At 52.3% G+C, this 57,671-nt stretch carries 49 protein-coding genes (2 of these 49 cut by a window edge); 19 read left to right on the forward strand and 30 right to left on the reverse strand.

The window, feature by feature from the left end; translation table 11 throughout:
• From VV869_RS12220 to VV869_RS12250, 7 genes are all read right to left on the reverse strand, one after another.
• Positions 1 to 1,187: the 5' portion of a TldD/PmbA family protein gene (locus VV869_RS12220; protein WP_337735186.1), read on the reverse strand. It extends 157 nt beyond the left edge of the window; 1,187 of the gene's 1,344 nt are visible here — the first part of the coding sequence; it begins with the start codon at positions 1,185 to 1,187; the stop codon falls past the left edge of the window.
• The gene (locus VV869_RS12225) at positions 1,187 to 2,572 is read right to left on the reverse strand and encodes a TldD/PmbA family protein (RefSeq protein ID WP_337735187.1); all 1,386 of its coding nucleotides are present in this window, start codon (positions 2,570 to 2,572) and stop codon (positions 1,187 to 1,189) included. Before VV869_RS12225 ends, VV869_RS12220 begins: the two co-directional genes overlap by 1 nt.
• Before the next feature lie 138 nt (positions 2,573 to 2,710).
• Positions 2,711 to 3,694: a CobW family GTP-binding protein gene (locus VV869_RS12230; RefSeq protein WP_337735188.1), complete on the reverse strand. Its 984-nt coding sequence runs from the start codon at positions 3,692 to 3,694 to the stop codon at positions 2,711 to 2,713.
• A gap of 78 nt (positions 3,695 to 3,772) precedes the next feature.
• Positions 3,773 to 5,845, reverse strand: coding sequence for an acetoacetate--CoA ligase (locus tag VV869_RS12235; protein ID WP_337735189.1), 2,073 nt, complete (start codon positions 5,843 to 5,845; stop codon positions 3,773 to 3,775).
• Between the two features lie 124 nt (positions 5,846 to 5,969).
• Complete coding sequence (gene maiA / locus VV869_RS12240) at positions 5,970 to 6,596, reverse strand: maleylacetoacetate isomerase (RefSeq protein WP_337735190.1); 627 nt, start codon at positions 6,594 to 6,596, stop codon at positions 5,970 to 5,972.
• An 11-nt stretch (positions 6,597 to 6,607) separates the two neighbouring features.
• Positions 6,608 to 7,630, reverse strand: a complete 1,023-nt coding sequence (locus tag VV869_RS12245; protein WP_337735191.1) for a fumarylacetoacetate hydrolase family protein — start codon at positions 7,628 to 7,630, stop codon at positions 6,608 to 6,610.
• A 57-nt stretch (positions 7,631 to 7,687) separates the two neighbouring features.
• Complete coding sequence (locus tag VV869_RS12250; protein WP_337735192.1) at positions 7,688 to 8,818, reverse strand: homogentisate 1,2-dioxygenase; 1,131 nt, start codon at positions 8,816 to 8,818, stop codon at positions 7,688 to 7,690.
• A 214-nt stretch (positions 8,819 to 9,032) separates the two neighbouring features.
• Between VV869_RS12250 and phhA the strand changes: the two genes are divergently transcribed.
• From phhA to VV869_RS12275, 5 genes are all read left to right on the forward strand, one after another.
• A complete protein-coding gene (gene phhA, locus VV869_RS12255) occupies positions 9,033 to 9,989 on the forward strand; it encodes a phenylalanine 4-monooxygenase (protein WP_337735193.1) in 957 nt (318 codons plus the stop codon).
• Complete coding sequence (locus VV869_RS12260; RefSeq protein ID WP_337735194.1) at positions 9,982 to 10,332, forward strand: 4a-hydroxytetrahydrobiopterin dehydratase; 351 nt, start codon at positions 9,982 to 9,984, stop codon at positions 10,330 to 10,332. Before phhA ends, VV869_RS12260 begins: the two co-directional genes overlap by 8 nt.
• 371 nt (positions 10,333 to 10,703) lie before the next feature.
• Positions 10,704 to 12,041: a paraquat-inducible protein A gene (locus VV869_RS12265; protein ID WP_337735195.1), complete on the forward strand. Its 1,338-nt coding sequence runs from the start codon at positions 10,704 to 10,706 to the stop codon at positions 12,039 to 12,041.
• Positions 12,034 to 13,698, forward strand: a complete 1,665-nt coding sequence (pqiB, locus tag VV869_RS12270; protein WP_337735196.1) for an intermembrane transport protein PqiB — start codon at positions 12,034 to 12,036, stop codon at positions 13,696 to 13,698. Before VV869_RS12265 ends, pqiB begins: the two co-directional genes overlap by 8 nt.
• A complete protein-coding gene (locus tag VV869_RS12275) occupies positions 13,695 to 14,306 on the forward strand; it encodes a PqiC family protein (RefSeq protein WP_337735197.1) in 612 nt (203 codons plus the stop codon). Before pqiB ends, VV869_RS12275 begins: the two co-directional genes overlap by 4 nt.
• Before the next feature lie 85 nt (positions 14,307 to 14,391).
• Here the strand turns inward: VV869_RS12275 and VV869_RS12280 are convergent, their stop codons facing one another.
• The gene (locus VV869_RS12280) at positions 14,392 to 15,387 is read right to left on the reverse strand and encodes an NADP-dependent oxidoreductase (protein WP_337735198.1); all 996 of its coding nucleotides are present in this window, start codon (positions 15,385 to 15,387) and stop codon (positions 14,392 to 14,394) included.
• 188 nt (positions 15,388 to 15,575) lie between these two features.
• Between VV869_RS12280 and VV869_RS12285 the strand changes: the two genes are divergently transcribed.
• Positions 15,576 to 16,004 carry a MarR family winged helix-turn-helix transcriptional regulator gene (locus VV869_RS12285; RefSeq protein WP_337735199.1) on the forward strand — a complete coding sequence of 143 codons (429 nt, stop codon included), beginning with the start codon at positions 15,576 to 15,578 and terminating at the stop codon, positions 16,002 to 16,004.
• 260 nt (positions 16,005 to 16,264) lie between these two features.
• Here the strand turns inward: VV869_RS12285 and VV869_RS12290 are convergent, their stop codons facing one another.
• On the reverse strand, positions 16,265 to 16,480 hold the full coding sequence (locus tag VV869_RS12290) for an acetyltransferase (RefSeq protein WP_261603772.1): 216 nt from the start codon (positions 16,478 to 16,480) through the stop codon (positions 16,265 to 16,267).
• A 218-nt stretch (positions 16,481 to 16,698) separates the two neighbouring features.
• Here VV869_RS12290 and VV869_RS12295 point away from each other — a divergent pair, with 218 nt between their 5' ends.
• Positions 16,699 to 19,341 (forward strand): hybrid sensor histidine kinase/response regulator, encoded by a 2,643-nt coding sequence (locus VV869_RS12295; RefSeq protein WP_337735200.1) that lies wholly within the window; start codon positions 16,699 to 16,701, stop codon positions 19,339 to 19,341.
• A gap of 657 nt (positions 19,342 to 19,998) precedes the next feature.
• Here VV869_RS12295 and VV869_RS12300 read toward each other — a convergent pair.
• Positions 19,999 to 21,174, reverse strand: a complete 1,176-nt coding sequence (locus VV869_RS12300) for an MFS transporter (RefSeq protein ID WP_337735201.1) — start codon at positions 21,172 to 21,174, stop codon at positions 19,999 to 20,001.
• Between the two features lie 816 nt (positions 21,175 to 21,990).
• A complete protein-coding gene (gene ylqF, locus VV869_RS12305) occupies positions 21,991 to 22,944 on the reverse strand; it encodes a ribosome biogenesis GTPase YlqF (RefSeq protein WP_337735202.1) in 954 nt (317 codons plus the stop codon).
• Positions 22,945 to 23,398: 454 nt separating this feature from the next.
• On the opposite strand from ylqF, the gene VV869_RS12310 reads away from it, so the two are divergent.
• The 3 genes from VV869_RS12310 to VV869_RS12320 all read left to right on the forward strand — a co-directional run bounded on the left by VV869_RS12310 (position 23,399) and on the right by VV869_RS12320 (position 26,720).
• Positions 23,399 to 24,553, forward strand: coding sequence for a M20 metallopeptidase family protein (locus VV869_RS12310; RefSeq protein WP_337735203.1), 1,155 nt, complete (start codon positions 23,399 to 23,401; stop codon positions 24,551 to 24,553).
• A complete protein-coding gene (locus VV869_RS12315) occupies positions 24,553 to 26,097 on the forward strand; it encodes an AbgT family transporter (protein WP_337735204.1) in 1,545 nt (514 codons plus the stop codon). Before VV869_RS12310 ends, VV869_RS12315 begins: the two co-directional genes overlap by 1 nt.
• 341 nt (positions 26,098 to 26,438) lie before the next feature.
• Complete coding sequence (locus VV869_RS12320; protein WP_337735205.1) at positions 26,439 to 26,720, forward strand: hypothetical protein; 282 nt, start codon at positions 26,439 to 26,441, stop codon at positions 26,718 to 26,720.
• 40 nt (positions 26,721 to 26,760) lie between these two features.
• Here the strand turns inward: VV869_RS12320 and VV869_RS12325 are convergent, their stop codons facing one another.
• On the reverse strand, positions 26,761 to 27,852 hold the full coding sequence (locus VV869_RS12325; protein WP_337735206.1) for a YdcF family protein: 1,092 nt from the start codon (positions 27,850 to 27,852) through the stop codon (positions 26,761 to 26,763).
• A 121-nt stretch (positions 27,853 to 27,973) separates the two neighbouring features.
• On the opposite strand from VV869_RS12325, the gene VV869_RS12330 reads away from it, so the two are divergent.
• On the forward strand, positions 27,974 to 28,363 hold the full coding sequence (locus tag VV869_RS12330; RefSeq protein ID WP_337735207.1) for a VOC family protein: 390 nt from the start codon (positions 27,974 to 27,976) through the stop codon (positions 28,361 to 28,363).
• A gap of 135 nt (positions 28,364 to 28,498) precedes the next feature.
• On the opposite strand, the gene VV869_RS12335 is transcribed toward VV869_RS12330, so the two are convergent.
• The gene (locus VV869_RS12335) at positions 28,499 to 30,127 is read right to left on the reverse strand and encodes an AMP-binding protein (RefSeq protein ID WP_337735303.1); all 1,629 of its coding nucleotides are present in this window, start codon (positions 30,125 to 30,127) and stop codon (positions 28,499 to 28,501) included.
• Positions 30,128 to 30,693: 566 nt separating this feature from the next.
• Here VV869_RS12335 and VV869_RS12340 point away from each other — a divergent pair.
• Entirely contained in the window at positions 30,694 to 30,885 is a 192-nt protein-coding gene (locus tag VV869_RS12340) for a YtxH domain-containing protein (RefSeq protein WP_337735208.1), read from the forward strand.
• A gap of 60 nt (positions 30,886 to 30,945) precedes the next feature.
• On the opposite strand, the gene sstT is transcribed toward VV869_RS12340, so the two are convergent.
• The 7 genes from sstT to VV869_RS12375 form a co-directional block, all read right to left on the reverse strand.
• A complete protein-coding gene (gene sstT / locus VV869_RS12345) occupies positions 30,946 to 32,187 on the reverse strand; it encodes a serine/threonine transporter SstT (RefSeq protein WP_337735209.1) in 1,242 nt (413 codons plus the stop codon).
• A 292-nt stretch (positions 32,188 to 32,479) separates the two neighbouring features.
• The gene (locus VV869_RS12350; RefSeq protein ID WP_337735210.1) at positions 32,480 to 34,177 is read right to left on the reverse strand and encodes a BatD family protein; all 1,698 of its coding nucleotides are present in this window, start codon (positions 34,175 to 34,177) and stop codon (positions 32,480 to 32,482) included.
• 24 nt (positions 34,178 to 34,201) lie between these two features.
• On the reverse strand, positions 34,202 to 36,229 hold the full coding sequence (locus VV869_RS12355; RefSeq protein ID WP_337735211.1) for a vWA domain-containing protein: 2,028 nt from the start codon (positions 36,227 to 36,229) through the stop codon (positions 34,202 to 34,204).
• Complete coding sequence (locus tag VV869_RS12360; protein WP_337735212.1) at positions 36,222 to 37,187, reverse strand: vWA domain-containing protein; 966 nt, start codon at positions 37,185 to 37,187, stop codon at positions 36,222 to 36,224. The genes VV869_RS12355 and VV869_RS12360 overlap by 8 nt, the downstream gene beginning before the upstream one ends.
• Positions 37,180 to 37,731: a DUF4381 domain-containing protein gene (locus tag VV869_RS12365; RefSeq protein ID WP_337735213.1), complete on the reverse strand. Its 552-nt coding sequence runs from the start codon at positions 37,729 to 37,731 to the stop codon at positions 37,180 to 37,182. The genes VV869_RS12360 and VV869_RS12365 overlap by 8 nt, the downstream gene beginning before the upstream one ends.
• Positions 37,728 to 38,678 (reverse strand): DUF58 domain-containing protein, encoded by a 951-nt coding sequence (locus VV869_RS12370; RefSeq protein ID WP_337735214.1) that lies wholly within the window; start codon positions 38,676 to 38,678, stop codon positions 37,728 to 37,730. Before VV869_RS12370 ends, VV869_RS12365 begins: the two co-directional genes overlap by 4 nt.
• On the reverse strand, positions 38,675 to 39,631 hold the full coding sequence (locus tag VV869_RS12375) for an AAA family ATPase (RefSeq protein ID WP_337735215.1): 957 nt from the start codon (positions 39,629 to 39,631) through the stop codon (positions 38,675 to 38,677). Before VV869_RS12375 ends, VV869_RS12370 begins: the two co-directional genes overlap by 4 nt.
• 898 nt (positions 39,632 to 40,529) lie before the next feature.
• On the opposite strand from VV869_RS12375, the gene VV869_RS12380 reads away from it, so the two are divergent.
• The 5 genes from VV869_RS12380 (at position 40,530) to VV869_RS12400 (ending at position 45,866) form a co-directional block, all read left to right on the forward strand.
• Complete coding sequence (locus VV869_RS12380; RefSeq protein ID WP_337735216.1) at positions 40,530 to 41,270, forward strand: SDR family oxidoreductase; 741 nt, start codon at positions 40,530 to 40,532, stop codon at positions 41,268 to 41,270.
• A gap of 33 nt (positions 41,271 to 41,303) precedes the next feature.
• Positions 41,304 to 42,518: an acetyl-CoA C-acetyltransferase gene (locus tag VV869_RS12385; protein ID WP_337735217.1), complete on the forward strand. Its 1,215-nt coding sequence runs from the start codon at positions 41,304 to 41,306 to the stop codon at positions 42,516 to 42,518.
• Between the two features lie 73 nt (positions 42,519 to 42,591).
• Positions 42,592 to 42,942, forward strand: coding sequence for a phasin family protein (locus VV869_RS12390; RefSeq protein WP_337735218.1), 351 nt, complete (start codon positions 42,592 to 42,594; stop codon positions 42,940 to 42,942).
• Positions 42,943 to 43,010: 68 nt separating this feature from the next.
• A complete protein-coding gene (phaC, locus tag VV869_RS12395) occupies positions 43,011 to 44,825 on the forward strand; it encodes a class I poly(R)-hydroxyalkanoic acid synthase (RefSeq protein ID WP_337735219.1) in 1,815 nt (604 codons plus the stop codon).
• 153 nt (positions 44,826 to 44,978) lie between these two features.
• Positions 44,979 to 45,866 carry a DMT family transporter gene (locus VV869_RS12400; protein WP_337735220.1) on the forward strand — a complete coding sequence of 296 codons (888 nt, stop codon included), beginning with the start codon at positions 44,979 to 44,981 and terminating at the stop codon, positions 45,864 to 45,866.
• Positions 45,867 to 46,518: 652 nt separating this feature from the next.
• Here VV869_RS12400 and VV869_RS12405 read toward each other — a convergent pair.
• Together VV869_RS12405 and VV869_RS12410 are read right to left on the reverse strand one after the other, a co-directional pair.
• Entirely contained in the window at positions 46,519 to 47,094 is a 576-nt protein-coding gene (locus VV869_RS12405) for a CDP-alcohol phosphatidyltransferase family protein (RefSeq protein ID WP_337735221.1), read from the reverse strand.
• Between the two features lie 70 nt (positions 47,095 to 47,164).
• The gene (locus VV869_RS12410) at positions 47,165 to 49,171 is read right to left on the reverse strand and encodes a cation:proton antiporter (protein ID WP_337735222.1); all 2,007 of its coding nucleotides are present in this window, start codon (positions 49,169 to 49,171) and stop codon (positions 47,165 to 47,167) included.
• Between the two features lie 381 nt (positions 49,172 to 49,552).
• On the opposite strand from VV869_RS12410, the gene trpS reads away from it, so the two are divergent.
• A complete protein-coding gene (gene trpS, locus VV869_RS12415) occupies positions 49,553 to 50,587 on the forward strand; it encodes a tryptophan--tRNA ligase (RefSeq protein WP_337735223.1) in 1,035 nt (344 codons plus the stop codon).
• Between the two features lie 43 nt (positions 50,588 to 50,630).
• On the opposite strand, the gene VV869_RS12420 is transcribed toward trpS, so the two are convergent.
• The 4 genes from VV869_RS12420 to VV869_RS12435 all read right to left on the reverse strand — a co-directional run bounded on the left by VV869_RS12420 (position 50,631) and on the right by VV869_RS12435 (position 53,358).
• Positions 50,631 to 50,939, reverse strand: coding sequence for an AzlD domain-containing protein (locus tag VV869_RS12420; protein ID WP_337735224.1), 309 nt, complete (start codon positions 50,937 to 50,939; stop codon positions 50,631 to 50,633).
• On the reverse strand, positions 50,936 to 51,616 hold the full coding sequence (locus tag VV869_RS12425) for an AzlC family ABC transporter permease (RefSeq protein ID WP_337735304.1): 681 nt from the start codon (positions 51,614 to 51,616) through the stop codon (positions 50,936 to 50,938). Before VV869_RS12425 ends, VV869_RS12420 begins: the two co-directional genes overlap by 4 nt.
• Before the next feature lie 298 nt (positions 51,617 to 51,914).
• Positions 51,915 to 52,250: a PBPRA1643 family SWIM/SEC-C metal-binding motif protein gene (locus VV869_RS12430; RefSeq protein ID WP_337735225.1), complete on the reverse strand. Its 336-nt coding sequence runs from the start codon at positions 52,248 to 52,250 to the stop codon at positions 51,915 to 51,917.
• Positions 52,251 to 52,491: 241 nt separating this feature from the next.
• Positions 52,492 to 53,358 (reverse strand): helix-turn-helix transcriptional regulator, encoded by an 867-nt coding sequence (locus tag VV869_RS12435; protein ID WP_337735226.1) that lies wholly within the window; start codon positions 53,356 to 53,358, stop codon positions 52,492 to 52,494.
• A 169-nt stretch (positions 53,359 to 53,527) separates the two neighbouring features.
• Between VV869_RS12435 and VV869_RS12440 the strand changes: the two genes are divergently transcribed.
• Positions 53,528 to 53,830 carry a DUF1496 domain-containing protein gene (locus VV869_RS12440; RefSeq protein WP_337735227.1) on the forward strand — a complete coding sequence of 101 codons (303 nt, stop codon included), beginning with the start codon at positions 53,528 to 53,530 and terminating at the stop codon, positions 53,828 to 53,830.
• 115 nt (positions 53,831 to 53,945) lie between these two features.
• Here the strand turns inward: VV869_RS12440 and VV869_RS12445 are convergent, their stop codons facing one another.
• The 4 genes from VV869_RS12445 to VV869_RS12460 all read right to left on the reverse strand — a co-directional run.
• On the reverse strand, positions 53,946 to 54,110 hold the full coding sequence (locus VV869_RS12445; RefSeq protein ID WP_261603801.1) for a hypothetical protein: 165 nt from the start codon (positions 54,108 to 54,110) through the stop codon (positions 53,946 to 53,948).
• 284 nt (positions 54,111 to 54,394) lie between these two features.
• A complete protein-coding gene (locus VV869_RS12450; protein WP_337735228.1) occupies positions 54,395 to 54,694 on the reverse strand; it encodes a YfcZ/YiiS family protein in 300 nt (99 codons plus the stop codon).
• A 557-nt stretch (positions 54,695 to 55,251) separates the two neighbouring features.
• Positions 55,252 to 55,602, reverse strand: a complete 351-nt coding sequence (locus VV869_RS12455) for a DUF3316 domain-containing protein (protein WP_337735229.1) — start codon at positions 55,600 to 55,602, stop codon at positions 55,252 to 55,254.
• Between the two features lie 172 nt (positions 55,603 to 55,774).
• A protein-coding gene (locus VV869_RS12460; protein ID WP_337735230.1) for a RecQ family ATP-dependent DNA helicase crosses the window boundary here: on the reverse strand, positions 55,775 to 57,671 show its 3' portion. Its footprint extends 26 nt past the window's final position; 1,897 of the gene's 1,923 nt are visible here — the last part of the coding sequence; the start codon falls outside the window, past its right edge; the stop codon is at positions 55,775 to 55,777.

Genomic DNA, 57,671 nt, shown 5'->3' on the forward strand with positions numbered 1-57,671 from the left:
TGGCCGTCGCGGCACAGGAAGCCGCTGGCACCAAAGGAGAAGTCGCCACTGACGGCATCTGCACCGGAATGTACGCCCTGCAATTCCACCAGCTCCAGATACTCGCCAGAAGTGATTTCTGCCTCAGAGCTGGCACCGGTCGCCACTACGGTATGACGTGAGGAAACGCCGAGGCCACCCTTGGCAGAGCGCGACGCATTGGCGGTGTTCTCAATGCCGAAGAAGCTGGCGGTATGGCTGTTGTGCAGCAGACTTTTCAGCTGGCCTTTACCGATGAGGATGGTATCCGTCGTCGCATATCCTTCGCTGTCGAATGCTTTAATCGCCGAGCCGCCCTGAAGATAAGCAATGTCCGAAATCGTCAGCAGCGGGCTGGCGACCTGGGTTTGCAGGGCATCCCGCCACGGGTTGATCCCTTTCATCGCCGAGTGGCCGGAGAGGCACATGCCGAATGCGCCGAACAGGCTGCTCAGGCAACTGAGATCAAAAATCACCGGGTAGTTGCCGGTGGCAATCGGCGCACCATCCAGCAGGGCTTTGGCCGTTTCGTAACCATGATTGATGCAGTAGGCCGGGTCCAGCTCGTCAAACAGACGACCGGAAGACATGCCGCCGTGCATTGCCTGCTTGCCGTCCTGCTCATACAGGGTGTAGGCGTAACAGTAGGTTGAACGCTCCTGATGCTGACACAGCGTGCCCCGGGTGTTGGCCAGAATGATTCGGCTGTCGGACTCGCCAAAGCCGTTATACGGCGCAGACGATGCATTCGGTTTGGCCACGACACCGCTTTCCAGCGACAGGGCGAGGGCGATTTTGTCATCTACGCTGGCCGTGTCTTGCTGGTAGATTTCCTCAGCGGTGGTGGTCAGTTGGCTGTCGTGGCAGCGAATTGCCTGGTGCTCGTCCGGTTTGGTAAAGCGGGCATTTTGCAGCGCCTGCTCGACCATCATATCCAGGCTGGCGGGCTCAAGTGATTCCGAATAGCTGGTGGCGATGCGTTGATCTTTAATCACCCGGACTCCAATCACCTGGCCCGAGGTCACTTTGTACTCATCCAGCTCACCGGCATTGGCTTTGAGGGAAAAGTTGTTGCTGCTGCTGGCAATCACGTCGGCGTCGGCACCGGCTGCGATCACGCGATCCAGTACCTGATCGATGGCGTGTTGAAGCGTTTGTTGATCAGCCATTAGTTACCTCCACCAACAAGAATGTTATCGACTTTCAGCGCGGGCTGGCCCACGGTGGTCGGCACCGAGCCGCTGACTGAGCCGCACATGCCTGCAGCCAACGCGAAATCCTGACCGACCATGCTGATTTCTTTCAGCACTTTCGGGCCGGTGCTGATCAGGGTGGCGGATTTCAGTGGTTTGGTGATCTTACCGTTTTCGACCAGATAGGCTTCCTGCACGGCAAAGTTAAACTCGCCGGTGCCCGGCTGGACCGAGCCGCCGCCCATTTTCTTGGCAAAGATACCGCGCTCGACACTGGAAATCATGGCATCGAGGGAACTGTCACCCGGTTCAATAAAGGTGTTGCGCATCCGCGAGGTCGGCGCATATTTGTAGGATTCACGACGGCCCGAGCCGGTGGGCGCAAAACCGGTTTTGCGTGCCCCCATCTGATCGACCATGAAGCTGGTCAGCTTACCGTCTTTAATCAGTTGGGTGCGTTGGGTTTCCATGCCTTCGTCATCGATGTTGATTGAGCCCCACTCGTGGTTCATGGTGCCGTCATCGACAGCGCTGACCACCGGGTTGGCAATCATCTCGCCCATCTTGTCATGGAACACCGAGGCTTTCTTGGCCACCGAAGTGGTCTCCAGTAAGTGGCCACAGGCTTCGTGGAAGATCACGCCGCCGAAGCCGTTGCCGATAATCACCGGCATTTCACCCGACGGGCAGTGCTCTGCGTACAGCTTTACCATCGCCTGTTTGGCAACTTGCTGGCCCAGTTCACGGGCATCCAGCCGGGTATTGAATTCCCAGCCGGTCAGCGCGCCCGGCGATTCAAAGCCGGTGGATTGCTCGTTGCCGTTTTGGGCAATCGCAGTGGCAGCAACGCGGGTATAGTGACGGGTATCACCGATATGCAGCCCGGTTGAGTTAAAGATTTCGATTTGCTGCTCACGTTGCAGAATACGGCCGATAAACTGGGAGATTTTCTCATCTTCGCTGCGCGCTGCCAAATCGGTGTCGCGCAGGAAAGCAATTTTGGCGTCGAGGTTGGTGCCTTGCGTGAGCGGTAGCTGACACTGGTGGCGATCCGTGTAGCGGCTGAGGTTTAATGCGCCGGCCTGGGCAATCTGATCGCGTTTATCTTTGGCGGCCAGCAGGCTGGTCACGCGTTTCAGCTCTTCTTCGTCGGTACTGTTGGTATAGCCGTACAGGACTTTATGGCCGAAGAACAGGCGGACACCGATACCAAAGTCGATACCGGAATTGACCTTGTCGATATCGCCGGAAATCAGCTCGACCGAGCTGGACTGATGATGCTCGATGAAGAGTTCGGCAAAATCGGCTCCGAGGAATAACGCATGATCAATGACTGCTTTCGCAGTAGCAGGGTTTAGCATACTTGCTCCTTGCTTGTAATGACGTCCGGGCTCAGACAGCCCCGGACAAATTTTCGATGACGCTGTAATGGATTGGATATTTATATGTCTTCAATACTCATTTTTAGCATGAAGTCGGACACAATGGGGCGTCAAGACTCAGGATTGTGCACTGGCGATCGAACACAGAATGTGCTCCAGTTCATCCCAGGGCAGGGGCTCTCTGTCGATCACTTCAATTCGTGACTCGAAGCCGTTCAGGGTCAGCTCATTGACCGAAACCACCTGATTGACCACGTTGAAGGCAAAACAGCCACGCTCGGTGTTGACCACCGCTTTCACACGTTGGGCATTGAGGTTTGAAAACAGGCTGAACAGCTGGGAAAAGTCAAAGATCTGATCAGCGGCAAAACACCAGCCGCAGCTGCGGTATCCCTGACCGTTGTTTTCCCGGCGGATAAAGGGTTGTCCCGGTGCCAGCTCCAGTCCCGGCAGGGGTTCGGCCGAGCCACTGGCGTGGTGGTGATGGCTATGGGCCGCTTCGCGTTCCGTTCGTTCAATCTCGAGCCAGCGGACATCCAGCGCGCCTTGCTCGACTTTCCCGGTCGCGGCTTTGGCCGGTTCACATTCGGCGAGATAAGTCTCAAATGCGGCTAAATCGGCATCGCTGCAGGCGTCCAGCTTGTTGGCCACCACGACATCGGCCAGCGCCAGTTGATCCTGGAAGTTCTGGTTTTGGGTATATTGTGGATCGGCAAAGTGACGCGGGTCGACCAGCGTAATCGTCGCTTTGAGATCGATGTAATCGCGATAGCTGTCGGAAGTCAGTTTGGCGATCACTTCTTTCGGATGGCCAAGCCCGGTTGGCTCCAGCAGCAGGCGGTCCGGCTTTTGCGCCAGCAGGGCGTTGATGCCAACCGACATCGGCAGCCCGGCGACACAACACATGCAGCCGCCCGGCACCTCTTTGACGATGGCACCTTGCTGATCAAGGATGGCGCCATCCACGCCAACATTGCCGAACTCGTTGATCAGGATCGCCCATTTTTCTCCCTCAGGCTTGCGGGCCAGCAGGGAAAGAATGGCCGTGGTTTTTCCGGCACCTAAAAAACCGGTGATAATATTGGTCGGAATACGCTTCATCGCGGGCTCTGCTTCTCCTGTTTGCAAGATCCGGCCATCATATCACTCCTTGGCGGTGATGAAGTGCTCCGGCACGGATTATTTCGGGTGGTCTTGCAGTTCCGGACGATTCTTAAACGCCTCTAATGCTTGCGGATTTGCCAGCGCGCCGACATTTTTGACCGGCTGGTGATGGACCACATTGCGTACCGCAAGCTCGACCAGTTTGCCGGACTTGGTACGGGGAATGTCATCCACTGCCAGGATCACTGCCGGCACATGGCGGGGAGAGCAGTGCTCCCGGATTTGTCGGCAAATGGTTTGCTTCAGGGCATCATCCAGTACATGTCCTTCGGCAAGCTGGACAAACAGCACCACCCGGACATCGTTGTGCCAGTTCTGGCCGATGACAATGGAGTCGATCACTTCTGGCAGCGGATTGACCTGACGGTAGATTTCTGCAGTGCCGATCCGCACTCCGCCCGGATTAAGCACGGCGTCGGAGCGGCCGAAGAAAATCAGCCCGCCGGTTTCGCTCAGCGTGACAAAATCGCCGTGGTGCCAGACATTGGGGAAAGCGTCCCAATAAGCATGCTGATAGCGGCTGCCGTCGGGGTCGTTCCAGAATCCGACCGGCTGATTGGGGAAGCTGTTACAGCACACCAGTTCGCCTTGTTGCTGAAACAGGGAGCGACCTTCTTCGTCAAACACCCGCACATCCATACCCAGCGCCCGGCCCTGACATTCTCCGCGATAAACAGGGTTGAGTGGATTACCGATGGCAAAACAGCCGCAGATGTCGGTGCCGCCGGAAATTGACGCCAGCTGCAGATCGGATTTGATCGATCGGTAAACATAGTCGAACTGCTCCGGTGCCAGCACCGAGCCGGTGGAGCATAAAGTCTTGAGTGTCGGCAGCGCGTGGCTTTTTGCCGGTTGATAGCCTTGTTTTTCCAGCGCTTCGAGATACTTGGCGGAGGTGCCGAACAGCGTGACCGATTCCTCTGCCGCCATATCCCACAACACGTTGCCGTCCGGATAGAAGGGCGAGCCCTCATACAATACCAGCCCGGCGCCGGATGCCAGACCGCTGACCATCCAGTTCCACATCATCCAGCCGCAGGTGGTGAAGTAGAACAGCCGATCGCCCGGCTTGATATTGCAGTGCAGCTGATGCTCTTTGAGATGATTCAGCAGGGTGCCGCCGGTGCTGTGGACGATACATTTCGGCTGGCCCGTGGTGCCGGATGAATAGAGGATGTACAGCGGGTGATTGAACGGCACCGGAGTAAATGTCAGAGGCTGAGGCGCAAAGCGTTCCAGGATCTGCGGCCAGTAAGCGGTTTCGCCGCCTTCAGGCGTTGGCTCTGACTGCTTGGGCCCGGTTGATTGAGCGGTCAATTCATCCACGGTTTGGGTGTAGGGGATGAGCACCAGATCGCGCACACTCGGCAGTTGCGACAGCATCGCCGTAACTTTGTCCAGACTGTTGTGAGTCTTGCCGTTGTAAAAATAACCGTCGGCGCAAATCAACAATTTAGGCTCGGTCTGGCCGAATCGCTCGACGACGCTGTCGACGCCGAAGTCGGGGGACGTTGAAGTCCAGATGGCACCCAGCGAGGTGGCTGCGAGCATGGCGACGATCGTCTGGGGCAGGTTCGGGGTATAGGCGGCGATAACATCGCCCTGTTTGATCCCCCGGGAGGACAGATAAGCTGCAAACTGCGAGGTTTGCCAGTACAACTGTTGCCAGCTCAGGTGCTGGCGACGGCCCGGGTCACCTTCGCAATGAAAAATCAGGGCATCGGCCGCTGCATGACGCTCCCAATTGCTGAGCAGGTTTTCGGCAAAGTTGAGGGTTGCCTGAGGGAACCATTGGGTATCTTTGGCCGGGGTCGGCGTTTGCGGCGGGCAAAGTGTGATCGGGCCTTGTTTGTTGCCCCTCACGCCACAGAAATCCCAGACTTCATCCCAGAAAGCGTCGCTGTGCTCGACACTCCAGTGATGGAGCTGGTTGTAGTCGTGAAACAGGGTATTTTCCTGTTCGCTGAGCCGGACCATAAACTGATATAACAAGCTGTCATGAATGCGATCTTTTTCCGGCATCCACATCAGCTTGGGCTGGTAGTCGCGCTGGATATCCATGGTCTCTACCCCACTGCTTGCTGTCATCACACACTCCTTGTGCTATTTGATCCTGTGTTGATTGATCCTGCCGGGAGGGGCCATGTCCGGATCGGTTGCTGACAGGCCCGGACACAGTCCCGTTGTTAAGCTTTCTGTCGCCGCAGAGACGCTAGGACGGCTGCGTATCCGGATGGGCGCGGCGAAACGCTTCCAGTTGCTGACAGTGTTGCTCTATCCGGGTCAACGTCGGGAAAGGGCTCAAATCGAGTTCGAACCGCCGGGCGTTATAGAGCTGCGGGATCAGGCAGATATCGGCCATGGTTGGCTGGTCGCCACAGCAAAATGGATGATCCTGAGATTTAAGCAGGGACTCCAGCGTCTGAAACCCGAGGGTGAGCCAGTGGTGATACCACACCGTTTTTTCCGTTTGCTCGACGCCGAGCTGGCGACTGAGGTAATTGAGCACCCGCAGGTTATTGAGTGGGTGGATATCGCAGGCGACGGTCAGGGCGAGCTCGCGGCATTTGGCTTTTTCCCAGGCACTGCCGGGCAAAATGGAAGGTTCCGGATATCGCTCTTCCAGGTATTCCAAGATGGCGACCGACTGACCGAGCATCCCGTGTTCGGTGCGCAACCCCGGCACCAAGGCGCTGGGGTTGAGCGAGGTATAACGGGCGGCCTGCTGCTCGTTGGCCAGCAAAGAGACCGGGTTCAGGTCGTAGTCCACTCCTTTGAGGTTGAGCGCAATGCGTACCCGGTATGAGGCAGATGAGCGAAAGTAGTCAAAAAGCTCCATGGCACCTCCGCTTACACCGGCTTGTGGTGGTTGAGATCTTCGTCGTGGTAGCGGTGCTCATAACGTACGACCTTTTGCTCAATCGCCCCGAAAATGGATTGCCCGGCCTCATCGAACATTTCGATTTTGACGGTATCACCGAATCGCATGAACGGGGTGGTGGCTGAGCCTTGGTCAATCACTTCCAGCATCCGGCGCTCAGCCAGGCAGCATGAGCCGCTGCTGCGATCCTTGTTCGAGACCGTCCCGGAGCCGATGATGGTCCCGGCACAGAGGTGGCGGCTTTTGGCGACATGCTGCACTAATTCGGCAAAGTTGAAGGTCATATCGGTCCCGGCATGGGGCTGGCCGAACAGTTCGTCGTTGTAATGTACTGTCAGGCGGTGATGGACCTTGAAATCATGCCAGTGCTCACCCAGCTCATCCGGGGTGACGGCGACAGGTGAGAAGGCCGAGGCCGGTTTGGACTGGAAGAAGCCGAAGCCCTTGCCCAGCTCAGCCGGGATCAGGTTACGCAAGGAAACATCGTTGACCAGCATCAGCAGCTTGATATGGCCGTGCACTTCCTCGGTGCGGGTGCCCATGTCGATATCGTCGGTAATCACGGCGATCTCGCCTTCAAAGTCGATGCCCCAGTTTTCATCCGCCATTTCGATATCCTGGCAAGGGGCAAGGAAACCGTCGGACATGCCCTGATACATCAGCGGATCGGTCCAGAAACTTTCCGGCATTTCCGCGCCTCGGGCTTTGCGGACCAGCTCAACGTGATTGACATAGGCACTGCCGTCAGCCCACTGATAGGCACGGGGCAGGGGAGAGGCGCACAACGCCGGGTTAAACGGGAACACATCCTGCGCCACGCCGTCATTGAGATTGCGGTACAGATGCTGGAGATCCGCTTCAACCTGATCCCAGTTATCGAGGGCAAACTGTAGCGTCGGGGCGATGTCATGGGCATGGGCGGCTTGGGTCAAATCTCGGGACACAACAATCAGTTGTCCGTCGCGGCCATGGTTTAGGGAAGCTAGTTTCACACGCAACTCCTTTATTGCAGAGGTAAATATCCGTATTTCGAGACGCCTGAGCGTGAATTATTTTTTGTTCAACCATGAATAAACATAGTCTTGATTTTCAACACCTTCAGGTAATTCCGCGAGATCCAGCGGCCAGCGGGTGTCGATCATCACGGCAACCTCGTCGGTTTCCTTCTTCGGGTTTTCCATGCTGGCCGCCAGCGCTTTCGGGTGTGGGCCGTGGGAAAAACCGCACGGGTGATGGGTGATCATCCCGGCTTCGATGTTGTCCCGGCTGAAGAAATTGCCCCGGTGGTAGAACAGCACTTCATCGTAGTCATCATTGTTGTGATAGAACGGCACTTTGAGTGCACCGGGATCACTTTCGATCGGCCGGGGCACGAAGGTGCAGATCACAAAACCTTCGGCGACAAACGTGGTGTGTGCTGACGGCGGCAGGTGATAGCGGTGGCTCATCAGCGGGCGAATGTCCCGCCAGTTCAGCTTGAATACCGTGAGGTTGCCTTTCCAGCCCTGAGCATCAAGCGGGTTGAACGGGTAGGTGATGGTATTGAGCTGGTTACGTGCTTTCAGGATCACTTGCCATCGCTGGTCGCTGTTTTGCTGTGCCAGAAATGCTTCGTCAATGCGGGCATGCTCGAGCACCGCCGGATCATAAACGGCGTGTTGGCCGACTAAGCCTCGTTCGGCCATCTGATAACCGCTGTTGGTGGCCTCAATCAGCAGCAGGGTCACTGGCTCGTCCACGTCGATGCGCCAGCTGGTGGCCCGGGGCAGGACAATATAGTCGCCGTCACGGAACGTCAGGTGGCCGTAATCACAATAGAGATGGCCGCTGCCCTGGTGGACAAACAGCACTTCATCCCCGTCGCCGTTGCGGACCAGGTGATCCATCGACGTCCGGCAATTCCAGACCCGGAACTTCACATTGCGGTTATGTAGCAGCAGCGAGGCATCCCAAGGCGTATGGCCGGGTTGCTCCAGCTTGTTGGTGTCGATGGCGCGCGGGCGGAGCGGTCCGTCCCAGCTTACCCAGCCGGTCGGCGGGTTGGCATGATACATATGGCTGGCGGGGCCGAAAAAGCCTTCCTTGCCGCATTCACGTTCAAAGGTCCCGTCCGGGAGATCACAGTGCGCCTGTCGGGAAGCCTTTCCCTCAATGATTGGAAACTGAAACCAGTGCCGCATCGCTTGATCCTTAAGGTTAATGGTTTGTTACTTGATGTACTAAATCTGGCTGAGCCAGACGGAACAAGCAACTCGAAACCGGTATTTTTTCAGCCGTTTTCTGTGCCGAAAGTTTTACATAACTGGCTCATTCTCAAGGTGATATTGAGGCCGATTTCCCCCTGAAGCGCCACAGGGGTCGCGCGGGGGTAAACTTTTTGGTGATGTAAAAATATTGTTACATCGCCTGTTTTTACGATTCTTATCATCGGGTTCCATTCGGATAGGTAAAACACCTAACCTTAATGAAGACGGAAGAAATTCATATAAATCCACAGGGACGTCGGGTTATAAAACACGACAAGAAGCAGGTTCGTTTATGGGTGTAGCCACAAAGTATGTATCCAAAAAGCCTGATGAAAACGGCTTTATTCACTGGGATCCCCAGGAAGATCAAATCTGGCATGATCTGGTCAGCCGACAGCTGAGTTGTATTCAAGGCCGGGCGTGTGATGAATATATCGCCGGGCTCAAGTTGCTTGATCTGCCGCGGGACCGCGTGCCGCAATTGGAAGAGATCAGCCGGGTATTACGCCAGTCGACCGGGTGGGAGTGTGCCCGGGTTCCGGCGCTGATTGATTTCGACCGGTTCTTCAAACTGTTGGCAAATAAGCAATTTCCGGTTGCGACTTTCTTACGCCGCCGGGAAGAGTTCGATTATTTGCAGGAGCCGGACTTTTTCCACGAAATTTTCGGCCACTGTGCCATGTTGACCAATCCGGCATTTGCCGAATTTACGAATACGTATGGTCGCCTGGGTTATGCCGCGACCAAGCAAGAGCGGGTGTACCTGGCGCGCTTGTACTGGTTCACCGTTGAGTTTGGGTTGTTGCGCCGGGGGGATGATCTGCGTATCTATGGCGGCGGGATCTTATCGTCGCCGGGCGAGACGGAATATGCGGTGTCGGGCGAGAAGCCGATATACCGGCCGTTTGATCCGGTAGATATTATGCGGACCCCGTACCGGATCGACATCATGCAACCGATTTATTTTGTGTTGGATGAGATAGAACAACTGTACGAACTGGCTCATCAGGACATTATGAGTATGGTTCATCAAGCCATTGAATTAGGCTTACATAAGCCGATGTTTCCACCGAAAGATAAGGAGGTTGTGGGAGACTATGTCTGATTTACATGAATTGAAATGCGAAGCTTGCCAAATTGACGCGCCGTTGGTGACTGCGGATGAGCGAGTTGAACTGGCTAAGAGTATTCCGGCGTGGGAAGTGCTTTCGCGTGAGGGGATCGACCAGTTGGAGCGGGCGTATACCTTTAAGAACTTCAAACAGGCCTGGGCTTTTGCTGACAAGGTAGCCGAGCTGGCAGAAGCGGAATTTCACCACCCGACGATCACGCTGGAGTGGGGCAAGGTGACGGTCTGCTGGTGGAGTCATTCCATCAAAGGGCTGCACAAAAATGATTATATCTGCGCCGCGAAAACGGATCGAGCGCATGCAGCGCTGACGGCTTGATGCGGGCGCGGGTGGATGGCTGAATTCCATGCGTTCTGTGTGGGATTGATAATGTTCACTATACTCTTATTAAGGACGACCTATTGATTGAAGCTGCGCAGGTGAGGTTATCCGAGCCGCGCGGCTTCACTTGATGGCGCTGTGATCCATCCTTCAGTCAATTTGCTCATATGAGCTTCGTAGTAACTAGACGTTCACTTTATCTTGCTTGAATTTACCTCCCGCCGGGAGGTTTTTTATTGCCGTTCTTAGGCTCCCTTCGCTCCGGGAATGTCTCATCTTTACCCAGGTGTTTTCCTCGCTTTTTCCCGACCTTACCTATACTTAGATCGTTTGGCGCGGGATGGGACGCGATGAAATGAAGGCAAGATATGAGTGATCAATCCTCCCCGGATGTCCTGGTCGGTTGTGAGGAGTGTGGCCTGGTGACCGTGCTGCCGCCGCTGGCCGGCGGGCAGAAGGCGCTGTGTCCGCGATGCGGGCATTTGCTGGCCAAGCATATCAGCTTGCCGTTTCAGCGGCCGCTGGCCTATGGCATTGCCAGTTTGATCATGTTGATTCTCAGTGTCAGTTTTCCGTTTATGTCATTCAGTGTGCAGGGGATCAGCCAGGAAATTACCCTGTTGCATGCCGCAGAAATGCTGAGTCAGTTCCGCAACAGCCTGTTGGCCGCCCTGTTGTTGCTGACGGTGGTGATCCTGCCGGCCTGGTATCTTTCTACCGTGTTGTATCTTTACTGGCTGGCCGGGCGGCGCTATCAGGGCATTGATGTCCAGCCGGTGACGGCGTTTCAGAAGCGGCTGTGCCGGATGATGTCGGTCGCTGAGCCCTGGTTGATGGTGGATGTGTTCCTGATTGGCGTCCTGGTCAGTTTGATAAAGATTTCGTCACTGGCGGATGTCGGGCTCGGGATGTCGTTCTGGGCGTTCTGTATTTACACCCTGCTGGTGGTGAAATGCGTGTCGATGGTGGATCGCACCTGGCTGTGGTTACAACTGGAGCCCATGGTGCCGGTTGCTGGTATCTCCCCCGGTGATTGCCATCATTCAATTAATCATGTCAGTTGCCACTGTTGTGCACAGCTCAATCCGTTGCCGGAGCCGGGGAGCCATCCCCGCTGTGTGCGTTGCCATGGCCGTCTGCATCCGTTTAATCCGAAGCAAAGCCTGCAGCGCTCCTGGGCTTTGTTGATCGCTGCCGTGATATTTTTTGTTCCGGCGAACCTCTATTCCATGATGATCACCGTCAGCCTCGGCAAAGAAGAAGGCTCGACCATCATGGGCGGGGTGATTTTGCTGTGGCAGCTGGGTTCCTACCCAATCGCCGGGGTGATTTTTCTGGCCAGCATTGTGATCCCGCTAGCGAAAATGCTGGCGCTGGGTTGGCTGTATGTGAACGCGCAACAGGTCGGCAGTCAGCGCCAGGCAATTTTGCAGCTCAAACTTTACCGGATCACGGAGCTGATTGGCCGCTGGTCGATGATTGATATTTTCGTGGTCGCGATTTTGGTTGCGCTGGTGCAGTTGCAAAACCTGATGGCGATTTTTCCCGGGCCGGCTGCCCTGTCGTTTGCGTGTGTGGTGATTTTGACCATGTTGTCAGCGATCACCTTTGATCCGCGGTTGTTCTGGGTTGAGAATCGGCCTGCGGAGCGAGCGGCAAACGCGACAACGACATTAACCCAACAAGAAGAGAAGCTGCATGAGTGAGGAAACAGCGCCGGATCAGGCGCAGGTCAAGGCGCTCAGACAAGTGTCGACGATATGGCTGGTTCCCGTGATCGCGTTGGCGATCGGGATCTGGATGCTGGTGCAGTACATGGTCAGCAAAGGTCCGGAAGTGAGCCTGATGCTCAATACAGCCGAGGGGATCGAAGCCGGGAAAACCGAAATTCGGGCGCTGAATGTTCGGGTCGGGGTGGTCACGGACGTACGGCTCAACAAGGACTATTCGGCGATTGTGGCTACGGCCCAGTTGGAAAAAGATGCGGAGCGGATGCTCAAAGATGACACCTTGTTCTGGGTCGTGAAGCCGCGGATAGGCAAGGAAGGGATTTCCGGCTTGGATACTCTGCTCTCCGGCGCTTATATACAGCTTCAGCCTGGGAGAAGTGAAGAAAAGAAAACATCGTTCACCGTCCTGGAAGTACCACCGGTCGCACCGCCGGATACCAAAGGGTTACGCCTGATGCTCTATCACAATGAGGCCGGAAAACTGGGCGTCGGCGATCCTGTATTGTATGAGGGTTTTACCGTTGGGCGGGTGGAAAAAGTCACCTTTGATGCCCAGCAGAAGCGGGCCAATTATCAGCTGTTTATCTTTGAGCCCTACAACAGTCTGATCCGCAAACGGACCCGCTTTTGGCTGACTTCAGGCGTCGATCTGCAAATGTCCGCCGAAGGGTTTAACCTGAAAATCGGCTCGATTGAATCGCTGATCACCGGTGGGGTGAGCTTCAGGGTGCCGCGGGGCAACGATCCGGGCAAGCTGATCACTGAGGATATGACCCGCTTCAGGCTGTACGACAACCTCAAAGAAGCCCGGGAGCGCTTTTTTGATGAGTATCTGGAATATGTGATGCTGTTTGATGAGTCGGTCCGCGGGTTGTCTGCCGGGGCGCCGGTGGAATACCGCGGGATACAGATCGGCACCGTCAGGCAGGTGCCGCTGGAGATGCCCAAAGCCCTGGAAGGATTCAGCAATAAGCAAATTCCGGTGTTGGTCCGGATAGAGCTGGGACGGGTGTACCCGACGTTGGAGCCGGGCCAGTTGGCCCGGATCAAAGCGCAGCTGGAGCAGGAGTTTCAAGCCGGGCTCAGGGCATCGTTGAAAACAGGGAACCTGCTGACCGGGGCCTTGCTGGTGGATATGGAAATTCATCCGGACGAAGTGATGCCGAATATCCAGCGCTACGGCGAGTACGATATCTTCCCGACCAAAGCGGGCGGTTTCGCTGAAATTCAAAAACAAATCAGTGCGGTATTGAATAAGGTCAACGAGATGCCGGTTGAAGATACCTTGCTGACCCTGAACCGGAGCCTCCGGGCATCGCAGCGAACCTTACAGGCCACGGAAAAAATGGCAAATGAACTTGCTGTTTTACTGGCCAGAAAAGAAACCCAGGCCATTCCGGGGGAGATCCGCGAGAGCTTGCAGCAAATTCAAAGCACGCTGAACGGTTTCGGGCCGGACGGTGCGCCGTATCGTAATCTGGAGCAGGCAATTCATCGCTTTGAGCGGGTCATGGCGGAACTGCAGCCGGTGTTGCGCCAGATGAATGAAAAGCCGAACTCGCTGATTTTCTCCGGAGAGAAGGCCAAAGATCCGATCCCGGTGGGACGGAAACAGTTTGAGGGACAACAATGATGCAGCAACGGATTTGGGGATGGGGGATAGGCGTGTTGTTGCTCATGGCAGGGTGCAGCAGTGAGCCGACTGCTGTGAGCAGCACTTATGTGCTGCCGATGACCGGATCACCTGCGGCGTTTCAGCAGCCTATCGAACGGCCGATTCTGGTGGTTCGCCCGGTTGAAATGGCCGCGCATCTGTCGGGTAACGGGCTGGTCTATCAGTTAAGTGACACCGAAGTCGTGCAGGCCCAGCAAAACCTTTGGGCAGAGAGTATTCAGCAGCAACTGACGCGACGGATCAACCTCGACTTGCGTCGGAAGCAAAATCGGTACTGGCCCACGGAATTGACGCCGGCGCTGGAGACCATGAACGCGCCGAGGGTTCAGGTTCGGTTTACCCTGTTTAACGGTCACTACACCGGAGTGGCACAGGTGGCTGGGGAATGGCTGTTGTTGGATGCGCACGGCGGCTTGCAGGGCGGTTATCCGTTTCAGTACCAGATACCGCTTGAGCAGGCGGGGTATGTCGCGCAAGTGAATGCCCTGGCGGCAGGGGTCGATCGGCTCACCAGCGATATCGCCAGTCGGTTGGGATTGGGGGTAACGGCGACTGCACCGGAATGAATCATGACAGGCAGGTGGGCATGGCCACCGCCCGTCATGGGATCAGCTTACGAGAATATCGTCAGCGTGTGCAACGGCGAGTCAATTATAATTTCACCAGCATTTTGCCTTTGTTCTTGCCTTCGAACAGGCCGATAAAGGCTTCCGGAGCCTGCGCCAGCCCCTCATAAATGGTTTCATCCCATTTAATCTTATCTTCCGCGATCCACTGGCCCATCTGCGCAGCAAAGTCGCCGTAATGTTGCCAGTGATCCATGACAATGAAGCCCTGCATTTTCAGTTTCTTCACGATCAGCAGGCCGATGTTGCTCGGACCTGGCTGTGCCTCGGTTGCATTGTAGTCGGCAATCATGCCGCATACGGCGATACGGCCAAACTCGTTCATATTGTTCAGAGCTGCGACCAGGTGTTCACCACCGACGTTTTCAAAGTATACATCAATCCCTTGCGGTGCAGCTTCAGCCAGCGCTTTCGTCAGGTCGCCTGCGGTTTTATAGTTGATGACGGCATCAACGCCAAGGGCCTTCAGGCTTTCAGCTTTTTCATCTGAACCGGCAGAGCCGATCACTGTACAGCCCTGAAGTTTCGCCATCTGGCAGACGACGCTACCCACGGCGCCGGAAGCCGCAGAAACAAAGACGGTTTCGCCCGGCTTCAGTTCGGCGATGCGGAACAGACCCGTCCAGGCTGTCATGCCCGGCATGCCCATAATGCCGAGGAAGCTTTGCAGCGGCAGGGATGTGGACGGGATTGGCGTCAGGTCGCTGCCATCACTGATGACATGGCTGCGCCAGCCGTGGATATGGCTCACTTTGGTACCAACCGGCAGCGCCGGGTTCTTGGATTCAATCACTTCACCGATCGCACCACCTTCCATGACCTCGTCCAGTTTGAACGGCGTAATGTAACTGGCTTGATCAATCATGCGACCACGCATGTAAGGATCAACGGACATCCACAGGTTTTTGATCAGCACTTCACCATCTTGAATCGGCGCTAATTCACGCTCAACCAGGGAAAAGTTATCTGCTGTTGGGGTGCCTTGCGGGCGGGATACCAGATGAATCTCTTGTACTTTCATATGACGCCTTCTTAACGTGTCGTGATATTGTTGCTCCGCAAAAGTTTTGCGCGCAAAGTAATTGTGGGAGTACACTAACGCGAGAACTCATCGTTGGCAAGCCCTTTGCGTAAAAATATTTTGCGCGCAAATTATTTGGTCGGGCGCAGTTTTGTCGTATCATAAGCGGGATAGCGCAAGGAGTTTCCATGTCACAACAATTATCAGATAACGTCTGTTTCGCTCTGTATACCGCGACCAACGCTTTGGTGAGAGCATACCGTCCGGTCTTGGATGAGTTTAATTTGACTTATCCACAATACCTGGTGATGCAGTCACTCTGGTACAACAACGGGGTCAGCTTAACGCAGTTGTCACAGGATACCCGCTTGGATCCCGGCACATTGACGCCAATTGTCAAACGTCTGGAAGGGAAAGCCTTGCTGACCCGAAATGTGTCGCCCGACGATGAGCGCAAAAAAGTCATTAACCTGACCGAAACCGGTTATGCGCTACGGGATAAAGCGAAGAACCTGACCCGCCAGTTAGAGCAGCAGTCGAAGATGGATCCGGACAAGGTTGAAGAACTCCGTTTGCATTGTCTGGAGTTGGCGAAAAACCTCCAACTGGGCTCATAGCGGCTCTCTGTTTCAGGACGCAAAGGCACAATCAGAACGCGAAAGGCACATTGCGGTGCCTTTCGCGTTTTCAGATGCGCCCCAAGTACAGTCTGAGGACACATGTCAGTCCAGAAACAAAGGTTCAGTCCAAGAACCGAGGTACGGCCCAAGGACTAAGGTATAGCCCTAGGACCAAGGTATAGCCATGGCCGGGTATACAGTTGCATCAGAACGAGTGAGTCGTTTGAGAACAGGTCGCAAAATGGCGGGGTCCGCCGTTACTTCGTTTGTAAGCGATAATAGCCGTTAATCCAGCACTCAGGCAGTCCTTCACCGGAAGGAAATGCGAGCTCTTGCTTGTCGATGGTGACCGGATCGGCAAGATCTTCCCCTGACTGAAACTGCACGGTGACATGCCGTGAGAATGGGTTGATCAGTGATGCCATATCGACCACATCGACGAGATCCCCAGTCCGAGCCTCTTTCAAAAACATAGCAAGCCCCTCCACAGTGGCAGATTGATATTGCGTTAACGGTTTAAGTATGGCCGATTTTACCGTCTTTGGTTGCGGGCCGGTTGTATGACGCAAATCAGGTGCTTAGCTCTCATAATCAGCGGTAAATTAATATCATTTATTTTATTCCTCCTAAGATTAAAGGGACGCTATGCATCGATTGGAATAAAAGGCCAGGGTTCTTTCAAGGAGAAGAGATGAGCCTGATGAACAACTTATCGATTAAAACCAAATTACTGCTGCTGGTGGCCTGCCCATTGCTGTTTAGCTCCTGGCTGGGCCTGACCGCACTGTCAGAGCTGTATCACACCGAGACATCGCTGAATATGTACAGCGCGAAAGTGCAGTTTGCCGGCGATTTATCCCGCCTGACATCTGAGACTCATCAGATGAAGCTCAAGTGGCTTCACAAGCAGGATACCGAAAGGGATTTGGCGCGGCTCACGGTGCTACTGCAGGAACTGAATTCGCAGGTCGACCTGGCGTTTGATCCGATCCAACGCAAAGAGATGGCGCGTGTGCTTGATGAGATACAAGCCTTGCTGGATGATTTTGCCGGGGTGGGGGACAAAGATTTCAGCGGTTGGATGAGCTGGATGGCGCTGCTTCATGAGCAATCATTTCAATTGCTTGAAAGTGAGGGGAGCTACACAGCAATCACGGAGGTCGAGCGTCATCTGGCGGCGTTGTATCAGTTGATCTGGTTCCAGTTCTGGGCCGGATTGGACAACTGGTATGCCACCAGTCTGTCCCTGCATCCGGAGTCGGCGGACCAACGCTCTCAGAAATTGTGGGCAGCACGGGAGAAACAGGCTTTTTATATTGAGCGCTTTTTGACCTTATACGCAACTCAGGATCAGATTGAATTTCTTCAGAACAATTTTGATCATCCTGCGTTTATCCAGTACGAACAGGCGCGGCCTCAGGCTCATCCGGGGGATTACTTGTTGGGTAGTATTGAAAATACTGAAGAACGGTTCCAGCAGGTACAGGACGTGACCGGGCAGATCAAGCAACAACTGGTGGTCGACATTCAGGCGTTAGTGCGGGAAATTCGCTGGAAAATGGTGTTGATCGCCAGCCTGATTGTGACTGGATTTATTGGCATGTGCTATCTGGGATGGAATATCACGACGCGATTTCTGTCTGCCGTAAATCGAATTCTGACGACGCTGAGAAGCGTCGAAAGTGAGCCGATGACCCCCCGCAAGGACCTGCGCATATCGGTGGACGGTGATGATGAGTTTACGACCTTTTTCCGTCAGCTCAATGAGTTGATTGATGAGCGGAGGAACAATCAGAAAAAGTTACTTCTCGCCAAAGAGTTGGCAGAGAAAGCGAATATGGCGAAAAGCTCCTTCCTGGCAAATATGTCCCACGAAATACGCACCCCTTTAAACGGCATTATCGGGATGTCCGAATTACTGGAAGATACGACGCTGAATGCGGTGCAGCAGGAATATCTCCACACGATTTCCACCTCTTCACAGACCTTGCTGCTGCTGATCAACGATATCCTTGATTTGTCCAAAATTGAGTCCGGCAAGCTGGTGCTGGTACCGACGGCGACCGACGTGTGCGAAGTAGTGTACGAAACGGCTGGTATTATTCTCCCCAAGGTCAACCAAAGCGGGCTTCACTTCTCGATACAACTGGATCCTGCAATCCCGCGGGCGGTATTGATCGATGAGCATCGGTTACGGCAAGTGCTGATGAATTTGATATCCAACGCCGTCAAGTTTACAACTGAAGGTCATGTGGCGGTTCAGGTTCGCTGTGAGGTGGTTTCTGCGCATCAAGTGAGGTTAAAGTTCGTGGTTGAAGACACCGGGATCGGCATTGATCCGGATAAGCAGACGCAGATCTTTGCCCCCTTTATTCAGGAAGACGGCACGATCACCCGCCGTTATGGCGGAACCGGGTTAGGGCTGGCGATTTGTCGCCAGTTGGTCACGCTGATGGGCGGTGAAATGACACTGGATTCGGAAAAAGGGATTGGCAGCCGGTTTGGTTTTCATTTGACCCTTGAGACGGCGGCCGATCACTTGCCGGTGATCCCGCAAACTGACCCACTGCATTGCCTGGTGCTGGGAGATTGCCGCGACACCGCAGGGCTGTTGCGTGCCGAAATGGCACGATGGAACATGAGCGCAGCCTATGAACCGGCGCTGGAGGCGGGGGCTGAATTATCAGGCTATCAATGTTTTGTGCTTTTTTCGTCGGATGCCCGAACCGTGCGGGAGACGATTGTCCGGCTCAGGGAAATAGCCCCCTCCAAAGCGCTGGTGGTTTGTTGTCAGCACGATGAAGACTATCAGGACATCGGATTGATGTGCGATGGCTTAGTCGTATTGCCGTTGCTCGGGCAGCGGTTTGTGAGGACGGTGCGCTCAGCCGTGCATCACGCCGGGAATCAGCGCTCTTTCGCGACCGCCGCGGTATTGCCGACTCGCATCGAAACGGGGAACGATTTGGTGTTGGTTGCGGAAGATAGTCCGGTGAATCAGCGGGTGGCGGCGCTGTTTCTTGAAAAGGCCGGGTTTGATTTTGAACTGGTGGATAATGGCCGGGCTGCCGTGGAGGCTGTAAAACAAGGAAAGCCGTATCATGCTGTCCTGATGGATTGCATGATGCCGGTGATGGATGGGTTGGCGGCGACGAAAGCCATTCGGGCATGGGAGCTGGAAGTCGGCGCGGCGCGAAAATTGCCGATTATTGCGGTGACGGCCAGTGTCCTGGATGAAGATATTCAGGATTGTTTTCAGGCGGGGATGGATGATTATGTCGCCAAACCGTACCGCAAAGAGGTCTTGATCGAGAAACTGAAGGCGCTGGTCTAGGTCAGATTGTTGATGGACGATAGCATTTGTACATCAATTTTGACGTTGCTTTGTGCGAGATCTCTTACAAATGTGTGGGAAATGTAAAATAACTGAATAGATAATCGCGAGATAGTTGTTGTCAATTTCTATGTTTTTCAGTGATTTAAGCTTTTTACTGGTTATTTTATAAAATAATTCTAAAAAATTGTGATCTCCGCACATTGTATCAAATGAAAATTAACGTAATCTTAACGCCGTCGGAAGGAACTGACGGAACGGAACAGGAATAACGCCAAGGATTATGGCAACCTCAGGATGAGGACGGTAAATCAGGATGATTTATCGACAGGGACTGTGAAGGGAACCTCGGATGGAACCGAGAAGGCAAATAGGAAATTTGCTAGTCAGGAAGACAAAAGGACCGATTCAGGATGGAGTCAGGGACACCTCCAGGAAGGAGACGAGAGTCGAAACAGGACGTGTCGACGGGTCAGGGTAAGACCAACAGGACATCTCTGGGATAGAGAAAAAGGGAACCGCTGAAGGAATCAGCTAAATCAAGGAATGATGCAGGGAGCACTAACGTAGCTGGATTGCTGCATGTAAGACCTAAGGGCGCGACATGATGTCGCGCCCGCTCTTTTTTCGGCAGCGCTAACTTGTTTTCCGGCGTCGCTAACTTGCCAAGACCGTATCCCTGCGCTTCGCACTGGTCAGCAGCATATAGATGCTGGTTGCCAGCAGCACAATAAAGAAGTAGTCCATCAGCCCATTAGACGGGTTGGCGAGGGGCTGCTCCAGAAAACTTCCTGCACCAATCGGCCCCAGGGCAGAACCAATGCTGTAGCTGAACAGCATCACCTGGGTGGCTGCCACAATGTAGGCCGAGTCTATTTTCTCACAAGCCAGCGTGATCGCGATTGGATACAAGGCAAACGCAGACATGCCTAACAGCGCCAGCGCGACAATTAACCAGGTGTAATCGTTGGTTAGGTAGGTGAGACCGACCGCAAACACCCCGAGCAACGACATCAGCGCCAGCAAGAGGGTTTTACTCATTATTACTGAGAGCTTACCGACAATCGGTTGAATGGCCATGCCGCCCAAAACAATGGCCGCCATCAACACGCTGATTTGTCCGGCATCCAACTCGCTTTGTCGTAAAGACAGCGGCATGAGGCCATAGATAGTCCCCATCACAATGCCGGAAACCGTGCAGCCGATGATGGCCGGTTTATTTAACCGGGTGATATCTTTCAGCGACAAGCTCAAGTGTGCCTGCTGTTTCGGCGGTGACTGACGCAGGAATATTGCCGGCAGGGTAGCGGCCAGCAGCAGTCCCAGGACGGCAATGAACGGACCAAAGCCCTGAACGCCAATGACACCGACCCCCAGCTGGCCAAGAGTTGTCCCGCCATAGAGTGACGTCATGTAGATCCCCAGTCGTTTCGCGCGTTGTTTCGGACAGTCGCTGATCAGCAGCCAGGATTCGACCACCACAAAAATGCCGGCCACAGCCATCCCCGCAATCAGACGCGCCAGTAGCCAGGCCTCCCGGTTGGCAAACAACGGCAAGACAATCACGGTTGAGGCCAGTAACAACAGAAAGCCGATAAAGGCTACACGGTGACCTATTTTGCTGATGATTGGCTCGATCATCATTGAACCAATCAATAACCCAAGATAATACGAACTGGCAAGCCAGCCTGCGTATTGACTGTCAATGTTAAAGCTGGCCAATGACAGCGGAACTAAGCTCATTAAATAACCGGCGGCAATCGCAAATACGGTCAACCCGGCCACAGGGACAAAAATCCCGGAGTCGGTCGGGAAAGTAGTGTTCTGGCTCACTACTCTAGTCTCCAAAATAAATCGTTGATTAATAAATCTATCTTATGGTTTCGGAAAACCGGAGCTTAGGGCTGCTGCCGGGTGGACAAGCGCCTTGAAAGAAATATTGAGTAAGATAGACAGGGTAAAGCCGTTCTCCCGGTTGAAGGAATCAGCCGGTATCAGATTGGGTTCAGGTGGAATATGGAGCGGATTTTAAGATTCGTAAAGTGAGAAAAACTAATGCTAATGAGAAATTTGAGTCATCTGTCATAAAATCATTTGTGTTATATCTATCTAAAAATACTCCCCCCATAGTTTTTCTGTACTGAGGCTGATAAAAAACAATGATTTGTATATTAAATAACCGATTCTCAATAGGTTATTGCATAGAATTAATTAGAGTTATAACGAACAAAAAATGAAGCAGGACGCAAAATAATTTTGGTTTCCTGAAGACATCGTGTGCGAGCAAGTCATGCAGTGCGGTTACGTGCAGAGGCTGCATGTGAGGAAGCAGCGTGTCAGGAATGAGTGCAATCAATCCTTGTTTTGGTGCATCGTGGCGGCAAGCTCTCCGCTAAAATATTGAATTTTAGTGGCTTAAAGTTGGCATCGCAGTTGCAGTTAAGTCTTTGACAGTAACAGGCTGGTGAATCGTTGAAGAGGGTAACCAGCGGGGAATGGCTGTCGTTGCTATGGTACATAATCCTTTGTCAGTTGACATCCGGGTGCTGCGCTCTGTAGCGGGAGAACAGCACCCGTTTTTTTAGACTGTTAACGGACCAAGCGGGAGGAGAGCGTCGAATCATCCTCCTGGGTATCAGTCACGCAGTATTAGCGTTTATTCTTCAGGTAACGCTTACGGCGTTCTTCTTTTTTCTTCGCTTTTTCTTCGGCTTTGCGCTCTTCATCAATGGCGACGTTGATCAGCTCTTGGGTGATCATCTCCGGTCGCTCCAGGGTAATGTGACCCAGAGTACCGTTTCGAAGCTCATTAATCAGGATTTCTGATGCTTTGTGCAGATCAACCCGGCCGCCACCTTTCAGGCAACCACGTTTACGGCCAATTTCTTCCATTAACTCGATTTCTGTTTCCGGCAGCTCGTCGTCTAGATTGTAGCGAGCCTTAATTAGCTCAGGGTAGGCTTCTTTCAGATACTCAATGGTGAAGAAGGCGACATCTATATAGTCCATTGCTGTGTCTTTGACGGCACCGGTGGCCGCCAGCCGGAATCCGCTGTGCGGGTTTTCCACCTTCGGCCACAAGATTCCCGGCGTATCCGAGAGAATGATGCCGTTTTGCAGGTTGATTCGCTGTTGCTGACGGGTCACTGCGGGTTGGTTTCCGGTTACTGCGACGGCACGGCCGGCCAGGGTATTGATGATGGTTGATTTGCCGACGTTCGGGATCCCCATAATCATGGTGCGAATCTGCTTGCCCATTTCTTCTCGGTGCGGTGCCAGCTTGCGGCAGAGCTCCATGATTTTATGGACTTCACTGACGTTTTCTGTGGTGATCGCCAGTGCTTTTACACCCTGCTCTTGCTCAAGGTGATCGATCCACAGCTGTGTCATTTCCGGATCAGCCAGGTCACGCTTATTCAGTACTTTGACGACAGGCTTGTTGTTTCTCTCACGAAAGCTCTTGATCAGCGGGTTCTCGCTACTGAAAGGAATACGGGCGTCCAGAACCTCGATGATGACATCGATTTTCGGCAGGACTTCTTCGATTTCTTTACGGGCTTTGTGCATGTGGCCCGGGAACCACTGGATTGCATTGCTAGACATTTGAAAAATAACTCTTTTTTGTATGGCGTGTCGCTGATGGGGTACGTAATGAGGCTCTCACGCAATAACTGACAGGATGATGTCTGGTGTTTGTCAGCCAGGCTTGCTCGTTAACACAGTTGTCAGTTCCATCAGGTGACCGATTAACAGGCCATCGAGACCTTGGTTTGAGAGGGAGTGTAGCGCACTCGCCCCCAGACATAAATCGGTTTCACCATTCCCGTCTACAACTTGGCCGCTCTGTAAGAGAATGATGTGAGAATGGTCTTTAGGATAGAGCCATGGCAGGTGTTAAAAATGTTTTGTCAGGAGTAATTCGGCTGAGCAGCGATTGAGAACCATGGCTGCTGGCGCTGCTGGGTTGTGATGTTCAAGTTATAACTGTTGCATTTTGTATGACTTATTGTGCAAATATGGTTAATATCAACAAAATAATCAACACGTGGATATAATCATGGACATAGATATCAATAAGTACATCGAGATAAGGAAAGCACTCCACCGTAATCCAGAGCTTAAGTATGAAGAATTCGATACCGGGAAATTAGTCGCCGAACATTTAATTGACTTGGGCTATGAAGTCACCACAGGCATCGGTAAAACAGGGGTCAAAGCGGTTATTTATACCAATAGACCGGGGCCGACGATTGCTTTTCGCGCCGATCTGGACGCGCTTCCGATTTTGGAACTCAATGAATTTGAGCATAAATCTCAAAATCAGGGAAAGATGCATGCTTGCGGCCATGATGGGCATACTGCCAGTTTGCTATGCGCTGCGGAATCCTTAATGGCTAACAAAGATGCGTATTGCGGCAATATCGTCATTATCATGCAGCCTGCGGAAGAGGGCGGGGCTGGCGCGAAGGCCATGATTGATGACGGGGTTCTTGAGAATCCGAGAGTCGATAAGATATTTGGTTATCACAACAGACCTGGCTTTAAACAAGGGCTCGTCTTTGTTAAATCGGGTTCTGCAATGGGGGGGAATACAAGTATTTCCGTTGAAATCACAGGGAAAGGGGGGCACGCAGCAATGCCTCACTTAACACATGACCCTATCGTTGCAGGCGCAAGCTTTGTGACGCAAGTTCAAACCGTGGTATCAAGAAAATTATCACCCCTGAACGCGGCGGCAGTGACTGTTTCGGAATTTCATTCAGGACAGGGACATAATGTCATAGGCTCCAAAGCTCATCTCAGCTTAAGTGTACGTTCAGATACGAAGGAAACCGACGAGTTGTTGGTTCGTGAGATTGAAAAAACACTTAAATGTGTCTGTGAGCAATTCAACTGTACTTATGAATTCAACATCCTTTTATCGATTCCGGCTTTGGTCAACCATCGCCAAGAAACCACAGATCTGATGGATGCATGTCGGTTTAGTTTTGATACAAATAACTTGTTGGAAATTGATTATATGCCAACGATGGGGGCAGAAGATTTTAGTTTCTATTTGTTAGAAAGGCCGGGCTGTTACTTCTTTATTGGCAATGGTGAAGATTCTGCTTATTTACATAATCCTCATTATGACTTCAATGATAAAAATATTGCCGTAGCAAGACAAGTCTACATGGATGTGGCTCAATTTTACCTAGGGAGATATAAATAGTGGAAAACGTACAGCACAGGCCAGAGACAATTAAAGATAACCGATTTTTATCATGGGTTGAGACAACGGGTAATAAACTGCCTCATCCATTTTTATTGTTTGTCTACTTAGCCATATTTGTCATGGTGATTTCGGCCGTTTTAAATTATTTCAATGTCAATACGTATAATCCAAAAACAGCAGAAGCCTATCCAATTAAATCTTTGCTATCCGGTGATGGCATCGCTTATATGTTCACTAATTTTGTGAAAAATTTTGTGAACTTCCCGCCTCTAGGCACCATCATCACGGTGATGCTGGGCATTGGTTTAGCTGAGCGCGTTGGTTTGCTCTCGACTTTACTGACACAAACGGTGGCGAAAGCACCGCGTCATTTACTGACGTTTTTCGTGTTTATTGCCGGGATCTGTGGCTCTATTGCTTCTGACGCAAACTATCTTATTTTAATTCCATTAGTTGCAATGGTGTTCCATAGTGTCGGGCGCAATCCATTAGCGGGTGCTGCAGCAGCTTATGCGGCCGCCGGGGCGGGTTTTGATGCCAGCTTGTTTATCACGGTTGGTGACGCTCTATTTGCAGGCATTGCAACCGATGCAGCCAGAATTATCGATCCTGATGCGTATGTCAGTGCGGTGGATAACTATTACTTCGTCGCTTCCTCTGTGTTTGTTCTCGCTGTTGTCGGGACGTTTATCATTGATAAAGTGGTCGAGCCGCGCCTGAATAATCTGCACCCGTTGTCAACAATGATCAAAGAAAGACCCACGGCTGAAGTTAACATGACGGCTGAGGAAAAAACGGGTCTTAAGCGGGTGGCATTGTTTACGCTTGCTTATCTTGCTTTTGTGATGGCACTTGTTTTGCCTGAATCCTCGGCGCTGAGGAATGCTGATGGTGGTTTGATTCCGTCGCCTTTTCTGAAAAGTCTTGTCCCATTCATGTTTTTTTACTTTCTCGGTATCGGCATCATTTATGGAAAAGCAGTCCGTAAAATTGAAAAGGTAGAAGATATTCCGGACCTAATGGCCGACTCTGTGAAGGCTCTCGCAACAACGCTGGTTCTGTTTTTAGCCATTTCTCAGTTTATTGCTTATTTCAAATGGACGGGCATTGGTAACCTGGTTGCATTTGAAGGCGCACACTTCTTACAGTCTGTAGGTTTCGACGGGTATGCATTGATCATTAGTTTTATTTTTATTACCTGCATCTGTAATATTTTCATGACCAGCGGAAGTGCTCAATTTGCACTATTTGCCCCGATATTCATCCCGATGTTAATGCAATTAAATATTGAACCTGCATTCACATTGGCGATGTTCAGAATTGGCGACAGTTCGACGAATATTATTTCACCTATGTCACCGTATTTCAGTGTGGCACTGGTGTATATGCAAAGCTATAAACCCGAACTCCGTATTGGGACCTTAATGGCAACGATGCTCCCGCTCGCCATTGGCTTCCTCGTGTTCTGGACGGCGTTCTTGCTGTTGTGGACCGGTCTTGGTCTTGATGTGGGTCCTGGTGTATCTATGTACATCAACTAAGGTATCCGTTTCTCCAAGAATCAAACTGCGGGCACTGAGTTTGCCCGCGGTTTAAATTGCGCTGATATACCCCATACATCTCAAAGCTCATGGCTAAGCAATACATGACGGACTGTTATACCGCCATTCGGCATTAACCAGGAAATTTTCCCGGATAATTGCGAGTGATGCTGAACAGATCTCACCGTTACAACAGATTCATGAATTCTGGACATCAATCTCATCATTAAGTTGAGGGTGGAATGTCCGGCTTTTTGCATACTTAATGTACGTATTTGCTTACTCTATGATTCAGCTTGGCTTGTGAGCATTCATCACGATTCATTGAGCAGGAGATCACTGTGTCTATTAGAATGGATAAATCTGTACTGCAAACGAAAGTGGCTTCGGGAGCAGCGGCGAGCTCAGAGGTTTATGCAGCCTTAAACTGTAAGGTTTGTGGCGAAAAGTTACATCTCCTGTTTTTGAACCGTGCCACGCTGGTGTTTTGCCCGGGTGCTGATTTGACGGGCTTGGAAACCGTGGTCTTACGACTGAGAAATTCCGAAACGGAAGAACGGTGTGTGGTGTCGTGTCGTAGTATGTCCGGCGAAAATCCCTTAGAAATTACCCAGATTGATTGAATGGGGGACATTAAGGATTTCTGGTTGCCTTTGATAACCGCTACAAACTGACAAAAGGCGGACAATCAAAGGCTGGTAACCCGATTGCCCGGAGTGCATCTATGTAGCAATTCCGTTTGATTTGAGCTGCATGGCGGGCATCGATGGGTTGTTGCGCAGCCACGGCGCAATGGTTCACCGAAATCGTCGGTTGATCGCTGGTGAGCTGCAAAATCTGAAACAGCAGCTGGATGCGCTGCACATGGGATTCACTGCTGATGACTGTCACAGCCCGGATGTTGCGCTGCTGAAGCAGTGCCAAGCTGAACCGGGCATTATCGATCGTATTGGTTGCCAGAGGCTCTTCAATAATCCGCTGCGCATCAATGCCCTGCTCATCAATACCCTGCTCACACAACCACAGCTTCATTTGCCGGGCTTCCGTCTTGCCCTGTTGCGGCATGCCGCCGGTCACCAGAATCGGGCTGGCAGGGAAACGTTGTGCCAGAGTTTTCGTCAGAGCCAGCCTGGCGATTAAAGCTGGGGCCAGCGTACCATCCGGCTGGAGTTTGTAACCCGGCGTGACCAGCGCGTGACTGGCGCTATGATGTGTTGTTGCCCGGCACGGTGCTTGGTATGGCGGGCTCACTGCCAGATGATTCGGGCTTGTCACGAGTGGCCGTGACAGAACCATTTCGATTTGCGTTAGGAACCGGTCGAGAAATTCGGCGTATGGACGATCGCGTTGTTGCAGACGGGAGAAATAGTGTGCCGTCATTGCATGGTCTTGTTGGTAGTGAGACCAGGTAAGTAGGTAGGTGAGGACCCGGCGTTGCTCGGCTGGACTCTGGCAGTGCGTCAAACACTGGCGATAGCGCTCGAGTGCTGTGTCAATGTTCCCTTGAAAGGTGTGCAAGGTTGCCAGAGTCAGTAAGGTATTGACGTGCGCAGGCTGCTGCTGATACGCCTGATTGAGAAAATAAATAGCAGCCTCAAGGTTGGACACCCGACGATGGTGTAACGGAACATTGTTGCGATCCGGATGTTGGTATGCACTCAAAGCGCGCTGAAGCAGGTCTTGATGTGTCGGGTGAACAGCCATGGCTTCGTTCTTGTCGGGACGGTCGATGTGCTCATGGTAGCGTATTCTCACGATGTGGCAAAATCCGGCTCTGTCAGAAATTCAATGATGTTTGCTGATTTAATGCGGGGCAGCGTGGCGATTTTGTCTACTGTTAATGCTATGAGCTGACAAGAGGCAGAGGGAGATGCATATGCACAATCCATTTAAGCAGCACGGCGCATTTAGTTGGTCGGAGTTAATGACCGATGATCCGGTGAAGGCGGTTGCGTTTTACACCGATGTCATTGGTTGGGAGGTGGAAGCCATGGAAATGCCCGATGGGGTCTACCATGTGCTGAAGGCCAATGGGGAAGCCGTCGGCGGCATTATGGCCAAGCCGGAAGGGTATGAACATATCCCAAATCACTGGGGGACATATATTACCGTGGATGATGTGGATACGACGCTTGAGCAGGCGGAGGCCATGGGAGGAAAAGCGGTGTACCCGCCGATGAATGTGCCCGGTGTTGGCCGCATGTGCGCGATTGCTGATCCGGACGGCGCCATTGTCTCGGTGATTACCTATGAAGAGAAAATGTGACTTGCGCTAAGGCTTGAAGTGGTTTCGAAGAAGCTTTCGGACGTGGATCAAAGATCAAAGCCGCCGGTTGAAGGGCGGCTTTGATGATCCGGCGTTGAATGTTCAAACGCCGGAGACCGGGTTACTATTCCGGGATTACTCTTCCCATTGGACCAACTGACCTTTCGGCCAGTTGGCACCGATGTCGTGATATTTCTTCTCGAGCAGGTGGCGTTTAATTTTGAGCGTCGGCGTGAGGATACCGTTCTCAATACTCCAGGGCTCTTTAATCATCAGAACGCCTTTGATTTGCGCATGGGATTCCAGCTCTTGGTTGATGGTTTCAATCACATGGCGTGCTTTGCGCTCATAGCGCTCGCGATCGAAATTCGGGAAATCATGCGGGATAGCCAGCAGGATGGGAGCAGGCAGACCGGAGCCGATCACGCACATCATTTCAATATTGCTGAGTTCAAACAGACGTTTCTCAATCGGCACCGGGGCGACAAACTTCCCTTTTGCTGTTTTGAAAGTATCGTTTTTCCGCCCTTGAATTGTGAGATAGCCCTCGTCGTCCAGGAACCCGATATCGCCGGTATGGAGCCAGCCCTCGGCATTGAATGCTGCTCGGCTGGCTTCTTCATTTTTGTAGTAGCCGGAGAACATCCCGGCCCCCCGAACCAGAATTTCTTCATCGTCGGCAATTTTGATTTCGATTCCTGGTCCGGCGTTGCCGACCGTGCCGATTTTCTCACTCCGGAACGGATGGTTGAGGGTGCTGTAGGCAAATGACTCGGTCATCCCCCAGGCTTCGGTGATGTTCAGCCCGATATGTTCATACCAGCGGAGCAGGGCCGGTGACACCGGCGCAGAGCCGCATCCCAGAACCCGCGCTTTATCCAGCCCAAGACCGTCCGCCAGTTTGCGCTTGATGACACCGGAGATAAACGGAATTTTCAGCAGGAAATTGAGTTTCGCTTGCGGCAGCTTTTCAAGGATACGTTGCTGGAACAGGGTCCAGAGCCGAGGTACGGAAATGAACAGGGTTGGGCGATGCATTTTCACGTCGTCAATGAACGTCTCGAGGGATTCCGGAAATGCGACCTGGATCCCGGCCATGACGGATGAACCGTAGATATAGACACGCTCAGTAATATGGGCCAGCGGCAGGTAAGAGAACAGACGCTCATCTTCCTGCATCCCGATATGATCGACCAGACGTTGGGCCGTCCAGGCAAAAGCGCCGAATGTCAGCATGGCCCCTTTAGGCAAGCCAGAGGTACCGGATGTGTAGACAATGGACATCAAATCGTCGGGTTTGTGTTCGGGCCGTTCGTCGCTCGGTGCATGTTCTGCCATCAGGGTATCCCAGTCATATCGGCAAGAAAGCACATTCGGATAGGGAAATGCAATAGTCGGCAGGTCCGGATGGTTGGCGAGTACGGCATCGGTGGCTTTATTATCATCGAGTTTCCCGACGAACAGCGCTTTCGACTCGCTGTGACTGATACAGTGTTCGATGGTGTCAGCGCCCGCGGTCGGGAAAATGGGAACGCTGATATAACTGCCCAGCATCATCGCCAGATCGGCGATGAACCATTCAGCGCAGTTTTTCGAAATCAGCGCGACGCGATCGCCCGGCTCGATCCCCATGCTTCGCAATGCGCTGACCAGGCGCAGGGCCTGATCCAGGACTTCGGCATAGGTAAAGTCGACAAATTGTCGGTTTTTAATTTGGCGGAGATAGATTTCATCCGGGCGCTCCTCTGCCCATTTTAATAACATTTCATGGGGTAAAGATTGCGTCATGAGGGTGTCCCTTAAGCGTTCTGTGGGCAGAGGTAAAGTCATCTTATCATCCTTGCTTTGTTATATTGTTGTTAAAGTAAAGGGGATCGCACTGGTCCGTCAAGTTTATGTTTTGAATTAAACTCCTGTAATTAAGTATGAAAATGGCCTCTAACTTGTCAAATAAAAGTTACATCCCCTTCGCGCAAATTGTTTCAAAATGCTACTAATGTACATCAGGGTTCTTCGGGTGAATCACCTATGGATACCTGATGGGAGGGAATACATGAAGCAATCGGATGCGTGAAGCAAGGTGATAAAAGATTGGGGTATCTTAAGTCGAGCCGCAGCGGTGACGGGGATGGATGCCTGGCGTGTTGATGAAGTGTTTGAACACGGACAGTCGAGATCACAGAGAGCGATCACAAAATCTAAGTTGCTGATTTGCATTGTGATGATGGCGATGCCAGGTATAATTGCGCCATTGAAACGGCGGGCTCCGCTCGGGCTTGATCGCGGCTCAGCGGGTTCATCGTCGGGTTTAACAACAGAACGAGAAAACAATGATTAAATACATAATGTTATTGCTGGTTGGAATCGGTGTTTATATCGGTGTGACCTACAAAGATCAGATCGAAGACTTTGTCGATTCCCGCCCGGCGGAAGAAGTGCAAGACTTGCTGGAAGAGGCGAAAGATCAGGTTTCAGATCAAGCTGAGCTTTTGTCGGATAAGCTGGAAGAAATGAGCAAGTAAGTACCATATACAAAAAAGGCAGCCATTTGGCTGCCTTTTTTGTATGCGCGTGAGTCAGTCTTATGACTTGGCTGTTTCCGCGCTCGCCATCTTGGCTTCTTCAGCCTTACAGGCAGCAGCGGTGAAAAGAACATCCGTCGAACTGTTCAGGGCTGTTTCAGCAGAATCCTGAATTACACCGATGATGAAGCCAACCGCAACCACTTGCATCGCGACGTCATTCGGAATCCCAAACAGGCTACAAGCCAGTGGGATCAGCAGCAGTGAACCACCCGCAACACCCGAGGCACCACAGGCAGAAATGGCAGCGACCACACTCAGCAGAATTGCTGTTGCAACATCAACTTCAACACCCATGGTATGTACGGCAGCCAGCGTCAGGACGGTGATCGTGATCGCCGCACCGGCCATGTTGATGGTTGCGCCCAGTGGGATGGAAACAGAGTATGTATCTTCGTGCAGATCCAAGTCTTTACACAGTTGCATGTTTACCGGGATGTTTGCCGCAGAGCTACGGGTAAAGAATGCTGTGATACCACTTTCGCGAAGACAACGCAGCACCAGCGGATATGGGTTGGACTTGGTTTTGTAGAACACGATCAGTGGATTCACGATCAGCGCGATGATCAGCATTGAGCCCAGCAGCACACCCAGCAGGTGGCCGTAGCTTGCCAATGCGGCAAAACCGGTTTCAGCGAAAGTGTTGGCAACTAAGCCGAAAATCCCGATTGGCGCTAGGCGAATCACGAAACGAACAATCAGCGTAATGCCGTTAGACACATCATGGAACACTTGCTTGGTCGCTTCACTAGCTTGATGCAGGGCAAAACCTAGAGCGATCGCCCAGGCAAGGATTCCGATGAAGTTACCGGTCATCAGGGCATTTACTGGGTTATCAACAATCTTAAACAGCAGCGTATTCAGAACTTCCATAATACCTTCCGGCGGCGTGGTTCCTGTTGCGCTGGCTACCAGAGTCAAATGGGTCGGGAAAAGGAAACTCATAGTAACGGCAGTCAATGAAGCCATCAGGGTACCGAACAGGTATAGCACGATAATCGGCTTCATATTGGTATGGGCGCCTTTTTTCTGGTTCGCAATTGAAGAAGCGACCAGGATAAAGACCAGTACCGGCGCGACAGCTTTCAGCGCGCTGACGAACAGGTTGCCAAGAAAACCGACTTTAACGGCAGACTCAGGGGCAACGGAGGCGAGAATAACACCGGCAATAATGCCGATAAGGATTTGAATCACCAGGCTACCGTTGGCAACACGGGCGAGAAAGGGTTGTGTTTGGTTCATATTACGTCCTGCGTCATTTTATAATATGTTACGGAAGGATTAAATTTTGCTTCCGAGACGTTTTTTAACAGGAAATACGATTATTTTCCACCTTTCTTTTCATATACCTTCGCGTTACATGGATTTAACACCCTTTCAATCTGCGCTCATTAACTTCAGGTGTTGCAAGCCTGTTTGAAAACTGTTCGTTAACATAATAGTGAGAAGGCTGGGGAGAATGTTAAAAAAGCTCACGCGGTGGTGAGCTTTTGCTGATGGCAGCGCAAGGCCGACTTGGGAGAAACCGTCTAAATTACCTTTCGGGGACTAAAGGTTCCAGTGCAGACGGCTTGTTGGATGCGCAATTTTGCTGCGGTGATTGCTTTGTGATTGCGTCAATCAAGTTGAGCAAATCTCGACTATTCCAGCGTGTATCCGAGACCTCTGACGGCCTTTGGTAGTGTGCTGCCATCATTTCATGGACGGCTTGCGCCAATTGCGGTTGCTGCGGATGGCCTTCATGATGCCGTGACCATCGCTGGTAGTGCAGCAGAGCCTGAAGCGGTTGATTCGCCTGAACCGCCTGACGCAAATTATCCAGAGGCGACTGCTCGATATCACGGGATGGTGATGGCCCGGCCTGACTAATGGTGCGGCGGCGCGCATTGAACCACAGCCCGGTAGAGAGTAGCCATAAGCCGGCAAAAAGTGCGGTCAACCATGGCCACCAACCCGCATCCCGGATGACTTCAGAATCCGGACGCAGTCCCTGAACTTCCGGTGAGCTGGTGGTTTCGCCTTCGGTTTGCAGTGGGAGCGCAACATTATTTTGCGGATCGCCTTGTAACACCACCAGCGTCAGGCCATCGAGTTGACTGACCTGTTGGGTGCTGGTTGTCGTATTCCACCAGTTGACAGTCAGGGGAGGCAACGTCAGGCTGCCTTGCGCCCGAGGAATGATCACTTGCTTCAGGGTCATGACGGTATAATCGTTGACGTGACTGTAAACGGGTTTCTCATTGTACACTTTCACCGAGCCAGGATAATCCAGGGAAAGATTCGGCATTTTGCTCTGCTCGGTATTCTTCATTTTCAGGGTGATGGTCCTTGTGATCGGATCACCGACACGGATCTCATCATTTTCAGGCTGCCATTGTTGTGTCAGTTGCAGATCTTCGGTCGGCAGCCATAGCCCGAAATAGCCGGACGGAATGTCTTTGACTTCCAGTTCAAGATTATCGGCTTTCTTCTCAATGGGCATCCGCAGGGTGGAGCCAAATCCCCGGCCTTGTTTCAGGATGTTGCCACGAAACTCAGCGCCCCGAAGTTGGTGCAGGCCCGGTTTATTTGCCGTGATTTGATATTCACGGGTGACTGCCAGATAGCGGCGACCATTGAGCACCGGCTCTGCCTGGCGATCTTCTCCGACCTGCTTCACCTCCAGACCTTCGGCTGAAGGCGGCACCAGGGTGGCCTGGCTCATTTGCTCGCCAATCAGCAAACGGACGGTATAACGAACGCTTTCGCCCAGGTAGAGCGAACTTTTATCAATCTCGGTGGTGATCTTGATATCCGGCTGGTCGGAGACTTGCGCACTGCTTTGGGTTGATGTGATGACAATCGGATCGGTTGCCGTGGCACCAATCTGAAAGCTGGGGATCGTAAATTCCCCCACGGCTTTGGTTGCCAGCGCAATGCGCCACTCCGTTTGCCGGGTCACGACACCATTGATCATATTGGTTTGGCTGCTGGTGCGTGGCGTGCCGTAGTTGAAGTCCTGGGACAGTCCGGATAAGTCCAGCGCATTGGTATTGACGCTGTCATCGATACTGATGGTCAGCTGAAACACCTCGTTCACCGCCACCTGGTTTTTGGACACTGTGGCGACGCCTTGGGCAGCGTATGTCGGCCAGCTGACAAATATCATCAGGATCAAACCGAGCCAACAGGCATCAAGAGATCGCCGACCGCCGGTACGGCGCATGTGTGGGGGAATGTTGGGTCTCATCATTTTTTTGTACCATGCATTGGTTTCTTACCATGAATTCTCTGTTTCAGGGGTTGTCTGCTTTTCTCGCGCTTGCAAGATCAACTGGGCACGGATCAGGGCACTGGTATCATCCGGAACCTGCTCTAACTTTTTCAGAATCGGATCGCTGGCTGACAGGGAGCTGTGCGGTGACGCATCTTCTATTGGTTCGGCAACGCCTCCCTCACGCTGTTGCTCCGTTGATAGCTGTTCCGCTGATCGTTGCTCCGTTGTTTGCTGCTCCGCGGATGATTGCTCTGTTGATGATTGTTCAGTTGATGATTGTTCAGAGCTATGTTGTGCTCCGGGTAACGGATTATCCGGCGCGTTCGGTTCTCCATCATCAGCAGCACGGGCCGAAGGCATGGGATCTGGCTGCGCTTCTGATGATTGTCCGGCATCGTCCGAGGATTGTGGTTGACCTTGCATTGCCGCTTGATTTTGACCGGACGTCTGCGCATTATTGTCCTGATTCTGCTGATTCTGCTGATTCTGCTGATTCTGCTGATTCTGCTGATTCTGCTGATTCTGCTGATTCTGCTGATTCTGCTGATTCTGCTGATTCTGCTGATTCTGCTGATTCTGCTGATTCTGCTGGCTATCACCTTGGGGATCAGAGGATTGCTGCTCGCCGGATTGATTTTGGCCCTGTGCTTGGTTTTGATCCTGCTGTTGCTGTTGCTGTTGCTGTTGCTGTTGCTGTTGCTGTTGCTGTTGCGCCTGTTTTACCTGTTCCAGGTTCCGGCGGGTGTCTGCATCGTCCGGGTTGTTCTCCAGCACCGATTCATATGCCGAAATAGCCTGGTCATAATGACCGGATTGCGCGTAGGCATTCCCCAGATTGAAGCGGGACTGGTCGTCCGTGAGTGGTTTCAGCGTTTCAATCGCTTGTGCATACTGGCCGGCTTTGTATTGTGCGGCGCCTTTCCAGCGAGGGTCCGTAAACAGGTCGGCGGCTTGCGCATAGTCCTGCTGGTTGAAAGCTTCGTGACCCTGCTGGTTGGTATTTTGCCAAGGGGATGCCATGGCCGGATCCAGCGGGATCACGCATAACATGACGGCAATGACCAGTCCGCGGCGAAACCCGAATAGGGACAGAAATACCACCGGAATGAGCAACCAGAACCCACCATTGATGCGCTCCTCAATTGTTTTTTCCTGACTCTGTTCGGTTGTGGCCTGCGGATTGGCAGTCGCAGCGATCAGGCGTTCAACATCATAGTTGGTTGGCTGAAACAGCTGGAGCTGGCCGCCAGTTTGTTTGACCAGGGGCAGGAGCGTGTTGAGATTGACCTTGGCAACCACTGTCTCTCCTTGGTTGTTAGTCAGCAAACGGCCTTCCGGTAACCGAATCGGGGCGCCCTGAGGGGTTCCGATGGCCAGCACGGAGAGCCGGTACTGACTGTCTTTCAGCAGCGCCTGGACCTGCTCGGATTCCTGATGACTCAGCCCATCCGTGATCAGGATGAGATCCCCCGCCGGATGGCCGGCTTGTTTGAGCAGGGTGATCGCTTCTTCGATACCGGCCGCTGCGTTACTGCCCTGAAGCGGCATAATGTCCGGGGACAGATACGGGATCAGGCTGGCCAGGGTATGACTGTCCCGGGTGAGCGGACTGACGACATAGCCATCGGCAGCGTAAGCGACGAGTCCGGTACTTCCTTCGCTCCAGCCGGGCAACATATCCAGAGCTTTAAATCGGGCCTGGGTCAACCGGTTGGGCGTGATGTCCGTGGCATACATTGAACGGGACATATCCATGATCAGCACACGTGCGCCCGCGAGATGGTAGGCCGGGATCTCGGCTTTCTCCCAACTGGGTCCAGCCAGCGCCAGGACACTGAGCAGCCAGCCGGCTGTCAGGATCCCCCATGGAGGGAAAGCGGACGCCGACGGTTGTGCTTCGAAATGCCGGCTCAGGTGCGGCGCAATCAGTGCAGTTTGTTTTCGATTGCGGCTGAGCCAGGGGAGAATTGCGAGCAGCGGCAGCAATGCCCACAGCCACTCCGGGTGCAGAAGCGTCAAGTCAGCCATAACGCCTCCTTAGCATTGCAATTAACACGGTAAGCAAGAGTGCCAGCGCGAGCGGGTAGCGAAAGAGCTCTTCGCGCGGGCGCCAGGTTTGTTGCGCGGTATTCACAGGTTCCATTTGATCAATCAGTTGATAAATTTGTTCCAGTTCCTGAGGGTTTCTGGCTCGGAAGTATTGCCCGCCAGTCAGTTTGGCAATTTCAGTTAAGGCTTTTTCGTCCAGATCCTGTGACGGATTGACGGTTCGGGTTGAAAAGAAAGTACGCTGTTGCATCATCTCGGCACCGATCCCGATCGTATAAATGGTCACGTCACTGCGCGCAGCCAGCTCAGCCGCTTCAATCGGCTGGATCACGCCGGCAGTGTTGCTGCCGTCACTGAGTAAAATGATCACGCGTTGTGGGGCCTGGCTGTCGATAAACGTTTTGGCCGCGATCCCCAGTCCTTCACCAATGGCGGTGCTTTGACCGATTAACCCCAATACACTCCGGTTTAACTGTTGCTTCACGGTATCGCGGTCAAACGTCAGGGGCGTTTGCAGATAGGCGTGCTGTGCAAATAATACCAGGCCCAGCCGATCGCCCTGACGCCGCTCGATAAAGTCAGCGAGCACCTGTTTCACGGCGGTGAGCCGGTCGATGTTTTCACCATCCGGGGTGACCATGTCTTCGATCGACATGGATCCGGACAGATCGACCGCCAGCATCATATCTCGGTGCTCAGGGTTGATTTCAATCGGATCACCATACCAAACCGGGCGTGCCAGGGCGCCAATCAGCAAACACCAGGCCAGACCGACCATTAGTTTGCGCCAGCGTGTGTCTGGTTGCCGGTGGCCGATCCCATCCGGCAGCTTGGGTAAGCGGATGGCGACGGGCTGCGCGGCAGGTGGTGTATATCGGTAAATGAACCAAGGGAGTGGCAGCAACACCCAGGCCCAAATCCAGAAAAACTCAAACATGCCTCTTCTCCGCAACCGTGGATTGTTGAGTGGATTGCTGACTTTGCGGAGCAGGCAAACGCGCGTTTCTCAGCCATCGTTCGGCTTGCTGATAGCAGCGCTGAAAATCCTGCGGCTCAAGCGGTTGCTTGGAAAAGATCCCGTAGCTCCACTGTTCAGACAAGGCGGCGAAGCCCTGTTCTGATGGGGTTAAATGGGTGTCCAGAAACGCCAGCCATTGTGCGCCGGTCAGGCTGGCAACCTGTTGGCGAGGGTAATAGGACATCGCGGTTTGACGGAGTAATAAGTTAATCGCGTTCAGCGCATCGGGTTGATTGAAACCCGGCAGGCGTCGCAGCGCTTCTTTGCGTGCGCTTTGCTGTTGTTTGATTTGCCGGATGTAGCGAATGCACATCCACAGTCCGCCGATCAGCAGACACAAGCCGATAAACAGGCATACCCACCAGCCCCAGGCGAGCGGCCAAAGTCCGGGCGCATCTGGGAGATGTATATCTGCCAGGGGCAGGGGGGAAGGGAGGTCGTTGACCGCTGGTTGCTCAGTCATGAAGCGACTCCTGCAGCATTTAATTGAGAGATTAACGGGTAAGCAGCGGAAATCTGATGCACCGGGATTGCGAGGCTCTGGGTCAGAGTTTGGATAAATTGTTGGTGGTGCTGATATTGCTCCTGAAGCTGCTGGCGGGTGCTGGTGGCCGCAAAATTCACCCACAGTGTTTGGCGACTGTCCCTGACATACTCGGTGCCCCGGAACCGGGTTTGGCCTTGCTCCAGGGGATCGGAAACCTGAACAAACTGGATCCGGTTGTGTTGGCGCAGTTGGCTCAGGCGACGTTTGTCGGTTGGTGTCAGGAGATAAAAATCACTGATCACCACGATGTCGCTGCCTTTCGGACACAGATGGTGAAGGTGTTTCAGGGCCGCTGAGAATTCAAGCGGCGTTTGCTCTTCCACTTGGCTTGAAGCATCAGGATGGTGGGCTTCCAGAAGGGCATTGATCACCCGGAGCGGACCTTGCTGGCGCGCAGTCGGTTTACACTCGACCAGTTGAGTTCCGGTGTAGATGATTGCACCGATGCGATCCTGTTCTTTGATCGCCAGCCAACTGAGTAAACTGGCAAAGTGGGCGGCCTGAACCGATTTCAAGAGCAGGGTGGAGCCGAACTGCATGTTTTGGCTGAGATCCACAAGCAGCATCACCGGCTGCTCCCGCTCTTCCGTGAACAGTTTGGTGTGCGTTTTGCCGGTGCGGGCCGTGACCCGCCAGTCGATGGCCCGGATATCATCCCCCGCCTGATACGGGCGAACTTCAGCGAAGTTCATCCCGCGACCTTTCTTGCGGCTGATGTGCTGCCCGTTCAGTTGCGACCAGATACTTTGTGCCGGTGGCAGCCAACGCACCGCCTGATTCTTATATTGCAGGAGCTCCGCGAGACACAAATTCACGCCGTCACTATGGGCTGGCAGCGCCGGGGTCGGAGTGGTGTCCGTCATGCGCACGCAACCTGCTCGATGATCTGACGAATCAGGGTATCGGTCGCGATGCCTTCGGCCTGGGCTTCATAGCTGAGCAGCAGGCGATGGCGCAGAACCGGGTAAGCCATCTGCTGAACGTCTTCCGGCGTCACGAAATCCCGGCCACAGAGCCAGGCGTGGGCGCGGGCACAGCGATCCAGTGCCAGCGTGGCCCGTGGGCTGACGCCCAGTTGCAGCCAGCTGGCCAGTTGATCACTGTAGCGCTCCGGCTCTCGGGTCGCCATGGTCAGACGGATAATATAGTGCTCGACTTCTTCGGCCATGTGGATATTCAGGACTTCCTGACGTGCTGCGAAAATGTCTTTCTGGCTGATCTCAACCGGCTCGGCTGCATGAACTCCCATGGCTTCACCACGGTTCAGGCGCAGAATTTCCAGTTCGCTGGTCGCGTCCGGATAGTTCACATTGAGCTGGAGCAGGAAACGATCCAACTGTGCTTCCGGCAGTGGATAGGTACCTTCCTGTTCGATCGGGTTTTGCGTCGCCATCACCAAAAATAATGCAGGCAAGGCATAGGTTTGACGTCCTGCGGTAATCTGTTTCTCAGCCATGGCTTCCAACATGGCGGCCTGAACTTTGGCGGGTGCGCGGTTGATTTCATCAGCCAGCAGCAATGAGTTGAAAATCGGGCCGGGTTGAAATTTGAATTCGCCGGTTTCAGGACGAAAGATGTCTGTCCCGGTGAGATCGGCCGGCAATAGATCGGGGGTAAACTGAATCCGGTGGAAGCTGCCCTCGATGCAATCGGCCAGTACTTTTACGGCTCGGGTCTTTGCCAGTCCCGGAGGACCCTCGACCAGAATATGGCCATCAGCCAGCAGGGCAATCAGTAGTTGCTTGACGAGATCGGGTTGACCAATCACCTGGCTGTCCAGGTAAGTCTGCAGGCGTTGAAACGTCGATGTTAACATAGTGTGGGTTGAATCCTTTAACTACAAAACAGTCAATTAAAAGGTGAGTTTTCTGACCAGAACATCTGGCGAGAGTTCATTTTCGACAGCAATTTATTTTTAGGTTTTTTTTGTGGTGAAAGAAGACGTATCACCGAGGTTGTGCTGTAAATTATAGCCTCTACATAGGGTTAGCCGCCGGCAATTTCAACCATATCGATGGAGAAAGACTGTCCCTGCCTTGGCTGACCGCCAGTTTGCGGGGTAAGGGGAGGGGGCAGAACCGTTTTGAATGATCAATGCCACCAGAGGGACTGATTTCATGAAACGAGCTTGGACTCTAAAGAATAAAATCACATATCAAATAATCCTTTAGAATGAACACTTATTAAAAATAAGGGCGCGGGTGCAGGTTTATTATTGTGAATGACATATTCTTGTGCTGCCTTCGACTAATTTTATAAAAAATAACTGTTCACCTTAGCACTAATATTGTGCGTTTGTGCATGAAATGAGTGCAACTAAGATGAATGTTTCATGAAGTTGTATTTTATCTCCATAGATAAGACATTAATTTTAACCAGTAAAATTATTGGCATCTTTGATGCATGTAATTAATTCGTCAAAGACATTCATTGAGTAATTTCATGGTAATGATCTGACACGCGAATTCTTTGATGGAATAATGGTACGACCATTGATGCTGTGTGTTGATATTGGCATGCCTGTATGTTCTTATAATATTTATGCAATATGTGGGTCACGGTATTGACTTAATTGACCGATACGATGCATGAAAAGTTTAGGAAAATAATCAGGTAATTCAATTAGGTTGGTTAATCCTTGAAACTGAGTGCAATTCGCTTTTTATTTTCAAGGCAGCAACAGCATCATCAATGATGGAATGGAGTCTTCTGTAATGAGCAAAACAGCATTAGTAACTGGTGCAAAAGGTGGTATTGGATCGTCAATCACAAGTGCGTTAGTCGACGCCGGGTATCGCGTGATTGCAACTTATTTCCCGAACGGGGAAGAAAAAGCGAAACAATGGTTCAAAGAAAATAACTATTCAGAAGACCAAGTTAGGTTATTTCCTCTGGATGTTACGGACACAGCCTATTGTAAAGAAGCATTATCGACCTTATTAGCAGAAGAAGGTCATGTTGATGTTCTGGTAAATAATGCGGGTATCACACGAGATACAACGTTTAAACGAATGACTGCCGAGCAATGGAATGAAGTCATTACGACGAACCTGAATAGCCTTTATAACGTCACGCATCCGCTCTTTGCGTCGATGTGTGAAAAAGGGAACGCCCGGATTATTAATATTTCTTCAGTCAATGGTCTGAAGGGACAGTTTGGTCAAACAAATTACTCAGCGGCAAAAGCAGGAATGATTGGCTTTACCAAAGCCCTGGCGGCCGAAGGTGCGCGCTCGGGTGTAACCGTAAACGCCATTGCACCAGGTTACACCGGGACACCGATGGTTGAAGCCATTAAACCGGAAGTCCTGGATTCCATCAAAGCAGAAATTCCGATGAAGCGTCTGGCAGCACCAGCCGAAGTGGCAGCAGCCGTTACCTTCCTTGCCAGCGATGCCGCAGCGTACATCACAGGCGAAACACTGTCTGTGAACGGCGGTTTGTACATGCACTAATTCGCGATACAGGTTATTGAAAGGACGCAAAAAATGACAAAAGTTTATATTGTTGCTGCAAAACGTACCCCTCTGGGGAGCTTTAATGGTTCTCTGAAAACTGTTCCTGCACCTCGTCTGGCAGCGGTGGCGATTCAAGCGGCACTGGAGCAAGCCAGTGTGGATCCGGGCCTGCTTGATGAAGTGATTCTCGGCAACGTGGTCGGCGCAGCGCAGGGCATGGGACCGGGTCGCCAAGCGGCCTTGTATGCCGGAGTCCCACAAGAAGTGCCGGCTTATACGCTGAATATGGTGTGTGGCAGTGGGATGAAGACGGTGATGGATGCCGCAGCACACATTAAAGCGGGTGATGCTGATTTGGTTGTCGCCGCGGGTGCGGAAAATATGTCGCAAATTCCGTTTTGCGTCCCGGCATCAATTCGTGACGGCCAGAAAATGGGTGGCCTGGAGCTGGCTGACCTGCTGATCCACGATGGCCTGACGGATGTTTTCAACAATTACCACATGGGCGTGACTGCTGAAAATGTTGTCGAAAAGGTCGGCCTGACGCGCGAGCAACAAGATAACTTTGCACTGGCCAGCCAGCAAAAAGCAGTGGCTGCGATTGAGCAGGGCAAGTTTGTTGAAGAAATTGTTCCGGTTGAAGTCACTGTTCGCCGTAAGACGTCTGTGGTGGATACGGATGAATATCCAAAAGCGGATGCCAGCATCGAAGGCTTGGCAAGCCTGCGTCCTGCATTTAAGAAAGAAGGCGGGAGTGTGACTGCCGGGAATGCCTCTGGCATTAACGACGGCGCCAGCGCCATCATTGTTGCCTCTGAAGCCGCAGTCCAGAAGTATGGTCTGACACCGCTGGCTGAAATTGAGAGCTATGCGCAGGCTGGCGTTGCACCGGAAGTGATGGGACTCGGTCCTGTTCCGGCGGTGATCAAAGCCCTGAACAAGGCCGGGTTAACCATTGGTGACATTGGCTTGTTCGAGTTTAATGAAGCGTTTGCTGGTCAGGCACTGGGTGTGCTGCATGAACTGGCGGACGAGTTGGATACACAGGTCGAAGATTTAGCTGAGCGTTCAAACGTCAATGGTGGTGCGATTGCACTGGGCCACCCACTGGGGGCATCCGGCAACCGTATTATTGTCAGCCTACTCCACGAGATGCGTCGCCGCGGGACCGAGTATGGGCTTGCCACGCTGTGCGTCGGGGGCGGTATGGGTACAGCTATCGTACTGAAGAACGTTGAAGCGTAAGTGTTTAGTTTGTATCTGGGCTATAGGTGGCCCGGGTACTCCATTCATACTTTCTAATTGAAGGAAAACCGCTATGTATACGGAAATGTTTAAATCTTTCTCTGAGCAAACAGAAAAAACTCTGGCACCATACGTGAAGTTCAACAAGCTGTTCACCAAGAATGTTGAAGAGCTGACTGAGCTGCAACTGGCGGCCGTTCGCGCCTACAGTGATCTGGGCCTTTCTCAACTGAAAGCGGTCAGTGAAGTGAAAGACATTCAGTCTTTTGCTGAGTTCAACAGCCACCAGTTGGAAGCGCTGACAAAACTGTCTCAGCAGCTCATCGACGACAGCAATAAGTTTAGTGCTATTGCACAGTCGTTTAAGACTGAAGTTGAAGAGTTGGTTGCGGAAAATGTGAAGCAAGCCACGCCTACTGCATAAGTGAAATGACCACTCAGCCGCCCCTTTCTGTGGGCGGCTTTTTTAGTCCTAACACTGAGGTCATTGTAATGAACTATAACTTCTTTGCGGACTACTTTGCCAAGCTCCAAGACATAAACCAGGCATGGTGGAAGGAACTTGAATCTGGCAAGGCAGCCATAAATTCTCCCCTTAATAAAGCGCTGAATGAAATTAATTTAGAAGATAGCGTCGAGTTTCTCGAAAAAGCAGCAGCGCAGCCATCTGTTTTAGCGAAAGCGCAAATGGAATGGTGGGAAAACCAATTGAAGATCTTGCAAAACGTCACGCTGGCGAATGGCGATGCATCTGATCTTGTTCAGCCCGAAAAAGATGATAAACGCTTTGTTGATCCGGCATGGGAAAATGAAGCCTTTTACAGTTATATCAAGCAATCTTATCTGCTGTTCAGCAACACCATGAAGCAAACCATTGATTCAATTGAAGGTGTTGATGATAAAGCGAAAGAACGGTTGCACTTTTTCTCTCGTCAGGCGATTAACGCCCTGTCACCGACGAACTTCATCACGACAAACCCGGAGCTGGCGAAGCTGACGGTAGCGACCAATGGTGAAAACCTCGTCAAAGGGATGGAGTTACTTCAGGAAGACATGAAGGCCAGTGCCGATGTGTTGAAGATCCGCATGACCAACGACAGCGCATTTGAGCTGGGTGTCAATGTGGCAAACTCTGAAGGCCAGGTGGTGTTTAAAAACGACTTGTTTGAGCTGATTCAATACAAGCCGTTAACCGAAACGGTGAATGCAACGCCACTGTTGATTGTGCCGCCGTTTATCAATAAATACTACATTCTGGATCTGCGTGAGAAGAACTCCATGGTCCGCTGGCTGGTGGAGCAAGGGCATACGGTCTTTATGATGTCTTGGCGTAACCCGGATGTCAGTATGGCAAATGTCGACTTTGAACATTACGTACTGGACGGTGTTGTCCAGGCTGTTGACGTGGTTGAGGCCGTGACCGGTGAAAAGCAGATCAACGCTGCGGGTTACTGCATCGGTGGTACTTTGCTGGCGGTTGCTTTGGCTTACTATACCGGGAAACGGATGCGTAACCGGATTAAGTCGGCGACGTTCTTCACCACGCTGCTGGACTTTTCTCAGCCGGGAGAGATCGGGGCATATATCAATGACCCGATCATTTCAGCGATCGAAGCTCAGAATGAAGCCAAAGGGTATATGGACGGGCGCTCGCTGAGCGTGACGTTCAGCCTGTTGCGTGAAAACAGCCTCTACTGGAACTACTACATCAACAATTACCTGAAAGGGAACAGCCCGATCGACTTTGATCTGCTGTACTGGAATGGGGATAGTACCAATGTTGCTGTCGCCTGCCATAGTACGTTGCTGCGTCAGTTCTACCTGGAGAACAAGCTGATCGATCCGCAGGGATATCAAGTGGGTGGCGTGAATATTGATCTGTCGAAGGTCAAAGTGCCGGTCTACTTTATCTCAACTCAGGAAGACCATATCGCTCTTTGGCAGGGAACCTACCGCGGCGCGAAGAACTTGAGCAGTAAGCTGACCTTCGTGTTGGGTGAGTCCGGTCACATTGCCGGAATCGTGAACCATCCGGCGAAGAACAAGTACGGGTATTACACCAGCGATAAAATTGTTGAGGATCCGGAAACATGGCTGAAGTCGGCCGAGCGTCAGGAAGGCTCATGGTGGAATCACTGGAATACCTGGATGACCCAGTTCGAATCCGCAGAGCCTGTGGAAGGACGTACACCAGGGAACAGCCAGTATCCGGCACTAGCCCCTGCGCCGGGGAGCTATGTTCTCCAAACTTTGCCGATTGAAGTGTCGAATGCCGTTGAAGCGTTCCAGCAGCCTCAAGGTGCATAGTTTCGATCCGTCAGTTTCTCTTATTTTAAGCCAGCGTTTATCGCTGGCTTTTTTTATGGTCTTGTTTATTCAATGGTTGTTACGTTTTAGATTACTTGGCGATAAAATGCCTTTTTCGCATCATGACCAGACAACGTGTCTGAGTGGGTATTTATGACTTTGGATCGCCGCGCCGACCTGATTTTAATCGGCACAACGATTCTGGCTGCAGCCGGGTGGATTTTTTCGAAAGAGGCGATCCAGGGTTTGCCACCGTTCGGTTTTATCGGGGCGCGTTTTGTGCTGGCTTCTCTGTGTCTACTGCCGTTTTGCTATTCCGGCTTGAAGCTGGTCAACCGTCGTGAGTTGATCCGGGCGATGGGCGTTGGGTGTCTGCTCGGGTGTTCGCTGCTGCTGTGGATTTATTCTATTTCCGTCAGTGACACCTTAGGCGAGGGGGCATTTATCATGAGCCTCTCGATGTTGTTTGTTCCCCTGATTGCCTGGCCGCTGTTTCGTCAGCGGCCGCCACAGATGTTCTGGTGGTCTTTGCCAGCTGCAGTCGGTGGGTTGATGCTGCTGTCGCTTGGTGGCGGCGGTTGGCAACAGTCTGCCAGCCAACTGTGGTTTTTGTGTGCGGCATTAGCCCTGGCCCTGCATTTTAATGTCAACAGCCGGGTGGTTCGTCATGTGCCGCCGTTGCTGCTAACTTGTATTCAGCTGTTTGTCGCCGGCGTGATGGGATGGATCGCGTCTTTGAGTGTCGAAACCTGGCCGGAGAGTATTCGCCTATCGACTTGGGGATGGTTTGCCATGAGTGTGCTTCTGGCGACCAGCTTGCGCTATGTGATGCAGACGACCGGACAGACACATAGCACAGCGGCGAACGCGGCGATCATCATGGTCCTTGAGCCGGTCTGGACCGTGGTGCTCAGTATAATTTGGTATGGGGAGGCCATGCCGATGCATAAATTACTGGGTTGCTGTCTGATATTGGCAGCCTTACTGTTTTACCGCAGAGGTCCGACGCTCTTGTCCTGGTTGAAAGCTAAAACACGCTGAGATAGGTTTTTTGTTCCGAACTGTGCCCCGGAACAGTGCCCCGGAACAGTGCCGATGGACATTTCTTGTTCTCATGGGGCCCGTTGATGGGAGATGTTAAAGAATTTTTTTGCCTGAATTTTTTTCTTATCAGCATTCATCCAGCGATTCCGTCTGAATTGGTTTATGAACCAACCGCTTACTTTGATACTTCAGATATCAACACCCTCATAGCTGATTAATTTTTCAAATATCATCGTCCCATCTTTTGAACCCATGTCATGATTAACGACTATATTGTTAATAAAGATTGAAAATCTACCGACCGTTTGATGGGGTCTGATGAATGAATATTCACGCAATTTTTTTAGAGAATTTAATTTGCGGAGGTAATTGCCGCCTTGGTTATGAATCTGTAGTTGATTGAGGTATCGCGGTGGTTCGTTTGTATGCAGTTTTCTCGTTTAATCATCCAGTTGTACATGGCATGATTTTGCTATCATTGTGTGTTTTTTTTGGCATCAGTGTCTATCAGTTGCTTGTAAATGAAGTCCTGATTTTCTTGCCGGCTATTTTCCTGCTGATCATTCCGATTTTCTTCTTTGCTAAAGTGTCGGATTATCGACGCAAATATCTACATGACTGATGGACGGCACCGAGCTGAATGTTGCCATTATCGCGAAGAACGTTGTGCCTTCCATAACCGACGTGCTTTGGTCGTCCAGGCGTAGACGTATTGGACGCCGCTGATGACGACAAGTAGGACGACCGTCATGAGTCCAAATGAAAGAAGTGGTTCGGGAATGTGCGGGAACAGCTGCTGGCAAATAATCAGCAGGGCCAGCACAATCTGTCCCAAAGTACATCCTTTCCCCCACCAACTGGGTTTGAGTTGATACGGGCCGAAGCAGAGATAAAACAAGCCGGCGCCCAGCAAGATGATGATGTCTCTGAGGACCATCAGCGCGACGACCCAGAATGGCATCAACCCAATCTGAAAAAATGCAATGTAAGCACAAAGCAGCATGGCCTTGTCGGACAGCGGATCGACCATGGCACCGTAGCGGCTCATCGCCGTGAGTTTGCGGGCAAGCCAACCATCCAGTCCGTCAGTAACCCCGGCGATGGCGATCACCCACAGGACTGTCGGGAAGTTCCGCTCCAGGATCCCGAAGTAAATCGGGATGGCTAAAAACAAACGCATGGTTGTCAGTACGTTTGGTAGGTGTTTCACAAGGCTTCGTGACATGTGTCGTGGCGATTGATCAATAGGTGCTTCTTTCAGTGTAAGCCGAATTGCGGCTGTTGCAGGCCATGGGTCAGAGATCCATGCTTTCGAGTTGCCTGAGCAGTTGTGCCGCATCATCTTCAGAAATCAGGCATTGTTGCACATACTGCTGAAGATGTTCTGCTTGAGCGGTATGTAAGAAATTGTGCACTAACTGCTGCTGTACCGCCGTGGCCGTGTTGGGTTGCTGGTGTTCAATCTGGCTGATTTGAGTCTCGCATTCTTGTTGCCATCCTTGCCAAATCCCGGCCACATGTGAAGCGACAGCTTCCGGGATCTCTTCATCTTCAATGATCTGCGCCAATTCATTCAGAACATACTGACAGCTCATCAGTCTGGCCCAGGCCATTTCATAGATCAGCGCCTGACGCTGCGGATGGGCGTGAGATATTGGTTGCCACAGTCGGGTCAGCAACCCGGAAAGCCGTTTAGGCAAGTGGGAAAAAGCAGGCCGTTGATACTGGTGGCGGATCGCTTCCATCTGCTCATCGAGGGAGTTCTTCAGCTCTTGATAGACACTCGCCTTGATTAAGCCTTGGTCAAACAGCTGATAAAGATAGCCTATTTCGAGGCTGGCACAACGCAGCAGCAGTCGATTCCAGAGTCCAATCGGACCGACCTCTGCGCTGAACCAGGATTGAAGTTGCTTTTCCTGCTCTGTAATTAATGGGTCTAACCGGGCAGAGAGTGCTTGGGGGATACCCCCGTGGGCCAGTTCGGAGTTGAGCAGGGACTGCAATACTTTCCGGCTGTGGTGAAGCGTAGACAGGGTCAGCTCGGCGGTGGCGATGCTGTCGCTAAGCTCCTTTTCTTTTAATTGGAAATGGCGGGCCAACGGGGTGATGAGAATACCTTGCAGCAGAATGGTCAGGAACACCACCCCGGTTGTGATGGAGAGCAGGGTTTCATCGCCCAGCACGCTCACCAGGCCCATGGCCAGCGCCAGGGTCACGGCTCCCCGCATGCCGCCGACAAACATCAGGTGGCGAAAGGCCATGGGGGTGGATTTTGCCTGGCGTTGCAGATGACCGATATAGGGCAGCAAGCCGTAGGCGATTGCGGCGCGGGACAACCAGATCGCGGCCAGAACGATGATAGAGATGGTGATGTTATCCCAGAGCAGGCCTAAATCCGTCCACAGCCCGACAATCAGAAAGATGCTGGCGGAGGCGATGAACGACAGATAGGACCAGAAATGGTTGAGGTATTGCTGAGATTTTTTGGAAACCGGAAGCGGCGCGTGGGTCGCCAGTGAAATCCCCGCCACCGCTGCGGCAACAATGCCGCTGACTTCCAGGGCTTTTTCCGCAAACAGGTAGCAACCGAAGGCCATCAGTAGGCTGAGGCTGATTTCGGAAAAAGGGTCATCCGGCATTTTTTGTAAACTCCACAAGGCCAGCCGGGCAAACAGCCACCCACAAATCACCCCACCCAGCAGCGTGATGGTGAACAGTCCGCTGCCGTGTCCTAAGGTTTGCCAAAATCCGTGAGACAGGGCAAAGCTGAGTACCAGCACTTTGGTCAGGGTGATGGCGGTTGCGTCGTTAAACAGGCTTTCTCCCTCAATCAGCATGATGAGATCTTTTGGGGCATTCAGCTGGCGGAATGCGGCAATCACGGCCGTCGGGTCCGTGGCGCTCAGAATAGCGCCCAGCAGCAGCGCATATTGCCAACTCAGCGGGGTAAAGTAGTTCACGATCGCTGCAACGACGATAGAGGAAATCAGAACTCCGGGGATTGCCAGGACAAAAATGGCGATGCGGTTGGCGGCGAGCTTACTGATATCCAGGTTGTAGGCGGTTTCGAAAACCAGGGTCGGCAATAAAATATAGAGAATGACATCATGGGCCAGATCTTTTTCCGTAAGCGGGTCAATCGGTAGCGAAAAACTGGGTTGGATCGCATGCATAGCGAGCCCGGCGAGGATGAGGGTGATCGGGTAGGGGAGCCGGCTCCAGCGGGATACCTCTTTCGCAAGTACGGCGGCCAGTAAAAAAGTAAACAGCGCAAGAATGAATGCAAAGCTGGAATCTGTCACAGCAAGATGCCTTTTCTGAATGAAACCCCAAAATAACGCCAAAGTGCTCAGCAAAGAAAGGCCGGTTAATTCAAGCCAATCAAGTCAATTACCTTTCTACATTAGTGTGTTACGTATCTTTCTGCTGTTACTTGTCGCACGAAAATACAGTTTGCATCAGGCAAATAAAATTTATTACTCGTGGGGTTGTATATCGCGCGGCAGCTTGGTAAGTTGTCGGTATGACTATGAATTCTGTTTCTTTCATCATCACTTGCTTCTGGTGGCGCTCTCTACGATAGAGCGGCGCTGAATCACGTGTGTTCAATAGCCGCCGGCAGGCAGCTATTGACGAATCATCATCATGGTGTCTCCGGCGGAACATAAAACCGGAGTATTATCATGACCCACCATCAAGTCGCTTCAACCCAGGCAGGCACTGCCGAGAAAATATTGACCGGAGACCGGCCGACGGGCCAACTTCATCTGGGCCACTTCGTCGGCTCGCTGCAGCAGCGAGTGCAGTTGCAGCATCGCTATGAACAAACGATCCTGGTGGCCGATTTGCAGGGGTTAACCGACAACGGTCATCGCCCGAATAAAGTGGCCGAGAACATTCTTAATGTTGTGGCGGACTACCTGGCGGTCGGGATCGATCCCCTGAAAACCCGCATTTGCCTGCAATCGGCGATCCCCGCGTTGGCGGAGCTTGCGATGTATTACGCCAACCTGGTCACGGTGGCGCGTTTACAGCGTAACCCAACCGTGAAAAATGAAATTGCCGGGAAAGGGTTCGGGGCTTCAATCCCGGCAGGTTTTTTGACCTACCCCATCAGTCAGGCCGCGGACATCACTGCATTTAAAGCAACCCTGGTCCCGGTAGGTGACGATCAGCTGCCGATGCTGGAGCAGACCAACGAGATCGTGCGCAAGCTCAACCAGATTGCCGGGCAGGAGATCCTGGTCGAGTGTAAGCCTTTGCTGAGCAATATGCCCCGGCTGCCGGCCCCGGACGGCAAGCAGAAGATGTCGAAATCGATGGGAAACTGTATTTATTTGGACTCTGATGATCGGGCGATTGCGCGTGCCGTGAAATCGATGTATACCGACCCCAATCACTTGCGGGTTGACGATCCGGGGTGTGTGGCCGGAAATGTGGTTTTCACCTATCTGGATGCCTTTCATCCGGATCCCGGTTATGTGGCTGAACTGAAACAACAGTATGAGGCGGGCGGGCTGGCAGATGGCACCACCAAGCAAATCCTCACCGATTGCCTGCAAACGCTGATTGCACCGATCCGGGCGCAGCGGGCGGTGTATATGGCTGATAAAGCGCAGCTGGTGGCGATCCTGAAGCAGGGCAGTGAGCAGGCTCAAGAAGAAGCCGATGCTGTGCTGACACAAATCAAGCGTGCCTTTGGCCTGAAATTGTTCTGAAACGATTTGCCCCGCAGGGCTGAGTCCTTGCGGGGCGGATGGATCACCAGGCCGACAGCAGGAAAAACAGGGCCATACTGAGCACTGTGGTCAGCAGGACATTACTCAGTTTCCAGGCCAACAGAACAGCCACAACGGCAGCGACCAGGTAGGGATTGTGCCACGAGATTGCCACTTCTCCCTCGGGGAGAAAGACAATGGGCGAAAAAATGGCGGTTAGGACTGCCGGACTCGAATAGCTCAGCAACTTTTGGGTTTCAGCACCCAGCTTGATCGGTAAGCCGGGTGCCAGGAACAGATAGCGGCTGGCAAAGACCAGCAGAGCCATGGCGCCAATTGAAATCCAAATCATGCTTCTTCTCCGGTGGGTTGTTGGGGAACCGGACTTTTCCGGAATCGATCATAGCCATAACCCGCGACCATGGCAGACAGGCTGGCCAGCATCAGTCCCCCTTCAATCTGATAAGCCTGGCAAAGTACGGAAGCGATCATCGCGACCATTACGGAGACCAGAACTGATGTATTTTTGATGGCCGGAACCACCAAAGCGATGAAGGTTGCCGCGATGGCAAAGTCGAGGCCCAGGGTGTCGAGATTGGGGATGAACTTCCCAGCAACAATCCCGGCAAATGAAGCCAGATTCCAACAGAGATAGAACCAGAGTCCCGCCCCGAGTGCGTACCAGCGGTTAAATTGTTTAGGAGATTGGTGGCCACACAAGGCGAACAGCTCATCAGTCAGCAAGAAACCCAAGCCCAAACGCCACTTGAGCGATAATGGGCTGATTTTATTGCGCATACTGATGCTGTAGAGCAAGTGGCGCGAGGTAATGATCAGCGTTGTCATCAGCAGGGTCGCAAGTCCGGCCCCGACTTTCAGCAGGCCGGTCGCGACCAGTTGAGCCGACCCGGCAAAAACGATGGCAGACAGGGCCTGACTTTGAAAAGGATCCAGCCCGATTTCGATCGCAAAAGAACCGGCCAGAAGGCCCCAGGGGATCACGGCAATACACAGGGGGGTGACTGCCATTGCACCTTGTCGGAACAGGGCAAACTTTGGTTCGGTTTGCGTTTCATTCGGATGCTTTTCTGACGGTGCTTGAGTTAGTGCGATGACATTAGCCCGGTCGTCGGTGGTTTCGGAAGTTGGTGTTTGCATGGTGTCTCAATGTTTTCGATTGATTGAGTTTGTACCTTACTAGATGAAGGCAATGCAAACTTGTACGTTGTTGCGCAGGTGTTACGGTGGCGAAGGTGGTGTGAAGCTTATATGACGCGCGATAGACACCGCGCAGGTTGTCGGTGTCTATCCGGCGGTGATGCTGCGGTTACTTCCCGCAGCACTTTTTGTATTTTTGCTGGCTGCCGCATGAGCAAGGATCATTGCGGTTGGGTGTTTTTTCAAGCGTTGTCGTTTTTGGCGTCTTTAAGAGGACATCCAGCGCTTGAATATTTTCAGGTTGCTCAGCATTCACTTCAATCGTTGCAAACAAGCCATGCTCATTCAGGCGTGTTTCCAGCTGTTCTTTTCTCTCATTCGTTTGGACGGAAAGTGACAAAGGGTGAGCTTTTGAGCCAAGTTTCGTTGTGCGCTTGGTGTTGTAACCGAAGCTTTCATGTTTTTGCTTTTTCTCGATTCGACCCTTGAAGAAAAACTTTGACATTGAAATTACCTGTAGCATTAGATGTTGAGGGGAGGGTTATACAGTAAAACATGCAACGGATAAATCTCTTTTCGGAGGGGGCTTCTTAATTTCCGGTGATTTTAAACTGAAGTGAAGGCACGCTCCGGCGGCTTTATGTTGGTCGTATTGGGTTGGTTGAAAGCGGTTATGTTCAGGTTGCGCGCTTGATGAGGGTCTCGTATTGGCCGATGGGTCTGGGATCACATGCCAGATTCGCTGTTCAGGGATGGACTTGTTTGGCGAATTGTCCCGGTGTGATCCCCATGGCTTTTTTGAAGTGGCGATGGAAATGGCTCTGGTCGTGAAAGCCGGCTTCCTGCGCCGCATCTGACAGAGTATGTCCCTGGCGGATCAGCCTTTTGGCCTGGCGCAAACGCGCCTGGATCTGATAGCTGTGCGGCGGCAGGCCAAAGGCCTTTTGAAACGCACGAACCAAATGATAGGGACTGAAGGAAGCCAGGTAGGCCAGTTCCTGCAAAGATACATCGGCACATGGAAAATCATCGAGAAACTCTTTCACCAAATTAACCTGACGTTGGGCTTTGGCGGGTTCATCCGGCAGGCAAGGTTTGCGGCCGTGTTTGCACATGAGTTTGGTCAGGACACTGTAGAGCAGCGTTTCCCGCAGCAGGCGGTTGGTTGAATTTTCGAATGTTTTGAACACCAGCCGGAGTTGGCTGGCCAACTCCGGGTCATTCACAACCGGGGATGGGAAGTAGGGTGCACCACTGTGAGAAGTGCCCAATGCCAGTTCCCGGCTGATTACTTCAAACTGTTCCGGTAGAGGGTACATGGCTTGATAGGACCAGCCTTCTTCCGTCGCGGAGTGCCCATTGTGGATTTCATCTGCGTTGACCAGGATGATACTGTGTTGCGGGGCGACGTGGTTGCCGCCGGTACGGTAGAACTTTTGGGCGCCGTTCTCGATCACCCCGACGGTATAGCCTTCGTGGCTGTGACGGGAAAAATTCTGGCGGTGATATTGCGCGTTCAACAGCTCAATGCCACCCAATTCTTCGGCTACACGATAAGTCGCCTGCTCTCTGGGCGGGGGCTGAGTGTGGGAAGGAACCCGGGTTGAAGTCATACGCAGCGCTATCCTTGGTCAATATCCTTCCGGGAGTATATCGAAGATTCTTGGAAGGCGTTTGTACAAAATTGCGCAACTTGGTAGTCAGCTTTCCTGATCCCTGCTATGTATAGCAAATCGCTCGGGGGAATCTTCCCCCATCACGTTTCGATAAGTGAGAGAACAAATGCGCATGCATGTGCTTGATGTAAAGGCGGGTAGCCTGCTGCTCGGGGTGCTGGCCGGGACGGCGGTTCCTGTTGCGGCCGCGCAACAGACCCATTCAACGGTCACGCCGAAAGTAGAAATTCAGCCCAAAGGCGTCGATCATCGGATTTGCTGGTATGGCGGAAAAGAATACTCTCAGGGCGCGATTCTCATCGTGGGAAAGACGCAGCTCCAATGTCAGCCCGAGAATCAATTTGAAACCAATGGCCGCTTGTCCTGGCATCCGCTGGTGCAGCCGTCATCGGGGAATCCACCGCCGTAAGGTATTGATGATTCAGTCTTCACTCCGGCGGTAAACAAAGCGGATACAAAAACGCAGTGCTGTCATGCACTGCGTGATTCTCGCGGCTATTACCGCCGCACAGGGCGATGGCGGGTTAGCGAACCATACGACCTGAGTTTGGCGCTACCTTGCCGGTGCCGCCCTGATGGTGCTCCGTGCTGACCCCCATTTCCTGCATCAGCAACTCTTTCATCGCCGCAGACTCGCGTTCATTGGTGGGTTTCCAATTTGCAATCACTTTCGCTCTATGACTCTTCATCGGACGATTCCTTTTATTCCATGTCAAACTGACAATTTATGCTTAGGTGAGCATATTGCGTTTTCATTGTCATACAAAGTGAAGGGTTTTACCAGTACAAAAACGCAAGATATCCTATATGCGCATTCACTAATAATAGATGCGAATGAGTGACGGGTCACATCAGACCAGTGTTGTCATTCAGCCGAAGGTCTTAAGAGGCAGATTGGTCCGAAATGGCAGGCAGGGGATAAAAGGCGGCCACCACCGATGGTGGCCTGAAGTTTCTGTGTTTCAGCAGAAAATTATCGCGCCAGTGAGCGACTTTTCAGTTCAAAAATCAGTTTTTCCGCGCTGCATTCAAATCGCAGTCGGGCATGCAGTGACTCGCTGTCGTCTTCAATCGGGGTCACTTCATACTGATAATTTGCGTTCACCTCAGCGGCCAGGGCCAGGTAACGCTGGAGTTCGGCTTCGAGGATCGCTTTGCCCTGACCAGTAATCTCTACCTCAGCGACATCATCACCTTCTTTGATTATAAAGCCCATTTCAGCGGAAACACCGCATGCATCGCAGGGTTGGTAGTCCAGTTCTTCGTTTGCCATAGGGATCTCTTCATGATCTGTACCGATATACCAGTGAGTGTAATGTGATGTGATCGGGATCGCTATGACTTAAAACAAGTTCCGGCTTGCTGGAGGAAGAAAAAGACCCGTCGGAGACGGGTCTGTCGGGAAGGTTGCCGGGTGATGGAGGATTCGTGTTCGATCTTAAACTGTTCGAATTTGTGTCCGAATTATGACTTCTATCGCTCCTTCGATCATTTCGTGGTGTCTGTTTTCGCAACTTGATGAAAAAGTAACCATGCCTGGCAGGCAGCAAAGCTGTGGGTTATATGGCCTGAAAAGAGAGAAATAGGACTGTTTTTCGGGTTAATGCCGACAATTCGATGATTTACGGGAGATTTTAACTATGATGCAGGGTTGGGAGCAATGACGTTATTGGGGGTGTTCCGGAGAATGAGTGAGCGAAATCGCGTCTTTGGGGGCTGATGGTTCAGAACGGGGGGTTATGGCATGCGATGAAAGAGAGTACTCAAAGTACTCTCTTTGGTTGGCTGTGCATGGCGCAATGCCGTCGCACCCCAGGCTTGCGATCAATTTTAGTCCCGACTGCGGTTCTGAACATCGTAGCTATAATTGACTTTCACGATTGCCTGATAGCTTGGTGTGCCGGATGCAGTAAGGTATTTCTGCACTGCGAGCTGGGCGTGTTCGACGCCAACTGATCGTGAGCGCAGACCATCGTCATAAATTCCAAGTGATTTTTTCAGCTGCTGCGACGAGGCTGTTTCGATTGTCTTGGTGAAGGCAATGCCTTGCTGTGTCACTTGCGCTTCGTTATCACCGGTTGCTGCGGTGAGGTAGCGGGTGTCTTGATAGGACGTCCAGGAAAAAGCGTTTGCGGACAGACTGATCCCCGCGAGTACAACAGCACTAAGTAGCTTGATCATGATTCGCTCCTTGGCTTACGACATCGGTAAGCCGGGTTGGTTGATAGAACCTGGGATCAAGACCTTTCTGTTGCCGAAATATTTCAGAAAAAAGTCATTTTTTATTTAAAATAGAGATAGTTAGGTCTATACCAGATGTTGGGGCACCCAATTGCCCCAACATCTCAGGGAGTTACTCCGACAGGTGCGGGTAAAGTTCGTCAACCTGGGTTCGGATTTGCTGGAACGGATAGGCCTCCAGTTTGGCAAAACCGCTCATTTGCCGCGCCTTGAGTTGCGTATGTAAAGGGGAGGACATCCCGCTGAGAAAACGGGTGACTGCCGCGGAGGAAGGCCGTTGCTGACACGCACTCAGAAACGGGTCGCACCACGCCCGGAGCATGTTGGCTGAAATCTCCGGCAACGTATCTTCGGCTGGTAGTGTTGCGGGCTCTCCCCGGCACACGGAGCAATGGCCACATTGTTCGGGCGCACGGTGGTCCGCAAAGTAATGGGCCAGCGAATGGCTGAGGCACTGTTCGCTTTCGAAGAAGCGGATCATATGCTGGATCCGGCCGATTTCGTTGGTTTCTTTATTCCTAAACAGTGTATACAGGGTCGTCGCCAAAGATGCCCGATCAAACTGCGGGTCAAGGATCCGGAACACGTCAGTCATCTGTTTGCTTTCCAGGATGATCCAGCCTTTCTCATTGAAATAATCAATGGCGGCTACCACACGCTTCCGATCCGTTTGAGCCTGTTGCCACAGCGCATCAAAATCAACCGTATGCCAGGTTCGCGCTTTTGGAGAGCAGGCAAAGATCTGGCTGACGAATTGACGCCTTTCTCCCTGGAACTGCTCGATGATGGCCTCCGGCGCCAAAATCGGCTTAAAGCGGTAATCGGCAAAATAGGTGTACTGCGGCTCGATAATGCCGTGTACTTCCAGGTAGACCAGCAGTGTCTTGAGTGGCAACAAACGGACATTGGTTTCTCGGGATAGACGTGACAGGATCACTTCCCATTGGCCGCCTGCACTCTGGATTTGACCCAGAACGGCATCAATGGCGGTAAGATCCGGTGTATCCCCATAGACAAAGTTTTCCAGCACGTTGAGGCTGGATTTATTCGCCAGCACCGTACAATGCGACGTCTGGCCGTCACGCCCGGCCCGGCCGATTTCCTGACTGTAGTTTTCAATGGATTTGGGCAGATCATAGTGGATCACCCGGCGGATATCAGCTTTGTCGATCCCCATGCCAAAGGCGATGGTGGCGATGATGCAGTAGCAGGCACCTGACATGAAATCCTGCTGGATCTGCTGGCGACGTTCGGCATCCATCCCGGCATGATAGGCGCGGGCCTCAAAGCCTTGCTGATTGAGCCACAGGGCTAAATCTTCGGCGGTTTTCTGCAACGTCACGTAGACAATCGTCGGCTGGGTCGGTGATAACTGCGCGAGGAGCGCATGTTGTTTCTGGACTTCTGCAACCGGCGTGATGGTTAAATCCAGGTTCGGCCGATAGAAACCAGTGACGACGACATCGTCCTCGGCAATACTGAATTTCTCACGCATATCCTCAATGACGGCCGGGGTAGCTGTCGCGGTCAGCAGAAGAACCTGCGGGATCTTCAGCCAGTCACGGTGCTGCGGCAGTTTGAGATAGTCCGGACGGAAATTATGTCCCCACTCGGAGATACAGTGGGCTTCGTCAACTACCAGAAGTGAAATCGGAATGGTGGCGATGAACTGGCGAAAGCGCTCGTTGTTTAACCGCTCGACGGAAATCATCAGCACCTTGATGTTGCCGTCCCGGATGGCTTGCATCACTTGTTGGTTTTCTTCCCAGCTCTGAGTGGAATCGATGGTTGCTGCCGGAATGTTCTTGCTGTGCAGAAATGCCAGTTGATCCTTCATGAGGGCCAGCAGGGGCGAGATGACCAGAGTGAGGTGGGGCAGCTGGACCGCCGGAAGTTGGTAACACAGTGATTTACCGGAGCCGGTCGGAAAAATAGCACAAGCGGACTGACCGCTTAAGACCCGGGTGATCACAGCGTCCTGACCGGGACGGAGGCTGTCGAAACCAAAG

It is taken from the genome of Photobacterium sp. MCCC 1A19761 (assembly GCF_037389125.1).
Taxonomy (GTDB): Bacteria; Pseudomonadota; Gammaproteobacteria; order Enterobacterales; family Vibrionaceae; genus Photobacterium.

What these genes read in the sequence shown, in the direction of transcription:
- VV869_RS12225 (WP_337735187.1), bottom strand. Translation starts at nt 2,572, where the DNA reads ATGCTAAACCCTGCTACTGCGAAAGCAGTCATTGATCATGCGTTATTC.
- VV869_RS12230 (WP_337735188.1), bottom strand. Translation starts at nt 3,694, where the DNA reads ATGAAGCGTATTCCGACCAATATTATCACCGGTTTTTTAGGTGCCGGA.
- VV869_RS12235 (WP_337735189.1), bottom strand. Translation starts at nt 5,845, where the DNA reads ATGACAGCAAGCAGTGGGGTAGAGACCATGGATATCCAGCGCGACTAC.
- maiA (WP_337735190.1), bottom strand. Translation starts at nt 6,596, where the DNA reads ATGGAGCTTTTTGACTACTTTCGCTCATCTGCCTCATACCGGGTACGC.
- VV869_RS12250 (WP_337735192.1), bottom strand. Translation starts at nt 8,818, where the DNA reads ATGCGGCACTGGTTTCAGTTTCCAATCATTGAGGGAAAGGCTTCCCGA.
- VV869_RS12260 (WP_337735194.1), top strand. Translation starts at nt 9,982, where the DNA reads ATGTCTGATTTACATGAATTGAAATGCGAAGCTTGCCAAATTGACGCG.
- VV869_RS12265 (WP_337735195.1), top strand. Translation starts at nt 10,704, where the DNA reads ATGAGTGATCAATCCTCCCCGGATGTCCTGGTCGGTTGTGAGGAGTGT.
- pqiB (WP_337735196.1), top strand. Translation starts at nt 12,034, where the DNA reads ATGAGTGAGGAAACAGCGCCGGATCAGGCGCAGGTCAAGGCGCTCAGA.
- VV869_RS12275 (WP_337735197.1), top strand. Translation starts at nt 13,695, where the DNA reads ATGATGCAGCAACGGATTTGGGGATGGGGGATAGGCGTGTTGTTGCTC.
- VV869_RS12280 (WP_337735198.1), bottom strand. Translation starts at nt 15,387, where the DNA reads ATGAAAGTACAAGAGATTCATCTGGTATCCCGCCCGCAAGGCACCCCA.
- VV869_RS12285 (WP_337735199.1), top strand. Translation starts at nt 15,576, where the DNA reads ATGTCACAACAATTATCAGATAACGTCTGTTTCGCTCTGTATACCGCG.
- VV869_RS12290 (WP_261603772.1), bottom strand. Translation starts at nt 16,480, where the DNA reads ATGTTTTTGAAAGAGGCTCGGACTGGGGATCTCGTCGATGTGGTCGAT.
- VV869_RS12295 (WP_337735200.1), top strand. Translation starts at nt 16,699, where the DNA reads ATGAGCCTGATGAACAACTTATCGATTAAAACCAAATTACTGCTGCTG.
- ylqF (WP_337735202.1), bottom strand. Translation starts at nt 22,944, where the DNA reads ATGTCTAGCAATGCAATCCAGTGGTTCCCGGGCCACATGCACAAAGCC.
- VV869_RS12310 (WP_337735203.1), top strand. Translation starts at nt 23,399, where the DNA reads ATGGACATAGATATCAATAAGTACATCGAGATAAGGAAAGCACTCCAC.
- VV869_RS12330 (WP_337735207.1), top strand. Translation starts at nt 27,974, where the DNA reads ATGCACAATCCATTTAAGCAGCACGGCGCATTTAGTTGGTCGGAGTTA.
- VV869_RS12335 (WP_337735303.1), bottom strand. Translation starts at nt 30,127, where the DNA reads ATGTTATTAAAATGGGCAGAGGAGCGCCCGGATGAAATCTATCTCCGC.
- VV869_RS12340 (WP_337735208.1), top strand. Translation starts at nt 30,694, where the DNA reads ATGATTAAATACATAATGTTATTGCTGGTTGGAATCGGTGTTTATATC.
- sstT (WP_337735209.1), bottom strand. Translation starts at nt 32,187, where the DNA reads ATGAACCAAACACAACCCTTTCTCGCCCGTGTTGCCAACGGTAGCCTG.
- VV869_RS12350 (WP_337735210.1), bottom strand. Translation starts at nt 34,177, where the DNA reads ATGATGAGACCCAACATTCCCCCACACATGCGCCGTACCGGCGGTCGG.
- VV869_RS12355 (WP_337735211.1), bottom strand. Translation starts at nt 36,229, where the DNA reads ATGGCTGACTTGACGCTTCTGCACCCGGAGTGGCTGTGGGCATTGCTG.
- VV869_RS12360 (WP_337735212.1), bottom strand. Translation starts at nt 37,187, where the DNA reads ATGTTTGAGTTTTTCTGGATTTGGGCCTGGGTGTTGCTGCCACTCCCT.
- VV869_RS12365 (WP_337735213.1), bottom strand. Translation starts at nt 37,731, where the DNA reads ATGACTGAGCAACCAGCGGTCAACGACCTCCCTTCCCCCCTGCCCCTG.
- VV869_RS12370 (WP_337735214.1), bottom strand. Translation starts at nt 38,678, where the DNA reads ATGACGGACACCACTCCGACCCCGGCGCTGCCAGCCCATAGTGACGGC.
- VV869_RS12375 (WP_337735215.1), bottom strand. Translation starts at nt 39,631, where the DNA reads ATGTTAACATCGACGTTTCAACGCCTGCAGACTTACCTGGACAGCCAG.
- VV869_RS12380 (WP_337735216.1), top strand. Translation starts at nt 40,530, where the DNA reads ATGAGCAAAACAGCATTAGTAACTGGTGCAAAAGGTGGTATTGGATCG.
- VV869_RS12385 (WP_337735217.1), top strand. Translation starts at nt 41,304, where the DNA reads ATGACAAAAGTTTATATTGTTGCTGCAAAACGTACCCCTCTGGGGAGC.
- VV869_RS12390 (WP_337735218.1), top strand. Translation starts at nt 42,592, where the DNA reads ATGTATACGGAAATGTTTAAATCTTTCTCTGAGCAAACAGAAAAAACT.
- phaC (WP_337735219.1), top strand. Translation starts at nt 43,011, where the DNA reads ATGAACTATAACTTCTTTGCGGACTACTTTGCCAAGCTCCAAGACATA.
- VV869_RS12400 (WP_337735220.1), top strand. Translation starts at nt 44,979, where the DNA reads ATGACTTTGGATCGCCGCGCCGACCTGATTTTAATCGGCACAACGATT.
- VV869_RS12405 (WP_337735221.1), bottom strand. Translation starts at nt 47,094, where the DNA reads ATGTCACGAAGCCTTGTGAAACACCTACCAAACGTACTGACAACCATG.
- trpS (WP_337735223.1), top strand. Translation starts at nt 49,553, where the DNA reads ATGACCCACCATCAAGTCGCTTCAACCCAGGCAGGCACTGCCGAGAAA.
- VV869_RS12420 (WP_337735224.1), bottom strand. Translation starts at nt 50,939, where the DNA reads ATGATTTGGATTTCAATTGGCGCCATGGCTCTGCTGGTCTTTGCCAGC.
- VV869_RS12425 (WP_337735304.1), bottom strand. Translation starts at nt 51,616, where the DNA reads ATGGCAGTCACCCCCCTGTGTATTGCCGTGATCCCCTGGGGCCTTCTG.
- VV869_RS12430 (WP_337735225.1), bottom strand. Translation starts at nt 52,250, where the DNA reads ATGTCAAAGTTTTTCTTCAAGGGTCGAATCGAGAAAAAGCAAAAACAT.
- VV869_RS12435 (WP_337735226.1), bottom strand. Translation starts at nt 53,358, where the DNA reads ATGACTTCAACCCGGGTTCCTTCCCACACTCAGCCCCCGCCCAGAGAG.
- VV869_RS12440 (WP_337735227.1), top strand. Translation starts at nt 53,528, where the DNA reads ATGCGCATGCATGTGCTTGATGTAAAGGCGGGTAGCCTGCTGCTCGGG.
- VV869_RS12445 (WP_261603801.1), bottom strand. Translation starts at nt 54,110, where the DNA reads ATGAAGAGTCATAGAGCGAAAGTGATTGCAAATTGGAAACCCACCAAT.
- VV869_RS12450 (WP_337735228.1), bottom strand. Translation starts at nt 54,694, where the DNA reads ATGGCAAACGAAGAACTGGACTACCAACCCTGCGATGCATGCGGTGTT.
- VV869_RS12455 (WP_337735229.1), bottom strand. Translation starts at nt 55,602, where the DNA reads ATGATCAAGCTACTTAGTGCTGTTGTACTCGCGGGGATCAGTCTGTCC.